Here is a 57,671-nt window from a genome sequence, read left to right on the forward strand (position 1 = left end):
TTTAAAATAATGTGTTTTAAAGGTATTATGAGTACCCCTAAAGAATAAAAAATAATCATATGCCGCACCATTATTCCTGCACTGTGTTTGGAAAGGGCGCATGGCTAAAAAAATCGACAGCTCCAAAGTCGCCTTAGCGATTTTGTTCTTATATTTTAGCAAAGTGGTGATATATTCATAAGTAAAGCTATATCGAATTTTAAAAAGATTCTTATTAAAACAACATATTATTTTTAAAGATCATGTCGATAATATAAACAGTATGTATTTAAATTTTTATAAATTTATTATTCATAGTATAATATTATAAACATTATTTTTAATAAAGATTAGATTAATAGAGTTTATAAAATAAATTTATTTTGATGATTTGGAGAGATTATATGGAAGTCATAGATGGCTTTGTTGAAAACATCGTATTTAAAAGTGAAGAAACTGGATATGTAGTTTGTAAAATAAGAACTGCTAAAAACTTAATAAGTGCAGTTGGGACTATTCCATTTATAAAAGAGGGACAAAATGTAAAAATAAAAGGACATTGGACTGTGCACAAGCAGTTTGGACAGCAATTCCAAATAGCTGAATTTGAAGAGGTATTGCCAGATTCATTAGATGGAATAGAGAAATATTTAAGTGCAGGAATAATACATGGAATAGGTCCTGTTACAGCTAAAAAGATAATTGATAAGTTTGGTGAAGAAACTTTAGATATACTAGAAAATCATATAGAAAGATTAATGGAAATAGAAGGTATAGGAAAAAAGAAGTTCATGATAATATATGAATCTTATATGGAACAGAATGGATTAAAGGAAGTTATACTACATTTCCATAAGTATGGGTTAAGTAATAATCAATGTATGAAAATATATAAAAAATTTGGACCATCATCTAACCAAATAGTTTCAGAAAATCCTTATATATTATCTGAAGAGATAGTTGGAATTGGATTTAAAACGGCAGATAGAATTGCTATGAATCTTGGTATAAGTGATAATTCAGAGTTTAGAATAAAAAGTGGTATAAAGCATGCTTTAAATCAGTTTTGTTTATTAGGGAATACATATATGCCAAAAGAAAAATTAATAGAAGATTGTGAAAAACTTTTATCCATTGAAAGAATATTAATAGAGGAGAATGTATACTCAATAGCTGCTTCCAAAAATATAATATTAGAAAAATTGGGAGAAGAAGAAGCTGTATATTTGCTCCCTTACTATTATTGTGAGTTAGGAGTTACGAATAAAATAATTACTTTAGGTATGCAAACAATACAAACTATTAATTCGGACTTGGATTTTGAAATAAATGTATTAGAAAAGGAATATAATATAAAGTTTGCTACATCTCAAAGAGAAGCTATACTTGGAGCTTTTAATAATGGGATTGAAATAATAACAGGTGGTCCTGGTACAGGAAAAACCACTATAATTAAATGTATAATTGATATATATGAAAAAAACGGCATGGATGTAATATTAGGTGCACCAACTGGAAGAGCTGCAAAAAGAATGACAGAATCAACAGGTCGTGAAGCAAAGACTATACACAGATTATTAGAAATAGGTGTATCAGAAGATGATTCTGTTTTTGGAAAAAGTGAATCATCTCCATTAGATACTGATGTCATAATTATAGATGAAGCTTCCATGATAGACATAATGCTTATGCATAATTTATTAAAAGCTGTTAATTTAGGTACTAGATTAATAATTGTTGGTGATGTTGATCAATTACCATCAGTGGGAGCTGGGAATGTATTAAAAGATTTAATAGAAAGTGACTATATTAAAGTTGTAAGGCTAAATGAAATATTTAGGCAAGAAACTGAAAGTTTAATAACAACTAATGCTCATAGAATAAATCAAGGTGAGGCACCTATATTAAATCAAAAGAATAAAGATTTTTTCTTTATTGGTGAAGAAAACTTAAACAAAACAGTTAATGTTATCATAGATTTAATAAATAGGAGACTTCCAAGTTTTAATAAGCAATGGGATAAGTTTAGAGATATGCAAGTTTTAAGTCCTATGAGAAAGGGAGTACTTGGAGTAAATAATTTAAATATAAATCTTCAAAAGGTATTTAATCCACCATCAAAAGATAAGAAAGAAAAGAAGATAAAAGAAATTATTTTTAGAGAAGGTGATAAAGTAATGCAAACTAAAAATAATTATTCTTTAAAATGGACTAGAATTAAAGGTGAGGGAGAATATGAAGGTGTTGGAGTATTTAATGGGGATTTAGGTTTTATACAAAGCATAGATGAAGAAAATAAAAGCTTTACTATAACATTCGATGATGAACGAAAAGTTATATATGACTTTATGTATTTAGATGAATTAGACCTAGCATATGCTACTACAATACATAAAAGTCAAGGTAGTGAATTTAAAGTTGTAATAATTCCCGTATTTATGGGAAGTCCTTTTTTGATGAATAGAAATCTTTTATATACTGGTATAACTAGAGCAAAAGAACTTGTTGTAGTTGTAGGTGTGAAAAGAGCTTTAATTTACATGGTTGGAAATACGAATATCATGGAGCGGTATTCTGGATTAAAATATAGAATTAAAGATATACTGACTAATGCAATAGAGTAGCATAATATTATAATTTATAAAAGGAGATTTTTAGATGGGCAAATATAATCAGCTTGATTATGAAGAATTGAATTATGCAATAGATAAAATAGCTCATTGGTATAAAAAGAACATAAAATTTTTAAATATAATTACAGTGCCTTTTAATACATCATATATATTTTCAGATATAATAAATGAAATTTCGATGCAAGGCGGAAAGATACTGTATATTTGGGGAAATAATAGAGAAAATAGAGAATTATTAACTCTATTAAGAGAAGTTAACTTAGAGATAACTTATTCGTATATTGAATGTGGTAAAGGCATTACTAATTTAACATTTGTAAATGAAAGAAATTTAGGTCTTATTAGAGGAAAATACGATTTAATTATATTTGATGATATAGGATATTTTTCAAATATTGATAATTTAAATCTAAGAAATAAAATGGATATTTGTTCTATTTTAAGTAACAAAATAATATTTTATGGAATAGAGAAAATAAGTTTAAATGGAGAATTTATTGAATTATCACCATATAATTATGAAAAACCATTTGTTGAACCTAGAATTTTAACAACAAGAATAAACTTAAACACAGATATACCGTATAATTTATATGAATATCTTAAATGGTTTGTAAATATGAGAAAGAAAGTTGCTATTTATACTCCAGATAAGGAAAGATTAAATTCGGTTTATGAATATTTTGAAACACAATTAATAATGAAAGGTGTAAAAGTTATAAAGGTATCTGAAGAAGAGGAATTTAAAAGATGTGGTAGAGTATTAAAATATAAAGATAAGGCAATATTTATAATAACTGATAAAGTTAAGGAGTTGAGTGAATATTGTCTTGTTAATGATGCGGTTATCTTATTTGCAGATGATATTAGGTACACGTACAAGAAACTCATGTATTTATGTGGAAAAATAGGACAAATAAATAAGGAGTTACCTGAAGTGTTATTAGTATCTAATAATGTTTCAGAAGATATTGATAAAGCAAAAGAATTATCAAGAGAATTTAACAGAAAAATATGGGAAAAAAGATCAAAAAAATAATAAAAATTATATATGAAAGTGTAGTTTCAATAATATATCCAATTGAAAATTATTGTATATTATGTAATAGAAATGACTATACTGGAATATGTGATATTTGTAAGTCTAAAATTACATGTATTAAAAACAATGATAATGAGATAATAAGTTATGGGTATTATGGTGGAGTAATAAAAGAGCTTATACTTAAATTTAAGTATAAGAATAATTTTACAGCAGGGGATATCCTATCTGAATTTTTAGAAAAATATATTATCGATAATATAAATTATAAAGAATATATAATAACATATATACCTATGACTACTAAATCTCAAAAAAAGCGAGGTTTTAATCAATGTGAATATATTGCTAAAAAAATCGCTAGTTCGTTAAATATGGAATGTAAAAAAATATTAATTAAAGTAAAAGACACAAAAGAACAAAAAATGTTAAATAAAAATGAAAGAAAAGAAAATATTAGTGGTTCTTTTGATATAATAAAGAAAATTGATTTAAATGATAAAAAAATAATACTTATTGATGACGTTACAACTACTGGTTTTACAATAAGAGAAGGATATAAAGTATTAAAAAAATATGGAGCAAAAGAAATAAAACTATTGACCTTAGCGAAAAGTCATATATAATATTAATGTAAAGCTAGGTTTGTGGTTGAAAGTCGATGCTAGTCGCAGGCAAAACGATCCACTTAAGTTAGACAAAATGTCTAATGAGCATGGTGCGGTATAGAAGTGAGTCCTGCCATTCATGAAGAGTGAGAGGGTTAGTAGTGAGGAATTAACTTTTAGTAGCAAAAGCTCCAGCAGGCGAGTGTGGGGGCAAAAACCAGGTCAACTAGCTTTACTTTTTTTATATGTTCATAAGTAATATTTTGTAATAAAAAGAATAAAATAGAAACTAAGAATTTTCTGTAAATTCTGAATATTACTCTTGTTAACTAGGAAAAAAAGTAGTAAAATATAGTTAATAAATAAAATAAATTTTGTCTAAAAGGTTTTATACAGAGAGGGGCTGGATTTTTATGAAAGTAATAGTTATAGCAAAAAATATTGAGTTAACTAATGCATTGAGAGAAATGGTTGAAAAGAAAATTTCAAAGTTAGGAAAATATTTTAATTCTGATATAGAAGCCAAGGCTACTTTAAGCGTACAAAGAAATAGGCAAATAGTAGAAGTCATGATACCTTTTAATGGAGTCGTATTAAGAGGAGAAGAAGCTAATGAAGACATGTATAGAGCTATAGATTTAGTTGAGGAAAAGCTAGAAAGACAAATTAGAAAACAAAAAACTAAATTATCTAGAAAAAAGAATGGATCATTAAAGTTTGGAGAAATAGTAGATTTGTCTCCAGTTGCAGCTGATGAAGAAGAAGCCAAGCTAGTTAAAAGAAAGAGATTTGGTGTTAAACCTATGGATGTAGATGAAGCAATACTTCAAATGGAATTAGTAGGACATAATTTCTTTGTTTATCAAGATGTAGAAAGTAATAAAATAAATGTAATATATAAAAGAAAAGATGGCGATTATGGATTGTTAGATCCAGAATATAGATAAAACAAAAATTTGGAAATCCTCTAGTAATATGCTAGAGGATTTTTATTTTATGGTAAATTAAATGAAAAAAGCTAGATAAAATCTAGGTTTAAGGTAACTTTAATAAAAAACGTATATATAATCCACATTATTCTTATGCTGGAAATTGATATTAAACAAAAAATTGTAAATTTTATTGAAAATAATTGATAGAGAATGTTATAATGATAGAATGTACGATTTGCAAGAAAGTAAATTACTTTTATTGACAAAATATGTAGTTTGAAAGGATGACATTATGGGATTATTAAGTGCCGTATTTGGAACATATAGTGAAAGAGAAGTAAAGAGAATTAGACCTATTGTCAGCAAAATAAATGAATTAGACGAAGCTATGCAAAAACTTTCAGATGATGAATTAAAAGCAAAGACTGTAGAGTTTAAAGAAAGACTTAACAATGGTGAAGCAATAGATGATATTTTACCAGAAGCATTTGCAGTAGTTAGAGAAGCGTCTAAAAGAGTATTAAATATGAAACATTATGATGAGCAACTTATTGGAGGAGTTGTTTTACATCAAGGTAGAATAGCTGAAATGAAGACCGGAGAAGGTAAAACATTAGTAGCAACTTTACCAGCATATTTAAACGGATTAACAGGCAAGGGTGTTCATATAATAACAGTTAATGATTATCTTGCAAAAAGAGATGCTGAACAAATGGGAGAATTATATGGCTTTTTGGGATTGACAACGGGTGTTATTGTTCATGAATTAACTAATGAACAAAGAAGAGAAGCATATAACTCAGATATAACTTATGGAACAAATAATGAATTTGGTTTTGATTATTTAAGAGATAATATGGTTATATACAAAGAAGAAAGAGTTCAAAGAAAATTGAACTTTACTATAGTAGATGAAGTTGACTCAATATTAATTGATGAAGCTAGAACTCCACTTATAATTTCTGGTCAAGGAGAAAAATCTACAGAATTTTACAAAGTAGCAGATTATTTTGTTAAAACATTAGTAAAAGAAAAAGATTATACAATAGATGAAAAAGCTAATGCAGTAATGTTAACTGATGAAGGATTCCATAAAGCAGAACAAACTTTTAAAGTAGAAAATTATGCAGATGCTGAAAATGTAGAATTACAACATTATGTTACTCAAGCATTGAAAGCTAACTATGCAATGAGAAGAGATAAAGATTACATGGTTAAAGATGGAGAAGTAATAATTGTTGATGAATTTACAGGAAGACTTATGGAAGGAAGACGATATTCGGATGGTCTTCACCAAGCAATAGAAGCTAAAGAAAATGTTAAGATTGCAAGAGAATCTAAGACATTAGCGACTATTACGTTCCAAAATTACTTCAGAATGTATGAAAAATTATCAGGAATGACAGGTACAGCATTAACAGAAGAAAATGAATTTAGAGAAATTTATGGATTAGATGTTATTGTTGTTCCAACTCATAAACCAGTTGTTAGAATAGATAATCCGGATTTAGTATTTAAAAGTGAAAAAGGAAAGATCATGGCTGTTGTTGATGAGATAGCAAAGGCGCATGAAGTAGGTCAACCAGTACTAGTTGGTACTGTAAGTATTGAAAAATCAGAATTGATTTCAAGTATGCTTAAGAAAAAAGGCGTTCCACATCAAGTTTTAAATGCAAAATTCCATGAACAAGAAGCAGAAATAATAACTCATGCTGGAGAAAAAGGTATGGTTACTATAGCTACTAATATGGCTGGTAGAGGTACTGATATTAAGCTTGGAGATGGTGTTCTTGAAATTGGTGGACTTAAGATAATAGGTACTGAAAGACATGAATCAAGAAGAATAGATAACCAATTAAGAGGACGTTCTGGTAGACAAGGAGATAACGGTGAATCAACATTCTTTATTTCATTAGAAGATGATTTAATGAGAATTTTTGGATCAGAAAAAATTCAAGGTGTTGTTGAAAAACTTGGTCTTCAAGAAGATGAAGCAATAGAAAGTAAACTTGTTTCTAAGTCTATAGAAAATGCTCAAAAGAAAGTTGAAGGTAATAACTTTGATATAAGAAAAACATTATTAGGATATGATGATGTTATGAATAAACAAAGAGAAGTTATCTACAAACAAAGAGCAGAAGTTCTTGAGGGTGAAGATGTAAAAGAAGAAATATTACATATGTTAAGAGATGTAATATCAGATGCAGTTGATGCTCATATTAAAGAAGATGCTGAAGATTATAGAGAAAGCTTCTTATTCTTAATATCATACTTAAATGACATATGTATACCAACAAATGAAGTGAATTTACCTGCACTTGCAGATATGTCAAAGGAAGAAATAGTAGATCATTTATATGATGTTGCAGTTAAAAGCTACGAAGATAAAGAAGAAGAATTTACATCAGAAAGATTAAGAGAAATAGAAAGAGTTGTTCTTTTAAGATCTGTTGATACAAAATGGATGGATCATATTAATAATATGGATAACTTAAAACAAGGTATTGGACTTAGAGCATTCAAACAAGTAGATCCTGTTCAAGCGTATCAAATGGAAGGTAGCGCTATGTTTGAAGAAATGATAGATTCTATTAAGAAGGAAACTGTAAAGATGTTATTCCATGTTAAAGTGGAAAGAGCACCTGAAAGAGTAAGAGTTGCACAAGAAACAGATGCTGTGCATGGAGATAAACCATCAGCTCCAGTAGGACCAGTTAGAAATCTTAATAAATTTGGAAGAAATGATGTATGTCCATGCGGAAGTGGAAAGAAATTTAAAAATTGTTGTGGTAGAGAAGCTTAAAAATAAATATTAAAATATTTATAAAGATAGTATAATAAATTCCGTAGAAGTTTCATAGTAAAATAATATTATGAAATTTGCTACGGAGTTTTTTAAATAACAATATTATTTTTATCAACTGTTAACACATAAAACCTGTGGATAAGTAAATGTAATTGTTTATAAGTAATATGGTGTTATTAAAAATAAAAAATGAAGAGGTGAATATATTGATTATTGAATTAGAAAAAGAATTATTAAAACTTTCTAATATAAAAAAATCTATATTTGAAATGAGTGAATCTCTTTGACAAAGAATATTTGGAAAAACAATTAAGTGAATTGGAATTTCAAATGCAAGAAGATGGCTTTTGGAATGATACTAAAAGAGCAGAAGAGATAACTAAAGAGAGTAAAAGAATAAAAGACAAGATTCAAAGAGTAGAAAGTGTTCAATCTAAGCTTGATGATATTGAAGTTTTAAAAGAAATTATGGATGATGACGATGAAGAATCTGCATATGAAATAATTAATAATATAAAAGAGATTGAAGAAGAAATTGATAATTATAATATGGAAATTCTATTGTCAGGTGAATATGATAAGAATAATGCAATACTTACATTACACGTAGGTGTTGGAGGTACAGATGCAAATGATTGGACAGAAATGCTTCTTAGAATGTACACAAGATGGTGTGAAAAGAAGAATTATAAAGTTGAAATGATTGACTTACTTGAAGGTGATGAAGCAGGGATAAAGAGCGTTACTCTAAAAGTCATAGGAGAATATGCTTATGGATATCTTAAAGCTGAAAAAGGAATTCATAGATTAGTTAGAATATCACCTTTTAACGCTAATGGTAAAAGACAAACATCATTTGCTTCAATGGAAGTATTACCAGAGCTTACAAAAGAACAAGATATTGATATAAGGTCAGAAGATATTAAAATTGATACTTATAGGGCATCAGGGGCTGGAGGACAGCATATAAATAAAACTGACTCAGCAGTGAGAATAACACATCTTCCTACTGGTGTTGTAGTGCAATGTCAAAATGAAAGAAGTCAGTTTTCTAATAAAGATACAGCAATGGGAATGCTTAAAGCAAAGTTAATAGAATTAAAAGAAAGAGCTCATAAAGAAAAAATTGAAGATTTAACTGGAGAACTAAAAGATATGGGATGGGGAAGTCAAATACGTTCATATGTATTTCACCCATATAATTTAGTTAAAGACCATAGAACAAATGTAGAAGTTTCTAATGTTACTGCAGTTATGGATGGAGATTTGGATTTATTTATAAATTCATACTTAAAGAGCTTAAAATAAAAAAAGTTGAGGGTTAATGAAAAATTTTTAACTCTCAACTTTTTTGATTTATTCACTTAAAAATCTAGCATAGTTGATTTACAAAAAATATATAATAAGTAGAAAAACAAAATTTAAATTACACGAATTTTATTTTTATTAACGTATTGTTTTAATTTTTTCTTGATAGTGGGTAAAAAGAATATAAATAAGAATAAAGCAAATAAAAATAAAATAAAATTATGACTATAAAAGACTAATCTAAAATCATCATAAGCATAATTAGAAATTTCATCTTTAACAAGAGAATAAACATCATCAATTGCTTTGGTATCAATATACTCTACTTTATCATTTAGCGTATGAATTTTAGAGGTATCAGAATGACATAATGTAATAGAATCCATTCCCATATTAGTAAAACTTGCATGATCACTACAATCTTCAAATGTAATTTTATAATCGATATTTTTATTTGAACAGATTGTTTTTAATGAATTTAATAAATTTATATTAGCATCTTTATTACTTTTGCATACTGATCCACTCATTATAGAAATAGGGGTATTAGCAGCACCAATCATATCAAAATTAATAATTTCACTATTTTTTATAAGATTTTCATGATTTTGAGCAAAATTTGAAGATCCAAGTAATCCAAACTCTTCTCCAGTTAATGCTACAAAAATAATATCTCTTTTTGGTTTTATGAAACTTGATAAATTCTTAGATAACTCCATTAAAAAAGCTGTACCAGAAGCATTATCTAATGCACCGCCATAACAATTATTTAAATAATCTTGTCCTACATGATCGAAATGAGCAGTAATTACAAGTGGCGGTAAATTTTTAGACGTTCCATTTATTACTCCAACTACATTAGAGGTTGATTTTTCATGCTTAGAATAAGGAAGAGTAATTTTTATTATATTATTGCTTCTTAAAGAATCTAGTATATTGTTATATAACTCAGTAGTTATAGCAATTGAAAATTGATAATCAGATTTATCATTAAAGGAACTTCTAAAAGAAAAGTTGTTACATGAAGGTGTATAAAACAAATATATTTTTTCATCATGTTTTATTGTTAAAGAAGTAGGGAAAATGTTAAGAATATCTTCTTTATTAAAAGTAACTGAACTTTCATTAAAATTAAGCAAGTCCTCTTTATAATCAACACCATATTTGTAATCATATAAGATTTTATCATCATTTAATATTTTAAATGAGGGATTATTTCCATTCTTAAATGGTGTATTAACATAAAAACTTTCTTTATAATTTTCAGTTAATGGAACTAAACCAATATCTTTAAACCAATTTTCTATAAAATCAGCAGTTTTTTCATTTCCGCTTGAGCCTGTTAATCTACCTTCATATTCATCAGATGAAATTATTTTAATATTATTTTTAACGTTTGAAGAGTTAAAGTGATAATATGTAGTTTGAAGAAATATTGAAAATACTAGAGCTATAAATACTAATAATAAACTACTGTAATAAATAATCTTTTTCATTGTTAACCTCTCTTAAATTATTTCTCATAGTAGAGTTTATTAATAATTAATTAACAATATGAACTATATTTTTATATAAATATAAATGTAAAATAAAAAAGACACAATGTAAATAGTTACACAAAAAGAAATAATTGAAAAACAAAATCAAATAAGTTAAAATATGGTGTACATAATTTATAATTGGAGGCATTATTTATGGAGAATATTTCAAACAATCAAGTTCCACAAGAAGTGAAAAAGTGGAATTGGGGAGCATTTATGCTAAATATATTTTGGGGAATAGGTAATAATAGTTATCTTCCTCTTTTATGTTTAGTTCCTCTACTTAACATAGTATGGATATTTGTATGTGGAGCAAAAGGAAATGAATGGGCATGGAAAAAAGGAAGTTATTCAAGTGCTGAAGAATTTTTATTAGTTCAAAAAACTTGGAATAAAGCAGGACTAGCATACTTTGTGTTTACATTCGTAGTAATATTATTATACATATTTGTTTTTAGTGCATTAATAGCTGGATTATCATCTACAATGTATTATTAAAAACAACATAAAAAATATAAGCTATTCGTATTTTATGTGAATAGCTTATATTTTTTATTTATACTTTTTTATAAAACATGTCAATAATGCAATAAATAGATGTAAAAGCTAAGCAACTATAAATATACATATTTAATCCAGATTCCAATATAGAAATTATTCCACCAATAATTAAATTTAATATTATTACTATGTTAATAAACTTAAAAAGTTTGGAATTAGTAGTTAAGATTACATTTATAGCTGAAAATATAGTTAATATAAGAGTCAAAAAATAAAATATGTTTCTTAAATCTTCAGAGTAATCTATAACTTTTAACTTATTTAAAGATAGTACTAATATAAAAAATAATAATAAGAATGAAGTAACTTTATTAACAACTTTAATCATCTGCAGCACCTCTTATTACAAATATTTCCAATTATAATTATACAGTTAGCTTTACATAAGAGCAATAAAAATATAGGATATATTACATTTAATGTAAATTCAAAAAGCTAATTATTTAAAAGTTATGTTAACTTTTAAAATTAATATAGTGTTTAATTTTATGTTTTGGTTAATATATACATATAATATTGCTATTAATGTAAATAAGTTTATAATATTAGTAGTCACTTAGATATTTTATAAAGTTTATTTATTTAGAAGTATGTTAATACTTTAATATAAACAGTTAATTATAAAACAGAGTGGATAATTTAATATAGTCATTAGGAGGAAAGCATGAAATCTATAGAAGAAAGATTAGCAGCAGAATTGAATTTAGGATTAACTCAAATTAACAATGTAGTAAGTCTTTTAGATGATGGAAATACAGTTCCGTTTATATCAAGATATAGAAAAGAAGCAACAGGAGGTCTTTCTGATGAAGTGTTAAGAAAGTTATCAGAAAGACTTACTTATTTAAGAAATCTAGATGAAAGAAAAGATGACATTAAAAGATTGATTAATGAGCAAGGAAAATTAAATACTGAAATAGAAAATGCATTAGAAAAAGCAACAACATTAACAGAAGTTGAAGATATATATAGACCATATAAACCTAAAAAGAAGACTAAAGCTACAATAGCTGTAGCAAAAGGATTAAAACCATTTGCAGAATTAATACAAGACGGAGTTTTTAAAGGAAATTTAAATGAAGAAGCATCTAAATACATTAATGACGAAAAAGGTGTATTAAAGGCAGAAGAAGCTGTTCAAGGAGCATTAGATATAATTGCAGAAAATATATCTGATGAGGCTAAATTTAGAAAACATATAAGAGAATTAATTATAAAAGAAGGTTTTATAGAATCAAAAGGTGATTCAAAAGATACTACTCCTTATGAAATGTATTATGATTATAAGGAAGAAGTTAAAAAGATACCTCCACATAGAATATTAGCTATTAATAGAGGAGAAAAAGAAAAAGTATTAAGTGTAAAAATTACAGTTAATGAAGATAAAATAATAAGATATTTAGAAAATAATATTTTAACTGGAAATGAAGTTTTAGATGAAAAATTAAAACTTTCTATAAATGATTCTTTAAAAAGATTAATATACCCATCAATAGAAAGAGAAATAAGAAATGAATTAACTAATATTGGTGAAGAAGGTGCTATAAATATATTTAAAGAAAATTTAAAAGCATTATTATTACAAGCACCTATAAAGGGTAAAGTTGTAATGGGGTTTGATCCGGGATTTAGAACAGGATGTAAGATTGCAATATTAGATGAAACAGGTAAGTTCTTAGAGAATACAGCGGTATATCCTACGCTACCTAAGAGAGATATTGCTGGAACTAAAAAAACATTAAAAGAATTAATTTACAAGCATGATGTAGATGTTATATCTCTTGGAAATGGTACAGCTTCAAGAGAATCAGAAGAAGTCATAGCTGAAATGATAAAAGAGATAAAAGAAGAAAAAGGAAAAGAAGTATCATATGTAATTGTATCTGAGGCAGGGGCATCAGTTTATTCAGCATCAGAGCTTGCAACTAAGGAATATCCTAATTTAGATGTTACTGTAAGAGGAGCTATATCAATAGGTAGAAGACTTCAAGATCCACTTGCAGAACTAGTAAAGATTGATCCAAAGGCTATAGGTGTAGGTCAATATCAACATGATGTTACTCCTAAAAAATTAGAACAATCATTAGCTGGTGTGGTTGAAGATTCTGTTAATACTGTTGGCGTGGATTTAAATATAGCAACACCATCTTTATTAACATATATATCAGGAATAAATTCTACTATTGCACAAAACATTGTAGCCTATAGAGAAGAACTAGGACAATTTAAATCAAGAAAAGAATTACTAAAAGTAAAGAGGTTAGGTCAGAAGGCATATGAGCAATGTGCAGGATTTTTAAGAGTTTCTGAAAGTAAAGAATACCTTGATAATACGTCTGTGCATCCAGAGTCATATAATGTTGCAAAGAAGTTAATTGAAATATTAGGATATAATAAAGATGATTTAAAAAATAATAATTTAGATGATATAGATAAGAGAGCAGAACTAAATGGAATAAGTAAATTAAGTAATGACTTAGATATTGGAGAACTTACATTAAAAGATATAATAAAGGAATTAAAGAAGCCTGGTAGAGACCCTAGAGATGAAATGCCAACGCCTATATTAAAAACTGGAATAATAGAACTTAAAGATTTAAAGCCAGGAATGGTTTTAAATGGAACAGTAAGGAACGTATCTGATTTTGGAGCTTTTGTTGATATAGGAGTTCATCAAGATGGTTTGGTTCATAAAAGTCAAATGGCAAATAGGTTTGTAAAACATCCATTAGATATAGTAAAGGTTGGAGACATAGTAAAGGTTAGTATTTTAGAAGTGGATCCAAAAAGAAAGAGAATTTCTTTAAGCATGAAAGATGTAGAAGAAAAATTGAATGCTTAAAATAAAGAATTAAACTATTTTAAAATAGTATTAATATTATAAAAAGTTTATAATAGATAAGCTAATAAAAAGACTGTTTCAAAATAATTTTAGAGAAATATTATTTACGAAACAGTCTTTTATAATTAATTATTTGTTCACAATATAACTTAAATTGGGGGAGTTACGCATGGATAAGAAAAAAATTTATACTAATAGAAAAAATATAGTTATATTAGCAATTATATGCTGCATTTTATGGGGAAGTGCATATCCAGCCATAAAGGTTGGTTACCAGTTATTTAATATAGGATCAAATGATATATGTTCAAAATTAATATTTGCAGGGTATAGATTTGCTATTGCAGGTATTCTGGTATTATTGCTAGAAGTAATTAATAAAAAAAATATATTTAATTATTCATTAAGAGAATTTGGAGAAATGACTTTATTAGGTTCTACTCAAACAGCTCTTCAATACATATTTTTTTATATTGGATTATCTTATACAACAGGAGTAAGAGGATCTATAATAAATGGAACAGGGACATTTGCAAGTATAATATTAGCTCATATAATATACAAAAACGATAAATTAAATTTTAATAAAGTTATAGGATGTATTATAGGATTTGTTGGTGTAATTATTGTTAATTTAAATGGTAAAGCAATTACAGGACAAGCATTTTCTATGAGAGGAGAAGGTTCTCTTATGATAGCAGCAATAATCTTTGCTGCATCAGCAATATATGGTAAAAAAATTACTCAAAATAAAGATGCATCAATAGTTACTGGATATCAATTACTTATAGGTGGAATTCTATTAAGCATATTAGGGTTCTTATTTGGTGGATCTTTAAAAGGATTTACATTAAATTCAACATTGCTTTTAATATATATGGCATTATTATCATCAATAGCTTTTGCTGTTTGGACTCAATTATTAAAATTTAATAAGGTTGGAGTAATATCAGTTTTTAATTTCTTAGTACCTATATTTGGAACATTACTATCAGCTATATTTCTTAAAGAAAATATATTTGATATTAAAATTTTAATATCTTTAATACTAGTTTGTTCAGGAATTTTTTTAGTTTATAATGAAAAAGCCATTAAATTAACAAAGATAAATTCAGATAAAAAATAAAAATTACTATTAGTTAATCAGTATACTAATTTTAAGATATGAGAAGTTATGGAATATTAAAAATTACTTAATATATTTTTAAATTCCATAATTTTCTTGTTTTATAAATGAAAATAGTAAATATTCACAAAATAATAACGAAAATATTAGTAAAGGAGGTAGTTATGGAGATAATTTTTGAGTACGAAGGAAAAGGGAATTTAGAAGTTAATAGTGTGGCTGTTATAGGAAGCTTTAATAATTTTGATCATACAAAAGGGAATATGGTAAGAGAAGGAAGCAAATGGGTTTTAAAATGTGATCTTTTAGAAGGAGAGCATTATTACAAATTTCTTATAAATAATGAATTAAAACTTAATGATTCATCAGCAAATATATATTTACCAGATGATAATGAGGAGCTTTGGTCTGTAGTTATAATAAATGATAAAAATCAAAGAATGTATAACAATAATCAATATACTGTTCATGTTGATTCGTATAATGTGACTTGCAATATCAATGAAGAACAAAAATCAGCAAATAAAAAGAATTTTAATGTATTATTAGATAAAAAAGTTGTTACAAGATTGGGTTTCACTAATGTAACAGGATTGCATAGCATTACAACAGCATGGTTTACCCCGAAGGGAGAATTGTTTCAAGTAGTAGAAAATAATTTATTTGCTACAAAAGATAATGAAAAAGATCCAATATTAATGTGGTTTTGGATGGAATTAAATGATAGTCATAAAAATAACTGTGGAATTTGGACAATTAAATTATTTATTGATGGAGAATTTGTTTTAGAAGATCAAATCAAATTGTTAGAAAACACTTCTTATACGGCTCAAGGAAAAATGAATTACTAAATACTGAAAGTGAAGTGATTAAATATGATAAAAGCTATCAATATTAACACAAATTTTAATGAAAACATAAATAATATAAATCAAAAAAATAGTAAAGTTCAAAGTAAAAAAACTATATCTAGCAATGAAAATAATATGAACATTGATGAATACAAAGCATCAATTTTAAAAGATGCTTCTACAGAAAATGAAGTGTCTAAAGTAAAAAATACAACTAAAAGTTCACTTGGAAACTTTTTTGAAGGATTAACATCTACTGCAAATGCGGTAAAAAAGGCAGTAACATCAGTAGTTGATAATGTAAATAAAACAATTATATCTGTAAGTGAAAGCGTTAAAAATACTGTGAATTCAGTTTCTAAAAGTGTAATAGATGCTTCAAATGCAATCAATAAGACTATAATGAACGTTTCTAAATCAGTAACAAATACTATAAATAAAACATCATCACAAATAGCTAGTACGGTAAAACAAGTAACAACTACAGCATCGGAATTGAAAGAAGCTGCTTTAAATGTAAAAAATGCTGTTACTGATATGATTAGTGTTGGAAGTAAGACATTAGTATCTGTATCTTCTGATGTATTAGAAGTATCAGGTAAGATTGGAAGCACTGTAGTAGGAGTTAAAATGGCGACAAGTAATCCTAATGATAATATAATAAAAAAGACAGTAGCAACTTTTAACATTGTAAAAAATGGAGTCGATTCAATAAAAGAGCCTATTGGTAGAATTAAAAATACTCTAGTTAAAGGGTATGAAGACATGTCTAAGAGTTATGGTGAAGTAGTGAATAATCTTAACAAATTAAAGGACTCATTGGATATTGCAAAAGATATTCCTAATACAATAATTTCTACTAGTAAAGATGTTATATCAAATGTAAAGTTTGTAGCAAGTGAAATTAAAGACGGAAGTATTAATGTATTTAATACTTTAAAGAGTACTACAACTGAAGTTAAAAATACTGTTTTCAATGGAATTGAAGAAGTAAGTAATACTGTTAAAGAAAATTATGAAAGCTGTAAAAATGATGTTACAGAATCAGTAGATACAATAAAAAATAATAACAGTATGTTTTCTCCAGAATTAGCATAATTAATATTACATCTGTTTAAGTAAAGTGTTGATATATGCATAAGCAAAGTTGATTTAGTAATTGAATTTAGGAACAATGTTAATTTGCCTAGTGCATATATCAACATATATTTAAAGTATATACATATCATAAAAAATTTTAAAAAAGTAAATAATATATATACTGTTTAAAAATGTGTTGTAAAAATTATTTTAAGAATATATAATGAATGTATAGTAAAAAATAATTTAATACTTATATCTTCAGGGCAGGGTGTAAATCCCTACTGGCGGTAAAGCCCGCGAGCTAAATTTATAGCAGATTCGGTGTAACTCCGAAGCCAACAGTATAGTCTGGATGAAAGAAGGTAACCTATTAGGAATTAAGATAGTTTTATTCTTAATAATTTAGTATATGCCCTGATGTATTTATGCATCAGTTTTTTTGTTTTTTAGAGAGTTATGAAATGTAATTTTTAGCATACAATTTATATAAAAATGTGCTTTAAGAAAACATAAAATCTAAAGAATAAAAATATTAAATTTAAGAACAACTTAATTTGTAATTTAATCTTACAAAGAGTAGTAAAACGTTATCTTAAGACTTAATAAGCTACACCAGGGAGATAATCTTTTGGGAGGCGTAAAAATGAACAAAAACACAAACAAAACAATTAAAATTTCATTATTATCAGCATTAGCACTTATACTTATGTACCTTGAAATTCCTTATCCAGTATTTCCATGGCTTAAAATTGATTTAAGTGATGTGCCAGCATTATTAGGAGCATTTGGATTTGGACCATTGGCAGGTGTAACTATAGAATTAATTAAAAACATATTGATTCTTTTAATTAAAGGAAGTCAAAGTGGATTTGTTGGAGAATTTGCTAACTTTTTAGTTGGAGTATCTTTAATATTACCAGCAGGAATTCTTTATAAAAGAAATAAATCTAAAGAATCAGCTATTTTAGGAATGATTTTAGGTGGAGTTTGTATCGAAATTATAGGAATTATCTCAAATGTATATTTGCTTTTACCAGCATATGGTATGCAAATGAGCAGTGCAGAATTATTAAGATATGTTACTGTGGGTTTAGTACCTTTTAATGGAATAAAAGCTATATTGGTATGTACATTAACATATGTTTTATATAAAAAGGTGTCTGTATCTATATTTAAGGCAGAACCTAACTTTGGAAGTCCAGAAAAAAACTCAAAGACTATAACTGAATGATTAAATATATAAAAATAATTCGTAGGCTAAATTAGCTTACGAATTATTTTTTTCATCTATACGCCACATAATTATTGCATCTTCTTTATTATCTTGATAATAATTTTTCCTCACTCCTTGCTCTACAAATCCATATTTTTTGTATAATTCTTGAGCAGGAATATTGCTAGCTCTTACTTCTAAAGTATAAGCATTACAATTAGCACTTTTAGTTAATTTAACTAATTCACCTAATAAAGCAGAAGCAACATTTTTTCTTCTAAAATTAGGATGTACAGCTATATTTGTGATATGGGCTTCATCTATTATTATCCAAGCGCCTATAAAACCTATAACTTTATCATCACATTTCGCAACTATATAATTAGCAAGAGGATTTGCTAATTCTTGAATATATGATTCTTTACTCCAAGATGTAGGGAAACTTAATAAGCTAATTTCTAAAACATCATCAATATCAGTTTCAGTCATTAAACTAGTTGTTAGTTTCACTTTTTAATTTCATCCTTTTTTCATATTCCCTCTCAGCTTGAGGTTTTTTTAAATAAAATGGAGCAGAGTTAGAATCATCATATTCACCATTTTTTAGTTTTAGTAGTCCTAATTCACCCAATGAAGAAGCTCTAACTAAATTAAGATGATTTGGTGGAAAGAAACAATTATTACAATTTTCTAATAGGTATTCCTTTGTATTATTAAGTCCATCACCAATGAACATAACATTTTCTCCTTTTTCATTAAGCATATCAACTAGCTCATTTATATCAAGAGCAGAGTAATCCATTATTTGTTCTAACTTTCCGTTACAAGATTTATATAAGGCAGTATAAACATTGTTTCTTAATGCATCCATTACAGGACAGATTATACCGTTAAATGGAGCAATACTATATGCAAGTGCATCAAGACTAGAAATACTTACATAAGGTTTATTTCCTCCAAAGCTTAATCCTTTAATTGTAGCCATTCCAATTCTTAAACCTGTAAAAGAACCAGGACCTTTAGATACTACAAAGCCATCTATAGAATCAATATCTAAATTACAGTTTTCTAATAAATTTTCTACTAAAGTCATTAATATAGTAGAGTGCTCTTTTTTATTGTTTAAAGTTATTTCTCCTAGTAATTTATCATCTTGAAGTAAAGCAGCAGTTGCAACTTTTGAAGATGAATCTATACTTAGTATAATCATATTTTTAACTCCTTTATATATTCATATTTTTTGCCGTAAGGTGTTAATGTTATCTTTCTATAATTATCACCTTTTTCTAAATCTTTTTCTATATTTATATGAAGAAACTCATCAGGAAGAATATCTTCAATATAATTTGCCCATTCTATGATAGACACACTATCAGAAAAAATATAATCATCAAATCCAATTGCATATATTTCATCAGGATCATTTACTCTATATACATCAAAATGATTTAATTTTAATCTTCCGTCATCATATTCATTTACAATTGTAAATGTAGGGCTTGTAATATCATCTTTTATATCTAAACCAAGAGCAATGCCTTTAGTTATATGAGTTTTACCAGTACCTAAATCTCCTGTTAGACAAATTATATCTCCTGAATTAAGTAATTTTCCTATTTCTATACCTAAGTTAGTAGTTTCATTTATGCTATAAACATTAAATTCCATAAAAAGAACTCCTTTCACTAGCATTTAAACTTAATTTGCTTTTATATTAAAAATTATTGCCATCTTTTTATTTTATCTAATTTCAATTATAAAATCAAAGCTTATAATTTTACTTATAAAAATTAATCTATAATAATATTATATTTAAAGTTAGAATAATAGGGCAAATTAATTAATATAAGTTAAAAAAGTATACAAAAATATACATAATAAATTAAATTTAAATAAATTTTATAATAAAAATATATACATTTAACATATTTAGTTGATATAATATTACTAGAGTTTTATTTGGAAATAATTTATATATATTTTCGGAGGAGATCGATTTGAAAAAGATTACCTTTATTATGATTGTAATAACTCTTACATTTTCTATAGGTATGGGAGTATTTGCGAATCCGTTATTAGCTAATACTGAAAATAATCAAAAAGAAGATAGAGAGAAATATTTAAATATAATGACTGTTAATAAACCACAATATAAAATGGTAAAGAAAATTGTTAATAATAAACACAATGTTCAATACATGATGACAGAAGAAAGAGATATTAATGAATTTAAGTACAATAAAGAGATTATAGAAAATGTATCTAATATGGATCTTTTTATTTATTCTGGAACAAGTTTTGAACCTTGGGCAAATAGTTTTATAGATGAACTTAAAAAGGGTAGTATGGGAATAATTAATTTATCAAGAGGTATGAGGCTTCTAAATTATGGTGGAAATGAATCATCAAAAGAAAACCCTTATTACTTTGAAGGAATAGATTCATATAAGATAGCTTTATACAATATAAAAGCTGCTGTTCAAGATAGAGACCCTAAAAATAGAGATTATTATGAAGAAAACTATAATAATGCTATAAAAGAATTAAATGTTCAAATAGAACCCTATAGTGAAAAAATAAAAGGATTAAAAGATTATACATTCCTAGCTTTAAATGATAATTTTGATTATTTAACTAAAGACTTAGGATTACATGTAGTAAAATTAAACAATTATGAAATATCAGAGTTTATAAAAGTTAATAATTTAGATGAAAAGAAACTAGTTATATTAAAAGATGGTACAGAACAAACTAATATGGATTTATCGAAATACAAAGTGGTGAATTTATGGAAGTATTACGGAAATATGTCTTTTGATGAGCTAATATTATACAACATAAAAGTATTAACAGATTTATTGTAGAAAATAGTTGATTTTTTAATAATCATGTTATATAATAAATACTGTTGTGAAGGGGTATGGCTCAACGGTAGAGTAGTGGTCTCCAAAACCATTGGTTCTGGGTTCAAATCCTAGTGCCCCTGCCAGAAAAGGTCGTAGCACGTTGTGTTGCGGCTTTTATTTTTTTGTCTAAAAATAAATGCTGTAAAGCCAGTGATAGAGCCATCTGACAAGGTGGTTAATATTAACATGTACTAGCTAATACTTATTTGTGAGGGGCAATAAGGGGCAAAAAAAGGGGCAAAGTTGTACGAGCTAGATTTAAAATGTGCTGGAAATTTTAAATTCTTAAAAGATTTTATAGAATTTATTAAAATAAATATAGATATGAATAATTATACTATTTAGTCAACAGTGTTATTAAAGCTGTTGATTTTTTTATTATAACAATTATCAAAGGAATTTATAATTTATATATAGAACTATAAATTATGGAGATGATATAAAATGAGTACTGTAAAAAATCAGCATTATGTGCCCAAATTTTATTTGAGGAACTTCTCTAATAATAATAAAAACATAGGAATGTTTAGATATAAAGATAAAAGTTATATTCCCAATGCTTCTATAAAGAGTGTCGCATATAGCAAATTTTTATATGGAGAAGATGGTGAATTAGAGCATTTACTTAGTAAATTTGAAAGTCAATGGGCAGAAATCATGAGAAAAATTATAAAATTAAATTTTGAGTCTTTAATAGAATTAGACATATTAAAACTTTATGATTTTATATTAATTTCAAAATCAAGGACAAAAAAAGTCGCAGATGAAACTAATTTTGTTTTAAATTATTTGAAAGAATTAATACCAGAGGAAGGAATACATAATTCAAGTTGTAATATGGATAGAGTAGATTTTGAAGAATCTATGAAGATACCAAATTTAATACCAATAACAGCATCATTAGAAAATAACAAATATATGTTTGATTTGGATGCAATTATTTTAGAAAATAAAACAAACTATGATTTTATTACATCTGATTCACCAGTGATATTTTACAATCAACTTTATATTTGGCGTAATTATAAAATAAATTATGGACTAGTTGCAAGTGGTTTACAAATATTTATTCCTTTAAGTCCTAAAAAAGTTTTATGTTTTTATGATTCAGAAGTATATAAATGCTTAAATGAAAGTAATGGTGTAATAAATTTAATATCAAAAAAGCAAATTACTGAAATTAATAAATTAACAGTTTATAATTCATATGATCAATTATTTTTTAGCTGTAATTCTAAGGAAAATTATATAAGTGAATTAGCTAGATATAAGACTTTGGAGAATTTAGAAGAAGTAGTAACAAACTATAAAAATAATAAAGATAATGGAGAGTTAATAAAAATTGGTAAAGATAGTATTCATGAGAAAATTAAATTAGATTTTTTTCAGATAAATAATAAATATAAAACTATTAAATTACCAAATAATTGTGGTGGTTTAAGAAGAACGTATGTTAAAGCACTTGAGTTTTATAAGAAAACTATTTAAATATTGTAATATAAGTTTTAATACTATTAAGATTAATACATGTTAAAAGAGACCGTTATTTCTAAACGGTCTCCATCATTTCTGCTAAGCCATCTAATTTAGATGCTGCTTTTTCTTTTATATTATCTAGGACATGAGTATAGGTATTCATTGTAACTGCAATATTACTATGGCCCATAAGTTTTTGTACTGTTTTTTCTCTTTCTCCAAGTTTATCCTCTCCTTTTTATACCTTAATAGCAAGAGTACAACCAGTTTGCAATTTGTTAATAGCCATAATGTTTACCTCCGTTAATTTGATTTCATATAGGATATATGTGTTTGGAGGAGGAGTTACATGATAAAGGAGAAAATTTTTAAAAAATATTTTTGTAATATATAAAGTTGTAGTCACTAGTAAAATGTTCTTTAAAATTTATAAGGATGTATTTACAAAATATTATATAATTAACTAATAGATAAATAGTAATTTGTGGAGGGAATGTGATGAATAAAATCGTAAAAGTTATAATTGATAGACCGTTAGGCTCATATCATCCGAAGCATAAAGATATATATTATTCTGTTAATTATGGATATGTACCTAGTATTATAGCACCAGATGGTGAGGAACAAGATGCATATGTTCTGGGAATAAATGAACCTATAAAGGAGTTTATAGGTGAAGTAGCAGCAATAATCCATAGAAATGATGATGTTGAAGAAAAATGGGTAGTTGTTCCGCAAGGAATGAAAATAACAAAAGTAGAAATACAAGAACAAGTTCATTTTCAAGAGAAATATTTTGATAGTTTAATAGAAATGCTAATTTAAAATTGATTATTATAAATTGTAATTTCAGGGGTGAGGCAATTATTAATTTAGGAAGAAAAACAAAAGTTCTATGAATTTATGTGCAACACATTCTTAAAATGAGTAGAATTTAATTCTATAAATTTCAATTTTGAGGTGAGATTATGAACCTGTTTATAATATTCAATTTTTCGTTGAGGTAATTATTAATATGAATAAAGAAAAAATAAGATTTTATACTATTGGAGAATTGTCTAAAATACTACAAATAAATAGTGAGACAATTCGATACTATGAAAAAATAAATTTGATTCCTAAACCAATGAAATTTAAAAATGGATATAAAAAATATTCTGAAATTTATATATACAGATTAAAGTTAATAAAAAAATCCAAATCATTTGGATTTACATTAAAAGAAATATCAGATTTCTTCTCTATTAGTTTAAATGCTGAAGATGGAGCTATCGACTTAGCAGATGTTATAGCTAACAAACTTAATGATATAGAAGAAAAAATATTAAATCTTAATAAAAAAAAGGAATTATTAATAAAATTTGAAGATGAAATGAAAGAATTAAACTGTCCAGTATTAGAAAAAGTAATTAAAGAAAATAAAAAAAAGGCTTGAGGTTGTAGTATACTCCATCTGATAAAATATTATTATTGAATTAGAATTATACTAAAATAATATGATTGGAGGATATAATAATGATATTTAAAGCCGAATTGGTTAAAGGGATGGCAAAAACAGCTCATCCATATGGATGTAGGAAAGAAGTATTCAATCAGATAGAATATTGTAAGAATGCAAAACAATTTAATGGAGCAAAAAAAGTATTGATAATTGGGGCTTCATCAGGTTTTGGTCTTGCAACTAGAATTTCATTGGCTTTTGGGGGAACAAAAGCAGATACAATAGGAGTTTCTTTCGAAACTGGAATTACAAATAGAAGAACAGGAAGTGCAGGTTGGTATAATAATATATTTTTTAAAGAATTTGCAGAAAAGGAAGGGCTCATTGCTACAAATTTCATTGGTGATGCATTTTCTGATGAAATAAAAGAAATAGTAATCAATTATATAAAGAAGGAATTTGGAAAAATTGATTTGTTTGTCTATAGTGTAGCATCACCAAGAAGAAAAGACCCTAAAACAGGTAAAACTTATAATTCAACAATTAAAGCTACTGATGAAACATTTTATGGACCTACAATCGATATAGAAAAAGATGAGTTAGTTATGACAAAGATTAATTCTGCAACACAAGAAGAGATAGAAGCTACCCAGAAAGTTATGGGTGGGGAAGATTGGAATGAGTGGTGTAGGTTGCTTTTAGAAAATGACTGTATTGAAAAGAAAGCTATGACAATTGCTTATTCGTATATTGGTTCACAAAGAACTTATAAAATTTATAGAGGAGGTACAATAGGTACTGCTAAATGTCATCTTGAAAATACTGCTTTGAAAATTAATGAAGAGTGGAAGAAAAATATCGATGGAAAAGCATTTATATCTGTAAATAAGGCATTAGTCACAAAAGCAAGTGCATATATTCCAACATTTTCGTTATATGCAGCAGTATTATATAAAGTAATGAAAGAAAATGGTGTACATGAAAACTGTATTATGCAGATCCAAAGAATGTTTTCAGAAAAAATCTATTCAGGAACTACATTAAAGTTTGATGATTCAGGCAGGCTGAGGATGGATGATTTGGAACTAAGGGAAGATATACAAAATCAAGTAGATGATTTATGGAGAAAAATTACTCCTGAAAATTTTAAAATATTATCTGATTATGAAGGGTATAAAAGAGAATTTATGAAATTAAATGGATTTGAAATAGATGGAGTGAATTATGAAGAAAATATTGATATTGAAACATTGAAAACTTTAGAACAATAAACTAGTTTTAGATTATTGAAATAAATAGTAATTTGAATGAGGGGGAATTGGAGAGATATATGGTTATTAAAAAAATAAAATCTCCTAAAGATATATTTCAGTATATGAATATGATAGTGAGGAATCAGCAATTGATACTATTGTTAATTATTACATAGAATTAAGAGGTGGAATAATAATTTTAGGAATTAAAGAAAATAAAAGTAAGGGTACTTTTGAGGTTCAGGGTGTAAAAAATATTGATAAAAGAATTCAAGATTTTTGGAATACCATAAATGGAAGTAAAACAAATAAAAATTTATTAATTGATAAGGATGTACAAAAATTAACTATTAAAGATAAAGATGTTTTAGTAATAAATATTCCAAGAGCAAGTTATAAACAACGACCTATATATTTAAATGAAAATCCTTATAAAGGAACTTATAAACGTAATGCTGAGGGAGATTATAAATCAACAGAAGATGAAGTTAATGCAATGATAAGAGATGCATCAGAAGAAGGTAATGACGGTGTAATACTTGAGGATTATAATATAAAAGATTTAGATGAAGATACAATAAAAAAATATAGGAATAGGTTTAGTTCTAGAGAGCCAGATCATCCTTGGAATGATCTTAGTAATGAAGAATTTGTTGAAATGTTAGGTGGAATAAAGGAAGATAGAAGAAGGAAAATTAAAGGTGTAACAGTAGCAGGAATGCTTATGTTTGGAAAAGGTATTTATATTAGAGATTTATTTGCTAATATAAATTTAGATTTTAGAGAAGAAATTAATGTGGATTCTAACCAAAGATGGTCAGATAGATTTACCATAGATGGAACGTGGGAAAATAATCTTTATAACTTTTATTTTACAGTAATAAATAAGCTGACAAGCAATGTAAAAGTACCATTTAAATTAGAAAATTTAGAGCGTAAGGATGATACTTTAGTTCACCAAGCAATAAGAGAAGCATTTGTAAACCAAATAATACATGCTGATTTTAATATACAAGGAACATTAAAAATTATAAAAACTAAGGATAGTTTAGAGTTTACTAATCCAGGAAATTTAAAAATAGATCTTGAAAGCATATTTAAGGGGAGAAATTCTAAAAGTAGAAATCCTAGAATTCAAAAGATGTTTTCTTTAATAGGACTAGGTGAAGGTGCAGGATCAGGATTCCCTAAAATATTAGCTGCATGGAATGAACAAAATTGGAGGACACCTGAGTTAAAAGAAGAAATTAATTTAAGTCAGGTGTCTTTAAAACTATGGATGATATCCATGTTACCAGAAGAATGTTTAGAAGCTTTAAAAAGTATATTTGATAAAGATTTTAATTCTTTTAATAAAGATGAAGTATTAATACTTGCAACGGCATATTTAGAAGGCAGTGTGAATAATGCTCGTATTCAATTAATGATGGATAAACACTCATATGATATAACTGGAATACTACATTATTTAGTTGAAAAAGGGACATTAGTAGTAGATGGTTATGGAAAAGGAAAAGTATATTCTTTAAATTATGATTATAATCTAGCAGTAAAAAGAATTAATGAAATGAGTTTAACTGAAGATGAAACTAAAATTATAGAATATATTAAGAAATATGGTTCAATAAATAATCAACAAAGCAGAGATGCTTTTAAGTTTGGTAAGGATAAGAATGTTACATTATTTAATGGATTAATCAAAAAGTACCGAGTAGATAATAAAAAACAGATGTATTAGTAACAAGAAATGTAGAAATACCTTTGGATTCGGAAAAACAAAAGTATTAGCATTACTTAAATATTTAGAAGAATTAGGAAAAATAAAGAGAATAGGTAAGGGTTCATATACTAGATATGAATTAATAGATTAAAATCAATCGCCCGCTTAATCGCCCGCTTAATCGGTTGATTGAGCGGGCGATTGTTATATAAAAAATAATTTTGTATAAATATTAACTTAAGTTGCATTTTTATTGAAATAATAAAACTAGGTGAAATCATCTTTAGGAAAGTTTTTCTAATAAAATTTCCAGGCACAAGTACTAGGAAAACCTTAGTATTAATATATCCTAAATAATGTTATTTTATAAGGGGTAAAGTGGGGGGCAAAACTTAAATTTTAATATTATAATACAAGCTTTAAGTATTGATACTATCATGTTCGTATAAAATTATAGTGAAGTAAGAATACATAATTCAAATTGTAATATGGATAGAGTAGATTTTGAAGAATCTATGAAGATACCAAATTTAATACCAATAAGGGCATCATTAGAAAAAGCTATAAGTCAAGAAAATATGTTATAATTTGGTATGTATTACATAAAAATAGGAGTACTAAATATGAAGATTCAAAAACAAGTTAAAATTATAAATAAGGAAGAATTGCAAGTTTATGAAAAGAATATACGAAGCAATGCTGAATTAACAATTAATAAATTAAAATTAATGATTAATCAGAATACAGGTTTAGAGATATTATTTAAATTAAAATTTAAGAAATGTGGATATGAACCGTTATTTGGATATGAACTAAATATAATTGAACAGCTTAATCAAATGTTTACTTATATCGTTTCTCTAAAAGCATTGTATATTTTATTAGAAAAATACAAAAATAAAGAGTTTGTAGTTAACTTTGGAACTCAAGGAGGATATGATATTATAAGCGATGATGAAACAATAATATGTGAATGTTTTGCTTCCACGAATCCAATGAGTAATTGTAAAATTAAAAAAGATTTAGAAAGGCTAAAAGCAGATAAGATTGCTTTAAAAAAATATGAATTTTTCTATTCGCTAGAAGCTAATGAAACAACATTAGAAAATTTGAGAAATAACTATCCTGATATAGATATAATAAGAATTAATAATGTTAGTATAATATAATATATATTAAATAGGATGTCGGAGGGAACAATATGGAATTTAGTCAAGAATAAATATTAGAAGCAAAAACTGATTTATTAAAATCTGAAATAAGAAAATCATCAGAAAAAATAAATCAAGTTTTGGCAAATGATTTTATTGAGTTTTCTAGTTAAGGTAAAGAATATTATTACAAGAATGGTGATGTATTTCAAGATGAAATGGATAATATTCAATTTAATTGGGAAATTGTAAACTTTAGAATAAAAGAGCTATCATCTGATTGCATATTATCAATGTATAAATTAATTAAGCATAATGAGATTGATGAAAATAAAAAATATTCACTACGTAGATCTATATGGAAATATACTAATGGAAAGTAGAAAATGTTTTTTCATCAAGGAACTATAACATCTAAATTTTAAAATAGACTTTAATTAAAAGTGTTGTTAGATAAGAATGTGAATATAGATATTTGTATTATATATTTAATTATACAAATATATACAATTTTAGTATAATAATAACATAAAATTAAGATAGAGATTATGTATATTAGGTATATGTGGAGGTGAATTTATGAGTAATGTTATATATAGAAAAGTAACATTAGAAGAATGTCAGTGTATAAATGAAATGAACCCATCTCAATATATAGGAAAAGCGTGGAGAGAAGTAGATGGAAAACGTCAGTTAGTAGAAATAAATTACCAAGATTGCAACTGGCCGAATGGTTATGAATATCACATTAGCCATTTAAAAGAAACTATTTTAAATAAGGGAAGTGCAATTGGTGCTTTTAATAGGAATAATAAATTATTAGGATTTGCAACAATTAATCGTCAGTTCTTCGGTGAAAGGCATAATTATGTTTTATTAGACCAATTGTTTGTAACATTAGAATGTAGAAATAAAGGAATAGGCAAAAAGTTATTTATACTTTCGGCAAATGTAGCAAGAGAATGGAACGCAGATAAAATTTATATTTGTGCTGGTTCAGCTGAGGAAACAATTGCATTTTACTTTGCAATAGGATGTACAGAGGCAGAAGAAATAAATAAAGAACTATACGAAAATGACACAAGAGATTTTCAATTGGAATTCTCCTTATAAACTTTTTGTTATAAACATAATCTTCTTAGCATTAGATAAAGTTTGTTTAATATGGAGTATTTACAAAACATGATATAGTTAACTTATAAATGGTAATTTTATATAATGGTTATTATTAAATTGGGGGAGGATTCATATGACATTAAGAAAGGAACTTAAAGTACCAAGTATAGACGAAAAATTATTATCAAAGACAATAGAATTAATAGAATATATTTCTAGAAAATTAGAATTAGAAAAGTGGAGCGTTGAAGATGATAAGGTTTTATTTGAGAGCGAAGCTGTAGCAAAAGATATAGAAGAGAAAAAATCACAATTAAAAGATTTGACAAAACGTAAAATTAATATTTTGGAGTTTGATAATTATGAATGTGCTTGTAGTATTGAGGAAGTCGCTATAGATTTTTTAATGCCAGAAGCACCATATGTATCAGAGATAACTGAAGAGCAGTTAGCTGAGTTAATACAAGAATTTTCTACTTTTGAACAAATAACTGTTAATCATGAAAATTATTACCTAAGATTATTGGAAAAAAGTTTTGGACTTAATGATATTAGTGATTACATTTTTTGGCCAAACGTTAAAGGTATGTCTCTTGATGCGGAACCAATAGAAATTGCTAGGAAGATTATTGAAGATTCTAAGAAGTAATATTTATTGATAGCACTAAATTTAACATATTTTAACAAGTGATTTCATATACTAAATTTACCCTCACCACCACCCCTAAAATATCTTTTCTTTTATCATTTTCTCTGTTTTGCAAACCAAGATTGTATAATAAAAAAAGTTGATAATGCAAAGGAGCAGAGCTTTGGGGTAGATTGACATTATTAATTTTTTATAAGGTTTTTTCTTTAGGCAAAACAATACTTAAGGCTTGTACTATGATTAAGAAGTTAATTTCACCAATTCTTAAATTTTTAATAAATAGTATCAATATTACTATATTTACAAAATATGATATAATTTATTGAAAGATAAATAGTAATTTATGTTGTAGATAAATTTACATTAAATATTTAGGAGAAATTATTGTGAGAATAGAGAAAATTAGAGTAATACAACTAAAGAATGAGTATATTAAAACATTTGAGGGTCAAGATAAGCTTCAAAATATAGTAGAGAATATTATAAACTGTTATGAAAAAGTTGAATATAGTGAAGATGATTTCAGAATATCTGACATTGCAATGGAAGCTTATTATCATGATTTATATTTGGATGAAAATTCGAAAAACCAAAAAATCTTTCGGGATTTATTTTTAGGACTTAAAGATTTTAAGTATACTTACTCAAGGTGGGAATCTGAGATGAAAATAAAGAATCCTACAAAAGAACAAATTGCAAAACATATAATAGATACCTGGTTTTATGAAATTAGTCCTGATGATACTGAAGAAATTGAAAATATAGATCAAAGCCAGGCGTATGTTTTTCATGAAGATGTTGATTTAAAATGCATTCCAGCAGATAGAGTAAAGGAAATAATAGTAGATTTTGATAAAGAAAATATAATAAATACAGCTAATAAGTTAAAAAAAGAATTGAACTCATGTGGGATTTTTGTAGAGAAATTTGATGAGGATGATAGGAAACTGATTGATGATATTATGAAAATATTTGAAAAATCAGTTGAAGAAAACACAGATATATTATATATAATAAATTATTTATAGTATTTTAATTTACATAAAAAATATATAGAAAAACATTGCAATTTCCTACTGCTACTGGAAAGCTAAAGTATTACCGATAAGGCTTACTAATTCATTAATATCCATTTTAAGATCATCTCCTACATATAATATATGGACTTAGAGATAATATTTCATCTATGTGTGAAAGTAAGATTTATAAAAGAGATAAAAATGAAAAAGTTGAGAGCTAGAGGTAGTTGAGAATTAAGAGTGGATAGTGGAAAGGATTGGAGAAAATTCCTTTGGGGAATTTTTGAAAATATATTTTTTAGAAAAGATGAGATTTTCAACTATAACCTTCAATTCTCATCTCTCAAATTTTCACTAAAAACATGGTATAGTATGTTTTTTATTAAGTTTATAAAATAAATAATATAGGTTATAATTGAAGTAATAACGAATTTATTAAAAAGTGTTATATGGTAGTATGATATTTGTATAAAAAGAATTTTTTGCAACGAATAATTATATTATGAATGTGAGGTTTTTTAAGATGGTGAAATTAAATAATAAAGAAAGAATAAGTGAGTTTGTATCATTTTGTATAGAAAATTTTAAAATTAAACATTCTATGTCTGGAAAAGATGTTGCTAATTTATTTAAAGCAAGTGGTGCACTTGGATTTATAATAAATGGATATGATATGCTTCATACTCAAGGAAAAGAATATATATTAGAAGAGATAGAGATATTTTTAAGAAATAGGGGGTATGAGCTGTGATTTTATATCATGGTAGTAATGTAGTTGTTACTGATCCTAAAATAATAAAAGCTAATAGAACTTTAGATTTTGGAAATGGATTTTATACTACAACTAGTAAAGAACAGGCATGTAAATGGGCAAGTATTAAGAAAAATAGAGAAAACTCAGAATATGGTATATTAAATATTTATGAGATTGACGATAAAGTATTAGAAAGTAAAATTCTAAAAATTAAGAGATTTAATGAAGCTTGTGAGGAATGGTTAAATTTTGTTATTGATAATAGATTGAATTTAAAATATAGACATGAATTTGATATAGTAGAAGGACAAGTAGCAGATGATAGAGTTTATGTTTGTTTAAATGCTTTTGAAAATAGATTTATGGATATGGAATCTGCAATAAGAGAACTTAGAACTTATAAGTTAGCAGATCAAATATCTTTTCATACAGAAGAAGCAATTAATTCATTAAAGTTTATTGGAAAAGAGGAGGTATAGTATGTCTTTACCTGAAATTACTCAAGAAAATGTACATGTATTTATTCCTTTTAAGGTTGCAAAAGTTACAGGTATGATCATTGAAACAGAACATAATAGCTTGGAAGATGCTTTAATGGAAGTATATAATTCCAAGGTTTACTCTGACTTAGAGAATGAAGAAACTAAGCTTTGGCATGAAGGTGCTACTTATATATATGAAAGCTTAAAAGAAGAAAAACAAAATAAATCTTTATTTAATTAGTTTATTAAATAAAGATTTATTTTTTTACTTTACAATAGAACTAATGTTCGTATAAAATTATAGTGAAGTAAGAATACATTTAGGGAGTGTAGATATATTGGGTAGAAGTGATAAATTAATTTTTCATATAGATGTTAATTCTGCATATCTTTCTTGGACAGCACTTAAACTTTTAAATGAAGGTAGCAATATAGACATAAGAAAAATACCATCAGCTATAGGTGGGGATGAGGAAAAACGTCATGGTGTTGTTTTAGCAGCATCAATACCAGCCAAGAAGCTAGGAGTAAAGACAGGTGAGAGTTTATATGAAGCTAAAAAGAAATGTCCTAATTTAGTTATATATCCGCCAGATCATAGTTGGTACTTTAAACTTAGCAATGAAATGGTAAAAATATTAAAGGAGTATTCTCCTAAGATAGAAAGATATAGTATTGATGAATGTTTTATGGACTGTACTCATTATAAAGGTAATTATAATATGATGTCTGTAAATATCAAAAACAGGATAAGTTCAGAGCTTGGGTTTAACTGTAATATAGGAATATCAACAAATAAATTATTAGCTAAGATGGCAAGTGACTTTAAACCTAAGAATTCAATACACACTTTATTTAAAAATGAAATTAAACAAAAAATGTGGCCACTTCCAGTTGGAGAATTATTTATGGTTGGTAAATCTACTAAATTGAAATTAGCTAAATTAAATATTAAGACAATAGGAGAACTAGCTAATTTAGATGTTAATTTTTTAATTGAAAAAATGCATTCACATGGAAAACTTATATATGAATATGCTAATGGAATAGATAATTCTGAGTTAGTTGAATCAGAATCTTTAAAAATAAAAGGAATAGGAAATTCTACGACTCTTTCTAAGGATGTTGATAATACTGAAGAAGCTTTGAAAATCCTACTTTCTCTTACAGAAAATGTTTCAAGAAGGCTTAGAGAAAGTAAAAATTTATGTTCTATTATTACTGTAAGCATAAAAACTAATAATTTTATATTATATTCTCATCAAAAGGTTTTAAGTAACTATACAGATAATACTATGGAAATTTTTAAAGGAATAAAAAAAGCTTTTTATGAATGTTATAAAGGAGAAAAAATACGTTTATTAGGAGTTAGACTTACTAAATTGTGTGATAATAAGTATTATCAGCCTAGTCTTTTTGATTTTAAAAATAATGAAAAACAGAAGAGTCTAGATATTACAATGGATATGATAAGAAAAAAATATGGTAAGGAGTCTATAGTTAGATCTGAATTATTAAATTCGTCTGCAATAAATTTAAAAGATGATATAAATAAATACTGATTAAATAAAAATATAAACTAATTATGTTATGAATAAATTTAATATAATTAGATAAGATAATGTTTTATTATTAGTTAAAAGTTGAAAATTATATTTTATGTATTTTATCTTAGAATTTTAAATTTAATAAGTATAAAAAAAGAAGATAAGTTTAATTTTACTATTAAGTTATTTTTTAAATCTTGTTGACATAAATATGGTATTCATGTTAAAATTAAAAACGACTTAGGGGTATGGCTCAACGGTAGAGTAGTGGTCTCCAAAACCATTGGTTCTGGGTTCAAATCCTAGTGCCCCTGCCATAAGAAAAAGCTAGAATATAAATTCTAGCTTTTTTTATATTTAAAATTAATACTCCGTTTTAAATGTGTGTTGATATATGCAATAGGTAAAGTGTCATTCCTAAGTTTAATTACTCGGCCCACTGTGCTTATGCACATATCAACACTGTGCTAAAACAGAGCCAAAATTAAATAAAAAAAGATATTGATATTAAGTGATTTTTTTAATATCAATATCTTTTAAAAAGTAAATAATTAAATAGATAATTTTTACTATTATATATAATAAGCAAAGTTGTATTTTAACTTAACCTTGAGGATTATCAAATAAAATTAAAAATAAGGGTAATTATTAAAATCTTATATATTTAGGTTAAAATGAGAATATATTTATTTTATTATGGATAAGTTTAATTAATTTATACAACTTTACCTATGAATATATCAATAAAATGTGAATAGATTATATTAAGCTTTTCTCAATTCTTCTTCTAATTCAGTCATAAGTTCTTTAACAGACATCATTTTATCAATTCTACTTGCGTTTTCTCCACAGAAGATAAGTCCTTCATTAATGTTTCCATTAACAGCATTCATAAGTGCTTTACTTATGCAATAAGGTGTTGTTTTAGGATCACAAGGAGTTAAACAATTATAGCAACTAGTTATATTTTCTCTACCTGTTAAAGTCTTTTTTATGAAATCATTTTTTATAGCTCTGCCAGGCATTCCAACAGGACTTTTAACAATATCTATATCTTCTTTTGAACAATTAATATATGCATCTTTAAATTCTTGTGACGCATCGCATTCGTAAGTAGCAACAAATCGTGTAGCCATTTGGACACCATTAGCACCTAGTTTAAGATATTTAGCAATATCATAGCCGTCATAAACACCACCAGCTACTATTACAGGAATTTCCTTATTATATTTTTCACTATATTTTTTTGTTTCTTCAATTATTTGAATTATAGTGTCATCAAAATTTATATTATCATTTTTTAGTTCTTCTTCTTTAAATCCTAAATGTCCACCTGCTTTAGGACCTTCTATAATAACTAAATCTGGAGCTATATTATCATGTCTATCCCATAATTTTAAGATTACCTTTGCAGACTTTAATGATGAAACTATAGGTGCAAGTTTTACTTTTGAATCTTTTGCTATTTTAGGTAGCATAGTAGGTAAACCAGCACCAGATATTATTAAATCAATACCAGCATTAATAGCTGTTTTTACATATTCAGCATAGTTGCTGCTTGCAACCATTATATTAACTCCAATTATTCCATTAGGAGCATTCTTTTTAGCAGTTATTATATGTTCTTTTAATGCATTTAAATTTGAACCTAAAGCATCTTTATTAAAATTAGAATCTTTATAGCCTAATTGAGCAGAAGAAATAATACCTATTCCTCCAGCATTAGCAACCGCTGATGCAAGCTTTGAAGCGGACACGCCTATTCCCATTCCACCTTGTATTATTGGAAGGTTTGCTATTAAATTACTTATTTTAAGTGAATTAAATTTCATATTCATTTATCCTTTCAAACAAATTTGATTGTTAAACATTTTGATTATCAAAGTATTTATTATATTATAATTTAAAAGTTATATATTAACAACCCTTAAATATTAGATTATAGTGTAATAATAAATTTATTTTGTATTATATTCTATAAGTACATTTAATTACCAAGAATATATATATCTATATTGGATAATATAATAGTGTAGCCAGGAAGAGTTAAATAAAATTTAAATTTTCCTGATTATATAAATACCAATAGCCGAGGAGGGATTGTTATGTCAAACAGCGTATTAGTTCCAGAAGCAAAACAAGGATTAGCTAGATTCAAGAACGAAGTAGCTAATGAACTAGGAGTACCATTTAGTGAATACAATGGTGATCTAAGTTCAAGACAATGTGGTTCCGTAGGTGGCGAAATGGTTAAAAGAATGGTAGAGCAATACGAAAACTCAATTCAATAACAAATTGAAAAGAGAATAAATATAACTAAGTAAAGTTATATTGTATTGCAAAACTAGGAGGGTACACTACTTAAAATGTAGTGTACCCTTTCTTTTTATTTATAAAGTTTTTTATCTAAGCATTATATTTTTATTACTAAAAAATATTTGAAAATAGTTTAGAATAAGAGTAAATACAAATTTTATATAAAATATAAAAAAATACTAGAACATTATTAAGAGTAAAAGCATCTAATAAGTAGTTAAATAAATAAAGTCTTTTATATTGAAAGGAGGAGAACATAAAATGTATAGTAGTTATTTTAATAATTTTTTTAGTTGTATAGATATATTTAATTTTATAAATTTAAATATAAAGAATGATATTTTAGATAGAAAATTAAATATTATAAAGCAACAAATAAACAAATTATATGAAATGAATATAACTCAAAATAAAAGTGAGAAAGGAAAAGTTGAAAATAATATAGTTGATTATAATAAATTGAAAAAATGTAGTACTGAATATAAAGCTTCAAAGGGGGATAAAGAAGCTTTTATAGAATTAATTACAGAAAATAAGTTGTCATTATATAGAGTAGCGAAAGGAATATTAAAAAATGAAGAGAAAGTAGAGGATGCCATTCAAAATACAATATTAAAGGCTTATGAGAATATAGTAAAAATAAAAAAACATGAGTACTTTAAGACTTGGATTATTAGAATTCTTATAAATGAATGCAAAGCAATAATTAAAAAAGAAAAAAGAGTTATTTATTTAGATGAAACAATTATAGAAGGCAATTATGAGGATAAATATCAAGATATAGATTTAGAAACAGCTTTAAATAACATTGATGAAGATTTACGCGAATTAGTAGTCTTGTATTATTTTGACGACATTCCTCAAAAAGAAATTGCTAAAATTTTAAATATTAATGAAACTACAGTTAGGACAAGACTTTTAAGAGCTAGAAAAAAGCTTTACGAGTTATTAAAATTAGAATAGTTAGAGAGGAGGAAAAATAAAAGTGGACAATAAAAATTTTGATAAAATATTAAAAGATAAAATTAAAAGTAAGTATAATAATGTTCCAGATAAAATAGATCTAATGATTCAAGAAACATTGGATTCACTTAAGCCTAAAGAACAAAAAAGATATAGAAAAGTTATTAGTATAGCAGTTATTTGCTTTTGTGTATTATTTGCCAGTATAGGTGTGGGGATAACTACGACAGCTAATGCATTAGGTCTTCCAGTTAAGGATTTTATAGCTGAAATAATGGGACTATCACCTCAATATTCTGATTATGCATCTGATGTAAATATAACTAAAGAGAGTAATGGAGTAAATTTTACAATAACAAGTGTGCTTTATGATGGATATAAGCTTAAAATAGCATATAAAGTAGAAGGTACAGTGGCGGATTCTTTAGAAAAACTTGCGAAATTATCATCTTTTCTAAATACTAAAGTTTCAGTAAATGGAAAAGAAGTAAATCTAACTAGTTCGGGATATTCAAAGCCTATAAATAGTAATACTGTTGGTGGAATTAATATTTTTGATATAGATGATACCATGTATGATAATTCATTTATGGGATTAACACAATTAGATATTTTAGATACGTTTAACTTTAATATTAGTATTGAAGATGAAATTGACAATGAAAAATATAAATGGGATTTTAATATTCCTATATCTAGTGAAAAAATTAAGAGTAAAATAGAAGAATATTCATTAGATAATACTGTAGGGGATTATAAAATAAAAAATGTAATAGTAACACCTATAAGCACTTATATAAGTGGGACATTTAAAGATTCTAAAGATAAAATATCAATTATGAATTATATTGTTGTTGATGATAAAGGAAGAGAAGTTAAAATTGATAATTGCAATGAAAGTACAGGAGTTGGTGGAGGAAAATTTAGATGTGAAATTTCAAATAATGATTCAGAATTAAATTCATTAACATTTATTCCTTATAAAAATAAGCAACACTATTCTCCAGAAGAAATGCCATCTACCGATGAGGAAGCAAAAGAATTTAAAAAGGCATATAGAGAAAAATTGCAAAAAGAAATAAGTTTAACATTAAGTGAAAATGGATTTAATTTTACCAGTGATTCTGAATTGAATATAACTAAAGTGATAAGAGAAGAAAATAAAACAAAAATATATTATGAAACTAAGTATCCAACAATGGTAAATTTACGATTAAATATTTCAAGAGATGATATTAAAACAAAAAGTAATAACAATGTAGAAAATGTAGAAAGTATTGAATCAGGAGTTGGAGTTGTAACATTAAATGGAATATTAGAAAATAAAACTTATAATTTAATATATGATAGTCCAGACAAATCATTAGAAGTTTATGAAGATAAAGCAGTTACTATGGAATTAAAATAACAATTCTTATGTTTTAAATAAATATCATGAACTTATGTAGATTTCTTTATTAAAGTTTATCAATTTTCTTAGTATTAAAAATATAATTGTTATTTTAATACTAAGTGTAAAAAGTTCTTTTGTAGTAGAAAATTTTATTACAAAAGAACTTTTTTATGTGAAATTTTCAATTTAAATTGAAATGTAAGATATTTTAATTAATAGTATAAAATTATATAAATAAATGTTGGAAATAAAGGAAAATTTTTGGACTATTATTAAATTTCATGATAAAATGAGAACTAAAGTTCGATGAAAAGGTGATATTATGAAAAAAATAAAAATTTTACATACATCAGATTTACATTTTGATACTCCTTTTAGTGGAATGAAGAATAATAAATCTATTAAATGTAGAGAAGAACTTAAAGAAGTCTTTGAAAAAATAATAAAAATTTCATTAGAAAATAATATAGATATTTTATTAATTGCAGGAGATATGTTTGATAATTTATCAGTAAATAAAAGTACATTATGTTTTTTAAAATCATGTTTTGAGAAAATAGATAAAGTAAAAATATTTATAAGTCCAGGTAATCATGATCCATATAACGAAAAATCGTTTTATAGTATGATCGAGTGGCCTAAAAATGTATATATATTTAAGGGCAATATGGAAAAAGTGGTTTTAGAGAATTTAAAAACTATTATATGGGGAGCTGCTTTTACTCACAATTATATTTATGAATCCTTAATAAAAGGTGTAAATAGAATTGATGGATATAACAATATAATGGTTATTCATGGAGAGATATCATCAAAAGAAAAGAATGAATATAACCCTATAACTGAAGAAGAAATTGCTAAAAGTAATATGGATTATATAGCATTAGGACATAGACATAAGTATGTTGGTGTTAATAAAGTATCAAATACTTATTATGCATATAGTGGGTGTCCACAAGGAAGAGGATTTGATGAATTAGATGACAAAGGAATTATATTATTAGAGATTTCTAATAGATATTGTGATTATAAGTTTATAAAAACAGCTATTAGAAATTATTATGAAATGGAAATAAATATAGAAGGTTGCTTTGGATACAATCAAGTTAAAAGTAAAATTTTTAGTTGTATAGATAAAGAAAATATTAAAGATAATTCTTATAAAGTAATATTAAAGGGAGAAATTAATGAGGAATTTAATTTAAGAGAAGAAATCATAGAAGAGATGATAAAAAAGGATGATTACAATATAAGAGTAATAGATAAAACTGAAGTGAAAATAGATATGGATGAATTGTTGAAAGGGTATTCAATAAAGAGCTTATTTGCAAGAAAAATATATGAAGAACTAGAAAAAGCAGAAACAGAAGAAGAAAAAGAAATAATAAAATTAGCTTTAAAGAAAGGACTTCAAAGTTTATCAGGTGAAGAGGTGAGAGATTATAATTATTAAGCAAGTTAATATAGAAAATTTTGCAGGGATAAAAGGAAGAATTATAAGCTTTGCTAATAAATTTAACTTAATATATGGTGAAAATGAAAAAGGTAAAAGTACAATAGAGAATTTTATAAAGATATGGCTTTATGGATTTGAAAAAAATCGTGGCAAAGATAATGATAGGAAAAAGTTTACTCCATTAACTGGCGGAAAAATAAGTGGAGAATTAACAGTTGAACATGAAGGGGTAACATATGTTATAAGAAGAAGTTTTGGATTAACTAAAAAAGAAGATACCTGTGAAATACTTGATGAAGTAACTGGAGATAAAATAGATATACCATATAATAATGAACCAGGAAAATATTTTTTAGATATAAACTTATCAACATTTTCTAAAACTTTATTTATAAATCAATTAGGGGTTATGGTAAATAAGGATAAAGAAGAAGAAATAATGGAGAAAATAACTAATACTTATAATTCAGGAGAAGAAAATGTATCTTTTAAGAAAGCAATAGAAGTATTAGAAAAAGGAAAAAAGAAAATTAAGACAACTAGGAAATCTGGGGAATTAGATTTACTTACAGAAAAGAAAAATTTACTAAAAGAAGAATTATGGAATGCATATACTCTGTCAGAGGCAAACATAGAAAATGAAGAAAAATTATTAAATACTAAAAATGAAAAAGAAGAAATAATAAAGAAATTAGATAGTTTAGAATTATACAAGAAGTATATAAAAAAGAGTAATTTACAAAAAGATTATTTAGAAATTGCGCAATATTTAAAGAAGAGTGAAGAACTTAAGAAAAAAGAAGAAGTAATAAATGAAGAACTAAATAGAAATTATACTAATATAAATAGTGAGTTTTTAGAAGAATTAAATAAAGAGTATAATAGATATTTAAATTTAAATGATATAAAACAAGAAAAGAAAAGAGAATTAAATATTTTACAAAATAAATTAAATGAAAAAAACAATGATTTTAAAGAATATAAAGTATTAGATTCCCTTTGTGAAGAAGATATAAAAGATAAATTATATGTATTAAAAATAGAACAGGAAAATTTAAAGGAGAAATTATATAAAGTTGAGTCTATAGAAAATTCTATAGAAACTTTTAAAAATGATTTAAATATTAGATCTAATAAAATGAGGAATTTGGAATATATAGCTGAATATAGAGAGGATATAGAGGAAAATATTAATTTATATAAAGATAAATTAAAAGAACTAAAATATAAATTAGAATTATACTCATCAAACAATGAGAGGTGCTCTATAAAAAATATTAAGAATAAGATGATTTTTATTTATGTATTGTTTGCTTTGTTTTTAGTAGTTTTATTTATAGGTATTTTTAAAGAGAACTTTATAATAGATATCTTAACAGTACCTTTACTAGCTATTTTGACTAAAGTCTATTTAAAGTATTCACTAATAATGAAGGAAGCTTCTATTAAAGAAAAAAATAAACTTAGCATACAAAAGCTAAAAAATGAAGTAGAACAATATGAAGAAAAATTGAATTTGCATATGAATGAAATTAATTGTAAGGATTATGAGAATTTAATAAAGCAATTATCACAATATGATTCATATAAAATCTATAAGGATAATATTTATGCATCTATAAACTCTAAAGTTAAAGAAATTAATGATTTTAATATAGAAGAATTAAATAATAAATATAATAAAAATAAGAAAGTACTAGAATCATTATTTAAATTATTAGAGTGTAATTCCATAGAAGAAACAATAAATAAAGTAAATATATATAGTAAATTTAAAAAAGAGTTATTACCAATGGAATATAAAATTAGTTCATTAGCATTAGAACTAAAAGAAATAGATTTTCAACTAAAGCATAAAGAAGAAGATTTAAGAGAAAAGACAAAAGGAATGGAATTTGAAAATATTGATATATTAGATTTTCATATAAAAATTAAAGAGTATAAGGATAAAGTTAATAAAATAATGGAAGTAAAAAGTAATCTTAATAGTGTAGAAGAAACATATAAGGTGCTTTTAAAAGATAGGAATATAGAAGAAATCAAAAAAGAAATTAAAAATATATTACCTGATGATTTAAGCTATTCTTATAAATCAGAAGAAGATATAGAAAAAGAAATAAAAAAAAGTTCTAACAAGTTATTAAAAATAGAAAAAGAAATAAAAGATTTAGAACATCTTATAGAAAAACGATATTTAGGTAAACGAGCAATAGCTGAGATAGAAGAAGAATTATATGATGCTCAGGAAAAAATTTTAAAGTGTGAAAAAGAATTTAAGGCTTTAGAAGTAGCTTCTTTAAAATTACAAGAATCATTTAAAGAACTAAGAAGCAATATAGGACCTAAGTTGAACAATGAAGTATTAAAAAATTTTAATTTCTTAACATTAAAAAATTATAAAGATGTTAAAATATCTGAGGACTATAAGTTAAAGGTGAGGGATAATAGCGTATTATTTGATTCAGAAATATTAAGTAATGGAGCTAAGGATCAGTTATATCTATCGCTAAGATTATCATTTATAAATATGCTGTTTAAAAATAAGAAAGTGCCTATATTTTTAGATGATGCATTTATACAATATGATGATAATAGAAGAGAAAGAGCATTAAAGCTATTAATAAAAGAAGATTTTAATCAAGTAATATTTTTTACATGCCAAACAATAGAAAAGAATATTTTAGATAATATTTCATATGATTATAATTTAATCGAATTAAGTTAATAATTATATTATAGTTTGACAAGTATAAGAAAATAAATTAAAATTATATTTGCAAATGCAAATCATATGCAAATAGGAGGACTTAATGAAAAAAAGATTTTTTTTAACACTATCATGCATTCTAATGAGTTTATTTATCATTGGATGTTCTAATTCAAATTCAACGAATGAATCTAATAAAGTAAATGATGAGAGTAAAAAGTTACAGGTTATGGTTTCAATATATCCATTAAAGGAATTCACTGAAAAAATAGGCGGAGATAAAATTGAGGTTACTTGTTTAGTTCCTGAAAATATGGAACCACATGATTATGAACCAAAGACTAAAGATTTTGAAAAGCTTATGAATAGTGATATTTTTATTTATAATGGATTAGGAATGGAACATTGGATTGATTCTGTTAATAATGTAGTTTCTGATGATAAAGTATTAAAAGTAAATTCAAGCGATGGCATTGATGTTAGAAAAGAGGGAGAACTAGTAGATCCTCATTCATGGTTAAGTTTAATACAAGTACAAAAACAATGTGAAAATATAAAAAATTCACTTATAAGTTTGGATGAAGCAAATAAGGATACATATGAAGCAAACTATAATAAATTTAAAGAAGAATTACAAGGTTTATATGATGAATACTCAGCTAAGTTTAATGAGTTAAGCCAAAAAGATTTTATAACAGGTCATGCTGCTTTTGGTTATTTATGTAGGGATTTTGGGTTATCTCAAAAATCAGTTGAAAATTTATATGGAGAGGGTGAACCTACTCCTAAGGAATTGGAAAATTTGGTTAATTTCTGTAAAGAAAATAATATAAAAGTTATTTTTTCTGAATCTTTAGCAAGTCCAAAAGTTTCAGAGACATTAGCATCAGAAGTTGGTGCAGAGGTAGTTCCTATATATACATTAGAATCAAATGAAGATGATATGAGTTATTTAGACGCTATGAAAAATAATTTAGATAAGATATATAATTCTTTAAGTAAGTAGATAAAAAGTGAACCAATTAGGTTCACTTTTTTAATTATACATAAATTTTATTTATGATTTTTTTATGAAATGGCAATATATATGTTAAAATTAGTATATTATTACTAATAATAAGAGGGAGATAATATGAGCAATTCAAAGGAATTTTATAAAAGTACTTTAAAAGAAAATATAACAAAAAGAGAGTCATTATTAAAAAAAATAAATATTATAAGTGTTATTAGGTTAGTAATAGTTCTTTTTATGTTAATAATTGATTATTTATTATATAAGGCAAATAATTATATAGCAATAATATTTACAACTACCATGTTTCTGATTATGTTTATAATTGCAGCACTATTTCATTCAAGTAAGCTAAGAGACAAAAATATTGCAGATATATTAATAGACATGAATCAAAAAGGTATTGATAGAATAAATGGAGATTTTAAAAAGTTTAAAGATAATGGTGAGGAATACTTAAATTATAAACATAAATTTATAAATGATTTAAATATATTTGGACCTAATTCTCTTTTTCAATTTATAAATTCTACAGTTACATCTGGTGGTAGAAAGAGATTAGTACAAATATTAAGTATTGAACAAAATATAAATAAAAACGATATACTAATAAGACAGGAATCTATAAAAGAGCTATCTTCAAAAGTTCAATGGAGACAAAAATTTATAGTAAAAGGTTTAATGAACAAATCATCTAAATTTAATTTGAATGATTTAATTAGTTGGGGTAAAGAGAAAAGCAAAGTAAACAAAATAAATATAATTATTAGCTGTATTTTTATAGTGACTAATTTTGTATCAATATTTTTAGCACTAAGTACTATATTACCTTGGTCATTTGTTATATTAGTATTTATGATTGATTTTGTTGTACTTAAAATGTTAACAAAATCAATAAATAAAGACATACTACTATTTAACAATATAAAACAAGATATTAATGGATATAGCGAAATATTAGAATTAATAGAAAATGAAAATTTTAATTCAGAATATTTAAAGGAACTAAAAAATAAGATATCTCATGAAGAAGTTAGTTGTAAGAAAGAAATGAAAAAACTAACTAATTTAGTAGAATGGATAGGAGATAGTTCTTATAATGCATATTATTTAGTAATAAATATATTATTTTTTTCAGATGTATTTATAATGAATAATTTAGAAAAATGGAGAAAAACTAATGGATTAAGGTTAATGGAATGGCTTAATGTAATGAATGAATTTGATGCATTAAATAGTATTTCTAATATAGCATTTGATAATGAAGAGTGGGTATATCCTAATATATTAGATACTAGTGAAGTATATGGAGAAGAGATTGGTCATCCCTTAATAGGACATAAAGCAGTAAAAAATAGTTTCTCTTTAAATGGAATTCAAAAGGTTGCATTAATTACAGGTTCAAATATGTCAGGAAAAAGTACATTTTTAAGAAGCATAGGTTGTAATTTGTTATTAAGTTATATAGGAGCTCCTGTATGTGCAAAAAGGTTTAACTGTGGAATAATGAGTTTATATACATGCATCACTACAAGAGATAGTTTAGAAGAAAGTATTTCTTCATTTTATGCAGAAATTTTAAGAATAAAGATACTTATAGAAGCTTGTAAAAGAGGAGAAAAAGTATTTTTCCTTTTAGATGAAATATTTAAAGGAACTAATTCTAGAGATAGGCATACTGGAGCTACTGTATTAATAAATCAATTAATAAAATACGGTGCTATAGGACTTGTCTCAACTCATGATTTAGAATTATGTGATTTAGAAAAAGAAGATAATAAAATAATAAATTATAATTTTAGAGAATTTTATGAAGATGATAAAATAAAATTTGATTATATACTTAGAAGGGGAAAGAGTGAGACTCAAAATGCTATTAATTTAATGAAATTAGCAGGAATAGATTTCATGTAGTATATAAAAAGCATTTTATGTCCTAAAGATAATTGATATTTTAGTATAGGGCATATTTTTATACTAAAATATTAATTAGTTTTTAACCAGAAGCATTGTATTAAGAGAGGATTTGGGTATGGGGTATGTAATAATTGATTTAGAATTTAATAATTTAAAAAATATAACTAAATATGAAGAAGATTTCTTTGATAAACATAAAGAATTAGAAAATATAAATTTAGAAAATGAAATTATAGAGATTGGTGCTATAAAAGTTGATAAGTATATGAAACAAGTGGCTGAAATGAGAGAATATATAAAGCCATCTGTGTTTCCTGTAATGAATCCAATAGTAACGAATATAACAAAGATAACTATGGATACTTTAAAAAGAGAAGGAATAACATTTAAACAAGGCATGGATAAGCTAAAGAATATGATTGAAGATGGGGATATTATATGTTCATGGGCTAAGGATGATATTGCTGAAATTATAATAAATTCTAATTATCATAATTATACTGATTTAAGTTGGATAAAGGAGTATTTAGATTTACAAGAATATTCAACTAAGATTTTAGGACATAAGAAAGCAATGGGCTTAAAAAGTGCATTAGATGAATTGAAAATTAAAGTTGATAATACAAAACTTCATGATGCATTAAATGATGCTGAATATACTTTACTTGTATTTAAGCACATATACAATTCTAGAATAGTTAAAAATTATATAATAAATGATATATATAGTATGCCTGCAATACACGTAAAAGATTTAGAAAATATAGATATAGATGAAGAGAAATTAGATATAAGATGTCCTAAGTGTAACAAAAAAATAGATTTAAAAGAAAATTTTAAGTTATTAAATTGGAGATTTGTATCAATAGGTATTTGTCCTAAATGTAATAATAAGATACTGAGTGAGTTAATAGTTAAAAGAACACTTCAAGGTGAAAATGCCTACAATGAAGTAAATACTATACTTAAAGAAGAGGCTTATCTAAATTATTACTATAAATTGGAGAAATTAAATTCATGCAAATAAAGGTTTTCATTAAAGATTTTTTTATAAAAATATGTTAAAATATAAGTATACAAGAGTAAATAATATTAGTACAAGAGAGGATTTTGTTATGAATATAGCATTTTTTCTTACTCCAAAAAATGAAGTCGTATATGAAAGCGAAGATGCAACAATGAGACAAGTTATGGAGAAGATGGAGCGATACGGATACACAGCTATTCCACTTATTGATAAAGAAGGAAAGTATGTTGGAACATTAACAGAAGGAGATTTATTATGGAAATTAAAGAATACTCCTGACCTAAATTTTAAGAATACTGAATGTGTAAATGTAAGTGATATAAGCCGAAGAATATCTCATAAATCTGTTTCTATTAATGCTGATATAGAGAACTTAATATCATTAGCTATAAGTCAGAATTTTGTCTCAGTAGTTGATGATGATGGAATATTTATAGGAATAATAAAGAGAAGTGATATAATAAATTATTGCTTTAACGAAATAAAGAAAAACAATGAAATAAAAAATAAAAAAGAAATAGTATAAATGATAAAGCTGTATTGAAATTAATTCAATACAGCTTTATTGTTCTAATAATTGACTATGTTTTAAATATATGTTGATATATACAATAGGCAAAGTGGCATTGTAATTGGGCTTTTGAGAATAGTTAAGTGAGAACCTAAATTTTATATTTATATTTTCGAACTTACTCAGCGAAGTCGAGTTTCCTTTTAATATTCACATTTACTGCTTGTCACAATTTTATATTGGGAACAAGCTAAAATGGGACTATAATCATTTTTAGTATTCCTAAGTTCAATTACTCAGTCCACTTTGCTTATGTATATATCAACACTATACTAAAACATAGTCTACTAAAATTACATCTTTAATAATCAGCGTTTTGATAAGTTTCAACTATAAAATCAAATTCATCTACATCAGTAATCTCTCCATAAGAATCTCCTCTTATTTCGGGATAGTAGTATAATACTAATTTATCATTAGATGAAGATATGTTTTCTAGTATTATATATTGATTTTCATTAATACAATTTTCAAGTGTAGCTAAAACTTTATATTTAGATGAATTACCACTATCATTATTTGTTAAATCAATAATGAAGTTATCATGTTTTCTAACATTAATCTTTTCTTTATCACATGATTTAATATAAGATCCAAATCTACAGCTTGTGCATGATTTAAATTTACAATCAAAAGTACAATTTAAACAAGTACATTTACTGCAATTCTCCAATTCTTTGAATGATTGTCTGTTTTCAGTTTTAAAGTTGCTTACTTTATCTAAAGCACTATTGGATTTAAATAATTTAAATAATCCACCTTTTTTACAATCTAATTCAGTAGAATCTAAAAGTTTAATATAATCTTTTAATACAGAAGATTTAACATAATATTTTCTGTTTTTTAATTTTTCTTTAGAGAGAAATGATGCATTTTCACTTATAGAATAAGCTATATCAGTATAAATTTTTCCCCAGTACTTCTTCTCATCATTAATAAAATCTAAATCTTTACTCATATGAAATCACCTATTTATTATCTTTATATTTTTCTAATTCAAGGTCTAAATCAACCTCATTTAATTTTTCAAATTGGCTATCAAAATCATCTAAATCTTTTAATTCACTTAAACCTTTTGCACGAGATTCGGTTCTTTGAATTTTTCTTTCTATATTATCAATTTGTATTGAATTATTTTTAGTTTGTACATTAGCTAATACTTCATTTATTTTTTCTGAAGCTTGAGCGTTAGAATACCTAGCAGCAGCTTCATCTCTATAGTTTCTAGTTTTAGTTATTTCTTCTTCTAATTCCTTTAAGCTTTTCTTTAATGCATCAGCTTGAACCTTAGAATTATCATAGCTTAATTTTAAAGAATCATATTTTTTATCAATTTCCATTTTTCTAGATAAAGCTTTTTTAGCTAACTCTTCATCACCTTTAGATAAAGCAAGTTTTACTTTTGATTCAAAATCTTCAGATTGTTTCTTTGCATCATTCATGTTCTTTTCTATTTCATGAACATTTCCTAAGATTTGTGCAGAATTTAATTTAGCTTTACTAAGTTGTTCTTCCATTTCTCTTAATTTTTGATCTAATAATTCTATTGGATTTTCCATTTCATCTAAAGTATTATTTACCTTTGCCTTAAACATATTTGATATTCTTGAAAAAACTCCCATAAAAATGCCTCCTAAATATTTTTTATTATTATCTATTATTATCTTTTTCTTCTTAAATAAAGTTTTATTAACATTAAAATTACAAAGAACATTAGTGCTAATACTAAAGCATTAATTATTAAGCTTGAAGGTGATCCAAAATACATAGGTCTAAAAAATCTAGAACCTCCATACCAGCCAAGTCCCCCTGAACTTGATGATGGTATATATGTTTTTGATTCATCCTTCTGCGTACTACTATTTGTGCTGGATGAATTTGAATCATTTGGATTATTAGTAGAAGAATATGATCCACTGCTAAATCCTTTTGAAGCACCACTGCTAGTTTCATTGGAATCATTAGTTGTTTTATCTATGTTTGAAGAATTTGTATTACTATTATTTTTTGTGTCAGAAAAACTTCCTGATTTAAATCCTTCAGCACTCTTATCAGTGGTATTTTTGTTACTTTCACTAGAAGATTTACTTGAAGAACTGTTAAAATTTCCTGATTTAAATCCGCTAGAGCTTCCGGAACTTTTACTGCTAGATTTTGAACTACTAGAACTCTTACTGGTTGATCTAGATCCACTGGAACTCTTACCACCAGACTTAGCTAACAAGTTAGTGCTTGTTGAGCTCAATATACTGGCATCTATATTACTATCTGCGTAAGCAATTAAATTATTATTAGTATTATGGTTTACATTAGATATAAGTTCTAATGGCAAACTGGAAATGCTAAATAAAAAAACTAATAATATAGTAAATATATGTTTTTTCTTAATCTTAAAAATAGTGAGCACCCCCTAAAAGATTATAGCTTTATTATAGATAAAATATCTAGACTACACAATATGGAAAAACAACTAAAAATGTTAAGTAGAGAAAAATAAAATCAATTAACTCTTTATATCTCTATATATCTAACATTTAATGATAAATAAAAGCTTTTAAAGAGTTATATTATAACTCTTTAAAATTTAAGAGTAAAATCAAAAATTATAATGCCACTTCACTTATTGAATATATAAACACATAATTAAAATGGGTGAATTCTTGTATAAATTAGATTAATAGATTAAAATTATATTAATTAAGCTCTAGTTTATTAGATGTTTTAAGTGATTGGCTATACATTAAATATTAACAAGTATTAAAAGGATAGCTAAATAATATTAAGGAAGTGGTTAAATGTCAGATAATACTATGAAAAGTTTTTTAGAAGAATATGATGTGAAAAGAATAAATAAAGGTCAAATACTAAAAGGAAAAGTTTTAGAAGTTAATGAAAAGGAAGTAGTAGTAAATATAAATTATGCATTTGATGGATTAATAGCTAAAGAAGAAGTATCAATAGATGATAAAAATCCTATGGATGTACTTAAAGTTGATGACGAAATAGATGTATACGTTATATCTCCAAACGATGGTGAAGGCTATGTTAAGCTATCACTTATAAAGGCATTAGTTATTAAAGAAAAAGAACAATTACAAAAAGCTTTTAAGGAAGAAAAAAATGTTAAAGTATATGTAAAAGATGAAATTAAAGGTGGACTTATTTCTTATTATGGTAATATAAGAGTATTTATCCCAGCTTCATTAGCATCAAGAAGTATGATAGATTTAAGTACATTAAAGAATACAGAATTAGAAGTTAGAATAATAGAACTAGACTTTAGAAATAACAAAATAGTTGCATCAAGAAAAGCAATTGAAAATGAAGAATATGAAAAGAATAGAAAAGTTATATGGAATTCTTTAAAAGAAGGAGAAAAAAGAACAGGAGTAGTTAAGAAGTTAGTTAAATATGGTGCTTTTGTTGATATTGGTGGAGTAGAAGGATTAGTTCATATATCAGATTTATCTTGGAATAGAGTAAATAGGCCAGAAGAAGTAGTAAAGGAAAATGACAAAGTTGAAGTATATATAGGTTCTGTTGATGTAGAAAAACAAAAATTATCTTTAGTATTAAAAGATATAAATAAAGAACCTTGGACTTTACATACAAATGAAATTAAGTCAGGAATGATATTTGAAGGTAAAGTTGTAAAATTTGCTTCGTTTGGAGCGTTTGTTGAAATATTTGAAGGAATAGAAGGATTAGTTCATATTTCAGAAATAACTGATGAAAATATTGCTAAACCATCTGACGTATTGGAATTAAATCAAAAGGTAAAAGTTAAGGTATTAGACTTTAACAAGGAAGGTAAGAGATTATCTTTAAGTATAAAAGATGCAGTAGAAACTAGTAAAGAATATTTACAATATGTAGATGAAGAAGATGGAGTATCATTAGGAGAATTATTTAAGGATTTTAAATTTGAATAATATTATTATGTATGATACATGAAAATTTATATATTGTACACATGAATAGTTAAAAAAATAGTAAGGCTATGTTTTAAATGTGTATTCATATATGTAATAGGCAAAGTAGCATTGTAATTGGATTTTGAGAATACTTAATAAATATTGTCACATTTACTGCTTGTCTCAATTTTATATTGGGAGCAAGCTAAAATGGGACTATAGTTATTTTAGTATTCCTAAGTTCAATTACTCAGTCTACTTTGCTTATACATATATTAATACATAGATTTAAATAAGCTGTTTCACATACAAGGAATATTGTATGTTGAAACAGCTTATTTGAGTTTTAAAGTATTTTAAATTTTAAAATAAATATTATAATTTCTCTATTTTTAACATATTTGTTCCACCAGTTTGAGTTGTTGGCATTCCAGCAGCAACTACAATATCATCACCTGGTAAAGCAAAATTTAATTCAAACACTGATCTTCTAGCTTCCACTAAGATTTCATCAGTAGTATTATACATTTCGCAAAGCATTGGTAATACACCAAAAGTTAAAGCTAAACTTCTTCTTACTTGTTCGTAAGGAGTTATTGCTATAACAGGAGATTTTGGTCTATATCTTGAAATCATAGTAGCTGTAGCACCATTTTTAGTAGCAGCTACTATTGCAGCTGCATTTAATAAATTTGAAGTTCTACAAGCTGTATAACTTATTGCACCAGCATAATCAGTAAGAGATGGTTCTCTTAATCTTGCTGTTAAGTGAGCATAATCTAAATGAGCTTCTGCTTCCTGTGCAATTTCAGACATTGTTGTAGCAGCTTCAATTGGGAAATTTCCAGAAGCACTTTCACCACTTAACATGATAGCATCAGTTCCATCAAATATAGCATTACAAATATCACTTGCTTCAGCTCTAGTTGGTAAAGAGTTTCTAATCATTGAATCAAGCATTTGAGTTGCTGTTACAACGAATTTTCCTGCATCATTACATTTTCTAATTATCATTTTTTGAATTATAGGAACTTTTTGAATTGGAATTTCAACTCCCATATCTCCTCTAGCTACCATTACTGCATCAGTTTGCTCTATTATAGAGTCTATGTTATCTACGCCTTCTTGATTTTCAATTTTAGCTATTACTTTAATATGTTTTCCATTGTTTTCAGAAAGTATTTTCTTTACATCAGCTACATCACTAGCTTTTCTTATAAAAGATGCTGCAATAAAGTCTACACCCATTTCACAACCGAACTTTATATCAGCTATATCTTTTTCTGTTACTGAAGGTAGTCTTATTATTACATTAGGAACATTAACACCTTTGTGATTTTTAATCATTCCACCAACAGTTACAGCACATCTAATAGATTTACCTTCAACAGAAATAACTTTGAATCTTAAAAGACCATCATCAACAAGAATTTCTCCGCCAATTTGTATGTCTTTATAAAGTTCTTCATAAGTAATAGAACATCTTTCTTCATCACCAAGAAGTTCATCTCCGCATATAAAACAGAATTCTTGACCAGTTTTTAATTCTACGCCATCATTTACAAAGTTATGTGTTCTTATCTTAGGTCCTTTTATGTCTAAGACTATTGCAGTAGGAGTTCCCATATCTTCTCTTACTTTTTTAATTAATTCTATCTTCTCTCTGTGTGATTCATAAGTACCATGCGAAAAATTTAATCTTGCAGCATTCATTCCGATTCCTATAAATTTTCTAATAGTCTCCTCATTATCACTTGCAGGTCCAATAGTAAAAATCATTTTAGTTTTTTGCATATAAACACCTCTCCTATAAATTTTAATACCTTTTTGTATTTATGTAATATTAAAGCTCAATAATAAAATTAGCTAAATTCTATAATATTAATTTAGTTTTATGATAAAATTAATAAATAATACAATTTATTTAATTTTAATACTAAGCTTAATTAGTACATATGTTAATTTTATCACATATTTAGGAAGGAAAGAATAATTATGAGAAAATTTCAACAAATTAATTGTGAAAAAGTTTTTTATTACTTTAATGAAATATCTAGGATACCTAGAGGTTCAGGGAATGAGAAGGAAATAAGCGATTATTTATTTAATTTCGGGAAAGACCTAGGATTAGAAGCAATTCAAGATGATGCCTTAAATATAATTATAAAAAAGCCAGCATCACCAGGATATGAAAAATCTCCTAAGGTAATAATACAAGGTCATATGGATATGGTCTGTGAAAAAAATAACGAAAAAGTGCATGATTTTACTAAAGATCCTATAGAATTAGTAGAAAAAGATGGTTTTATTTATGCTAGTGGTACAACACTTGGCGCTGATGATGGTATTGCAGTAGCATATGCAATGGCAATATTAGAAGATAATACATTAGAACATCCAGCAATAGAAGTTTTACTTACAAGTGATGAAGAAGCAGGTATGAGTGGAGCTATGGCTTTAAAGTCAGGATGCTTAGATGGAAAAATAGTAATAAATTTAGATTCTGAAGAAGAAGGTAAATTATTAGTAAGTTGTGCTGGAGGGATAAGAACAAAATCTACTTTAGATGTACAATGGGAAAATATTAAAGAAGGCAAAAAAGCTTTCAAAGTTGTAATAAAGGGTTTGAGTGGAGGACATTCAGGATCTGATATACATTTGGGAAGAGGAAATTCTAATAAACTTATAGGAAGAGTATTAAAAAATATACTTAACCAAATGGAGTTGAATTTAGTATCATTAAACGGTGGATCTAAGAATAATGCTATACCAAGAGAAGCAATTGCAGAATTATTAATAGATGCTGATAAGGAAAAAGAATTTTTAAATATAATATCTACATTAAGAGATGAGTTTAAAAATGAATTTAGAGTTAAAGATCCTAATATTCAATTAGAAATAGAAGAATTAAAAGAAAATATAGAAAAAGTATTTTCAAAGAAAAGTACAGAAAATGTAATAAATCTTTTATACTTATATCCTAATGGAATAAATACAGTAAGTTCTGATATTGAAGGTTTAACTGAAAGTTCAACTAACATAGGAGTTCTTACAACAAAAGAAGATCATGTAGAATATGATAGTGCAGTTAGAAGTTCTGTATTTTCTTTAAGAGGAGAAATAGTTTTAAGAATAAAATGTTTAACTGAAATTTTAGGCGGAACTGTGTCTAATACAGCTGGATACCCAGAGTGGCAATATAAAGAAGAATCTAAGATAAGAGAAATTTGTAAAGATGTTTACAAAGAAATGTATAATGAAGAAGCAGAAGTTGTGGCAATTCATGCTGGTGTAGAATGTGGATTATTTAAAGAAAAATTAGGAGACTTAGATATGATAAGTTTTGGACCAGATATATTTGATGCACATACTCCAAATGAACATATGAGTATTTCTTCTGTAGAAAGAGTATGGAGTTATTTATTAGAGGTATTAAAAGAAATAAGATAATAATATATTATAAATTTGATTTTAAATTTATATATTAGAGGTATGTAATAAGATTATAATATATTATAAATTTGATTTTAAATTTATATATTAGAGGTATGTAATAAGATTATAAAATTTTATTATATACCTTATTTTTGTTAAAACTAAAAGAAGCTAAACTCAGGTACAATGGCTGAGTAAGTTCAAAAAAATTAATATACAATATTTATCTATCATGTATATCAACATAGATTTAAAATAGAGCCAAATTTAAAAATAAATTATCATTTCAAATAACGTAACAAATATTTATATTTAATAAAGGATAAATATGGATTAATAAAGAATTATTACTTAATAAGTAATTAATATCTAGAACTAATTGAAAGAGGGGATATATGTATTGGTAGATGTTGAGTTTTATTATGAAGATTTTGAAATAACTAGTGTAAAAAAGAGTGACATAGATAGATTAAATAAATGGATAATTTTAAATGACAAATTCAGTGTTGATTTATTTTCTTTAGACCAACAATTATTTTTCAGAAGATTTTTAGAATATTATTTAACAGAAGAAGAACTATTTTTAAAAATAGAAAAAGATAATGAGATTTATGGTGTGTTTAAAGGCAGATTAGAGTTACAAGAAAAATCAGAGCTATTCATATGGCTATATTTAATAGATTCAAGATTTAGAAACAAAGGGCTTGGAAAAAATATGTTAATAGAAATTTTGCAATATTTTAAGAGTAAATATTGTATAGAGTGTTTCAAAGTTGGTGTAAATTCAAAAAATAAGAGGGCAGTTAAGTTTTGGAATAACTCTGGATTCAATAAATTAAGAATTGCAAAAAACTTTTTTGAAGATAGTAAATATGAAACATCAGATTTACTTATATTAAATAAGATATCGTAAGTAAAATTTATAAAATAAAATACCTAACATAATTCATATAAATGTAAAGTTAACAATAAATATATTATTACAAATATAATTAATATATTTTACATAATTTAATTTTAGGAGGTATTTTATGAAGTATACTAGATATGAATATAAAAAACATGGAAAGATGAAACTTATATTTATAATATTAATAATAGCTTTATTATCAATTTTAATGGGAATGTATTTTAGTAAATTCATATTTAAGGGGAAATTAGATATTAGTTCATTCAATCAACAAGAAAATGTTGTTTCAGATCAAGAGTTTATAGCACTACAATTTGGATATTATTCCAACAAAGACAATGCAGATGCAGCAATGAGAACAATACCTTCTAAATATAATTCTTACATTATTGAAGAAGAAGGTCATTATAGAGTTGTTATAGGATTGTATTCTAAAAAAGATGGTGAAAAACAATTGGAAAATTTAATATCTCAAGGAATAAATGCTGTGAAAATTAAATTTAGTATATCTAAAGAAAATTTAGAACAAAATAAAGTTGCAGAACTTATAAATGCATTTTTAAAGATAAATAGCACATTAGAAGATGAAAATGTAAAAAGTGTAAAAACATCTGATTATAAAACTTGGTGTTTAAATATTACAAAAAAAGAGAACTTGGATACAAATAATAGTTTAAAAGAAATCAGTGATTATATAAATAATTTACCAGATGAATTAAATAAAAATAATGTAAATGAATACTTAAAATACTTTTATGAAAGATTAAAAAATATGCAATAGAATAATTATTACAATAAAATTAAATTTTTATAAAAGTGTTACAAGTTGCTTTAACGTACTTGTTTAAGAACTAGTTAAATGATAAACTATATTGGTGTAGTAAGTGACTGTAGTAAGTCGTCACAATTACTACACCTTATATATTTTAATTATTAAAAATATGTAATATGTCTATAATTATTATAAATAAGAGATATTTATTTGATGATAGTTATTAAAGGGATGTGATTATATGAAAGTAATATTGGCATCTGCATCACAAAGAAGACAAGAATTACTAATTAGATTATGTGATGATTTTGATATAATGGTTAGTGATTTTGATGAAGAAAAAGTGATTTTTGAAAACTCAGTTGATGAGTATGTTCAAAGTATAGCATTAGGAAAAGCAATGAGCATTAAAGATAAGATAAAAGAAGATGCTATAATAATATCAGCAGATACTATAGTTACATTAGATGATAAGATACTTGGAAAACCTAAAGATGAAGAAGATGCATTCAATATGATTAAATTACTTCAAGGAAGAAGCCATAAGGTATATTCAGGAGTAGTAGTTATTAACACTAAAAAAGATTTAGTATTAAAAGATAGCGTTGCTACAGAGGTTGTTTTTTCAAAGATGAATGACGATGAGATTAGAAAATACATAAAAACCAAGGAACCTTTAGATAAGGCAGGAGCCTATGGAATACAGGGTATAGGTGGAATTTTTGTTAAAGAAATTAGAGGATGTTACTATAATGTTGTAGGACTTCCTTTAAATAAATTGAAAACTATGCTTGAAGAAGCTATATAGTATTAAGGGATGGGGTATCCAAAATATTAAGAGGAGAGTATTTATGGAAAATAGTCTTAAAATTAAGGATATACCTAAAAGTGAAAGACCTAAAGAGAAGTTATTATCGTATGGAGCGGATACTTTAAATAATTCTGAATTATTAGCAATAATACTTAGAACCGGTACTAAAGGTGAAAATGTGCTTCAACTTAGCAATAGGTTATTATCAGAATTTCAAGGGTTAGATGGAATTTTAGAAGCAAGTTTAGATGATATAACATCAATAAAGGGAATAAAAGAAGGCAAAGCTTCTCAAATACTAGCTTTAGCTGAACTTTTTAAAAGATTTAGAACATTTAAATCAGTAGATAGAGATGTAAAAATTATGTGTCCTAATGATTTAGCGACATTAATTAATGGAGAAATGAGTTTATTAAAGCAAGAAATAT

At 25.7% G+C, this 57,671-nt stretch carries 51 protein-coding genes, 2 tRNA genes, 2 pseudogenes and 1 riboswitch (1 of these 56 running past the window's edge); of the genes and pseudogenes, 45 read left to right on the forward strand and 10 right to left on the reverse strand.

The window, feature by feature from the left end; translation table 11 throughout:
* The first annotated feature begins 383 nt into the window (after positions 1-383).
* The 6 genes from recD2 to prfB all read left to right on the forward strand — a co-directional run bounded on the left by recD2 (position 384) and on the right by prfB (position 9,308).
* Positions 384-2,603 carry an SF1B family DNA helicase RecD2 gene (gene recD2 / locus RGC78_RS01245; protein WP_309555853.1) on the forward strand — a complete coding sequence of 740 codons (2,220 nt, stop codon included), beginning with the start codon at positions 384-386 and terminating at the stop codon, positions 2,601-2,603.
* Positions 2,604-2,637: 34 nt separating this feature from the next.
* Complete coding sequence (locus RGC78_RS01250; RefSeq protein WP_309555854.1) at positions 2,638-3,651, forward strand: hypothetical protein; 1,014 nt, start codon at positions 2,638-2,640, stop codon at positions 3,649-3,651.
* Entirely contained in the window at positions 3,627-4,280 is a 654-nt protein-coding gene (locus tag RGC78_RS01255) for a ComF family protein (protein WP_252214400.1), read from the forward strand. The genes RGC78_RS01250 and RGC78_RS01255 overlap by 25 nt, the downstream gene beginning before the upstream one ends.
* 395 nt (positions 4,281-4,675) lie before the next feature.
* The gene (gene hpf, locus RGC78_RS01260) at positions 4,676-5,209 is read left to right on the forward strand and encodes a ribosome hibernation-promoting factor, HPF/YfiA family (protein ID WP_252214402.1); all 534 of its coding nucleotides are present in this window, start codon (positions 4,676-4,678) and stop codon (positions 5,207-5,209) included.
* Between the two features lie 277 nt (positions 5,210-5,486).
* On the forward strand, positions 5,487-7,997 hold the full coding sequence (gene secA, locus RGC78_RS01265; RefSeq protein ID WP_252214404.1) for a preprotein translocase subunit SecA: 2,511 nt from the start codon (positions 5,487-5,489) through the stop codon (positions 7,995-7,997).
* Between the two features lie 209 nt (positions 7,998-8,206).
* A protein-coding gene (gene prfB, locus RGC78_RS01270) for a peptide chain release factor 2 (protein WP_350339618.1) occupies positions 8,207-9,308 on the forward strand; the annotation gives its coding sequence in 2 pieces (ribosomal slippage) (positions 8,207-8,284 and positions 8,286-9,308; 1,101 coding nt in all).
* A 113-nt stretch (positions 9,309-9,421) separates the two neighbouring features.
* Here the strand turns inward: prfB and RGC78_RS01275 are convergent.
* A complete protein-coding gene (locus RGC78_RS01275; protein ID WP_252214408.1) occupies positions 9,422-10,804 on the reverse strand; it encodes a M28 family metallopeptidase in 1,383 nt (460 codons plus the stop codon).
* A gap of 198 nt (positions 10,805-11,002) precedes the next feature.
* Between RGC78_RS01275 and RGC78_RS01280 the strand changes: the two genes are divergently transcribed.
* The gene (locus RGC78_RS01280; RefSeq protein ID WP_252214410.1) at positions 11,003-11,347 is read left to right on the forward strand and encodes a ribonuclease G; all 345 of its coding nucleotides are present in this window, start codon (positions 11,003-11,005) and stop codon (positions 11,345-11,347) included.
* A gap of 58 nt (positions 11,348-11,405) precedes the next feature.
* Here the strand turns inward: RGC78_RS01280 and RGC78_RS01285 are convergent, their stop codons facing one another.
* Positions 11,406-11,738 (reverse strand): hypothetical protein, encoded by a 333-nt coding sequence (locus tag RGC78_RS01285; RefSeq protein ID WP_252214412.1) that lies wholly within the window; start codon positions 11,736-11,738, stop codon positions 11,406-11,408.
* Between the two features lie 336 nt (positions 11,739-12,074).
* On the opposite strand from RGC78_RS01285, the gene RGC78_RS01290 reads away from it, so the two are divergent.
* The 5 genes from RGC78_RS01290 (at position 12,075) to RGC78_RS01310 (ending at position 18,543) form a co-directional block, all read left to right on the forward strand.
* Positions 12,075-14,252, forward strand: coding sequence for a Tex family protein (locus RGC78_RS01290; RefSeq protein WP_309555855.1), 2,178 nt, complete (start codon positions 12,075-12,077; stop codon positions 14,250-14,252).
* A gap of 169 nt (positions 14,253-14,421) precedes the next feature.
* On the forward strand, positions 14,422-15,378 hold the full coding sequence (locus RGC78_RS01295; protein WP_252214416.1) for a DMT family transporter: 957 nt from the start codon (positions 14,422-14,424) through the stop codon (positions 15,376-15,378).
* A 164-nt stretch (positions 15,379-15,542) separates the two neighbouring features.
* Positions 15,543-16,229 carry an early set domain-containing protein gene (locus RGC78_RS01300; protein ID WP_252214418.1) on the forward strand — a complete coding sequence of 229 codons (687 nt, stop codon included), beginning with the start codon at positions 15,543-15,545 and terminating at the stop codon, positions 16,227-16,229.
* Positions 16,230-16,253: 24 nt separating this feature from the next.
* Entirely contained in the window at positions 16,254-17,327 is a 1,074-nt protein-coding gene (locus RGC78_RS01305; RefSeq protein WP_252214420.1) for a hypothetical protein, read from the forward strand.
* Between the two features lie 235 nt (positions 17,328-17,562).
* Positions 17,563-17,680, forward strand: a riboswitch (FMN riboswitch).
* A 275-nt stretch (positions 17,681-17,955) separates the two neighbouring features.
* Positions 17,956-18,543, forward strand: a complete 588-nt coding sequence (locus RGC78_RS01310) for an ECF transporter S component (RefSeq protein WP_309555857.1) — start codon at positions 17,956-17,958, stop codon at positions 18,541-18,543.
* A 36-nt stretch (positions 18,544-18,579) separates the two neighbouring features.
* Here RGC78_RS01310 and rimI read toward each other — a convergent pair whose 3' ends face one another.
* Genes rimI through tsaE form a run of 3 tightly spaced genes read right to left on the reverse strand, consistent with a single transcriptional unit; the run spans position 18,580 to position 20,193 of the window.
* The gene (rimI, locus tag RGC78_RS01315) at positions 18,580-19,035 is read right to left on the reverse strand and encodes a ribosomal protein S18-alanine N-acetyltransferase (protein ID WP_252214424.1); all 456 of its coding nucleotides are present in this window, start codon (positions 19,033-19,035) and stop codon (positions 18,580-18,582) included.
* Positions 19,019-19,735, reverse strand: a complete 717-nt coding sequence (gene tsaB / locus RGC78_RS01320) for a tRNA (adenosine(37)-N6)-threonylcarbamoyltransferase complex dimerization subunit type 1 TsaB (protein ID WP_252224431.1) — start codon at positions 19,733-19,735, stop codon at positions 19,019-19,021. The genes rimI and tsaB overlap by 17 nt, the downstream gene beginning before the upstream one ends.
* Complete coding sequence (gene tsaE / locus RGC78_RS01325; RefSeq protein WP_252214428.1) at positions 19,732-20,193, reverse strand: tRNA (adenosine(37)-N6)-threonylcarbamoyltransferase complex ATPase subunit type 1 TsaE; 462 nt, start codon at positions 20,191-20,193, stop codon at positions 19,732-19,734. Before tsaE ends, tsaB begins: the two co-directional genes overlap by 4 nt.
* A gap of 329 nt (positions 20,194-20,522) precedes the next feature.
* On the opposite strand from tsaE, the gene RGC78_RS01330 reads away from it, so the two are divergent.
* The 18 genes and pseudogenes from RGC78_RS01330 (at position 20,523) to RGC78_RS01410 (ending at position 34,356) form a co-directional block, all read left to right on the forward strand.
* Positions 20,523-21,389 (forward strand): metal ABC transporter substrate-binding protein, encoded by an 867-nt coding sequence (locus RGC78_RS01330; RefSeq protein ID WP_252224437.1) that lies wholly within the window; start codon positions 20,523-20,525, stop codon positions 21,387-21,389.
* 50 nt (positions 21,390-21,439) lie between these two features.
* Positions 21,440-21,514 (forward strand) — tRNA-Trp (locus RGC78_RS01335).
* A 361-nt stretch (positions 21,515-21,875) separates the two neighbouring features.
* On the forward strand, positions 21,876-22,919 hold the full coding sequence (locus tag RGC78_RS01340) for a DUF4238 domain-containing protein (protein ID WP_309555860.1): 1,044 nt from the start codon (positions 21,876-21,878) through the stop codon (positions 22,917-22,919).
* Positions 22,920-23,405: 486 nt separating this feature from the next.
* A complete protein-coding gene (locus RGC78_RS01345) occupies positions 23,406-23,732 on the forward strand; it encodes an inorganic pyrophosphatase (protein WP_309555862.1) in 327 nt (108 codons plus the stop codon).
* A gap of 190 nt (positions 23,733-23,922) precedes the next feature.
* A complete protein-coding gene (locus RGC78_RS01350; protein ID WP_309555863.1) occupies positions 23,923-24,342 on the forward strand; it encodes a MerR family transcriptional regulator in 420 nt (139 codons plus the stop codon).
* A gap of 80 nt (positions 24,343-24,422) precedes the next feature.
* A complete protein-coding gene (fabV, locus tag RGC78_RS01355) occupies positions 24,423-25,619 on the forward strand; it encodes an enoyl-ACP reductase FabV (protein ID WP_309555864.1) in 1,197 nt (398 codons plus the stop codon).
* 178 nt (positions 25,620-25,797) lie between these two features.
* Positions 25,798-26,055: pseudogene (locus RGC78_RS01360) on the forward strand (AlbA family DNA-binding domain-containing protein); the annotation flags it as partial.
* Positions 26,056-26,097: 42 nt separating this feature from the next.
* Positions 26,098-27,339, forward strand: coding sequence for a DUF8451 domain-containing protein (locus RGC78_RS01365; protein ID WP_309555865.1), 1,242 nt, complete (start codon positions 26,098-26,100; stop codon positions 27,337-27,339).
* A gap of 605 nt (positions 27,340-27,944) precedes the next feature.
* Positions 27,945-28,490, forward strand: a complete 546-nt coding sequence (locus RGC78_RS01370) for a hypothetical protein (protein WP_309555866.1) — start codon at positions 27,945-27,947, stop codon at positions 28,488-28,490.
* 53 nt (positions 28,491-28,543) lie between these two features.
* A pseudogene (locus RGC78_RS16175) lies at positions 28,544-28,855 on the forward strand (DUF4440 domain-containing protein).
* A gap of 196 nt (positions 28,856-29,051) precedes the next feature.
* A complete protein-coding gene (locus tag RGC78_RS01375; protein WP_309555868.1) occupies positions 29,052-29,585 on the forward strand; it encodes a GNAT family N-acetyltransferase in 534 nt (177 codons plus the stop codon).
* Between the two features lie 136 nt (positions 29,586-29,721).
* The gene (locus RGC78_RS01380) at positions 29,722-30,237 is read left to right on the forward strand and encodes a hypothetical protein (RefSeq protein WP_309555869.1); all 516 of its coding nucleotides are present in this window, start codon (positions 29,722-29,724) and stop codon (positions 30,235-30,237) included.
* A gap of 386 nt (positions 30,238-30,623) precedes the next feature.
* Positions 30,624-31,265 (forward strand): hypothetical protein, encoded by a 642-nt coding sequence (locus RGC78_RS01385; protein WP_309555870.1) that lies wholly within the window; start codon positions 30,624-30,626, stop codon positions 31,263-31,265.
* A 514-nt stretch (positions 31,266-31,779) separates the two neighbouring features.
* Positions 31,780-32,007 (forward strand): DUF3791 domain-containing protein, encoded by a 228-nt coding sequence (locus tag RGC78_RS01390; RefSeq protein WP_105177016.1) that lies wholly within the window; start codon positions 31,780-31,782, stop codon positions 32,005-32,007.
* Positions 32,004-32,489, forward strand: a complete 486-nt coding sequence (locus RGC78_RS01395) for a DUF3990 domain-containing protein (protein WP_309555872.1) — start codon at positions 32,004-32,006, stop codon at positions 32,487-32,489. Before RGC78_RS01390 ends, RGC78_RS01395 begins: the two co-directional genes overlap by 4 nt.
* 1 nt (position 32,490) lies before the next feature.
* A complete protein-coding gene (locus tag RGC78_RS01400; RefSeq protein WP_309555873.1) occupies positions 32,491-32,733 on the forward strand; it encodes a hypothetical protein in 243 nt (80 codons plus the stop codon).
* 94 nt (positions 32,734-32,827) lie between these two features.
* Positions 32,828-34,054 carry a Y-family DNA polymerase gene (locus tag RGC78_RS01405; RefSeq protein WP_309555910.1) on the forward strand — a complete coding sequence of 409 codons (1,227 nt, stop codon included), beginning with the start codon at positions 32,828-32,830 and terminating at the stop codon, positions 34,052-34,054.
* Positions 34,055-34,281: 227 nt separating this feature from the next.
* A tRNA-Trp gene (locus RGC78_RS01410) sits at positions 34,282-34,356 on the forward strand.
* Positions 34,357-34,803: 447 nt separating this feature from the next.
* Here the strand turns inward: RGC78_RS01410 and RGC78_RS01415 are convergent.
* The gene (locus tag RGC78_RS01415) at positions 34,804-35,871 is read right to left on the reverse strand and encodes an NAD(P)H-dependent flavin oxidoreductase (RefSeq protein WP_252214432.1); all 1,068 of its coding nucleotides are present in this window, start codon (positions 35,869-35,871) and stop codon (positions 34,804-34,806) included.
* A 273-nt stretch (positions 35,872-36,144) separates the two neighbouring features.
* Between RGC78_RS01415 and RGC78_RS01420 the strand changes: the two genes are divergently transcribed.
* The 9 genes from RGC78_RS01420 to RGC78_RS01460 all read left to right on the forward strand — a co-directional run bounded on the left by RGC78_RS01420 (position 36,145) and on the right by RGC78_RS01460 (position 47,356).
* On the forward strand, positions 36,145-36,330 hold the full coding sequence (locus RGC78_RS01420; RefSeq protein ID WP_252214434.1) for an alpha/beta-type small acid-soluble spore protein: 186 nt from the start codon (positions 36,145-36,147) through the stop codon (positions 36,328-36,330).
* Between the two features lie 286 nt (positions 36,331-36,616).
* Entirely contained in the window at positions 36,617-37,318 is a 702-nt protein-coding gene (locus RGC78_RS01425) for an RNA polymerase sigma factor (RefSeq protein ID WP_252224442.1), read from the forward strand.
* Positions 37,319-37,340: 22 nt separating this feature from the next.
* A complete protein-coding gene (locus tag RGC78_RS01430) occupies positions 37,341-38,726 on the forward strand; it encodes a DUF4179 domain-containing protein (RefSeq protein WP_309555875.1) in 1,386 nt (461 codons plus the stop codon).
* Positions 38,727-39,033: 307 nt separating this feature from the next.
* Positions 39,034-40,164, forward strand: a complete 1,131-nt coding sequence (locus tag RGC78_RS01435) for a metallophosphoesterase family protein (RefSeq protein WP_309555877.1) — start codon at positions 39,034-39,036, stop codon at positions 40,162-40,164.
* Positions 40,154-42,892, forward strand: a complete 2,739-nt coding sequence (locus RGC78_RS01440; protein WP_309555911.1) for an AAA family ATPase — start codon at positions 40,154-40,156, stop codon at positions 42,890-42,892. The genes RGC78_RS01435 and RGC78_RS01440 overlap by 11 nt, the downstream gene beginning before the upstream one ends.
* A gap of 85 nt (positions 42,893-42,977) precedes the next feature.
* Positions 42,978-43,880 (forward strand): metal ABC transporter solute-binding protein, Zn/Mn family, encoded by a 903-nt coding sequence (locus RGC78_RS01445; RefSeq protein ID WP_252214443.1) that lies wholly within the window; start codon positions 42,978-42,980, stop codon positions 43,878-43,880.
* 126 nt (positions 43,881-44,006) lie between these two features.
* Positions 44,007-45,800 (forward strand): MutS-related protein, encoded by a 1,794-nt coding sequence (locus tag RGC78_RS01450; protein WP_252214446.1) that lies wholly within the window; start codon positions 44,007-44,009, stop codon positions 45,798-45,800.
* Between the two features lie 118 nt (positions 45,801-45,918).
* Positions 45,919-46,830, forward strand: a complete 912-nt coding sequence (locus RGC78_RS01455) for a 3'-5' exonuclease (RefSeq protein WP_252214450.1) — start codon at positions 45,919-45,921, stop codon at positions 46,828-46,830.
* An 88-nt stretch (positions 46,831-46,918) separates the two neighbouring features.
* Positions 46,919-47,356 carry a CBS domain-containing protein gene (locus RGC78_RS01460; protein WP_252214452.1) on the forward strand — a complete coding sequence of 146 codons (438 nt, stop codon included), beginning with the start codon at positions 46,919-46,921 and terminating at the stop codon, positions 47,354-47,356.
* 346 nt (positions 47,357-47,702) lie between these two features.
* On the opposite strand, the gene RGC78_RS01465 is transcribed toward RGC78_RS01460, so the two are convergent.
* Genes RGC78_RS01465 through RGC78_RS01475 form a run of 3 tightly spaced genes read right to left on the reverse strand, consistent with a single transcriptional unit; the run spans position 47,703 to position 49,733 of the window.
* Entirely contained in the window at positions 47,703-48,359 is a 657-nt protein-coding gene (locus RGC78_RS01465; protein WP_252214454.1) for a DUF1292 domain-containing protein, read from the reverse strand.
* A gap of 10 nt (positions 48,360-48,369) precedes the next feature.
* The gene (locus RGC78_RS01470) at positions 48,370-49,023 is read right to left on the reverse strand and encodes a PspA/IM30 family protein (RefSeq protein ID WP_252214456.1); all 654 of its coding nucleotides are present in this window, start codon (positions 49,021-49,023) and stop codon (positions 48,370-48,372) included.
* 38 nt (positions 49,024-49,061) lie between these two features.
* A complete protein-coding gene (locus tag RGC78_RS01475) occupies positions 49,062-49,733 on the reverse strand; it encodes a hypothetical protein (RefSeq protein WP_252214458.1) in 672 nt (223 codons plus the stop codon).
* Positions 49,734-50,196: 463 nt separating this feature from the next.
* Here RGC78_RS01475 and rpsA point away from each other — a divergent pair, with 463 nt between their 5' ends.
* Entirely contained in the window at positions 50,197-51,333 is a 1,137-nt protein-coding gene (gene rpsA, locus RGC78_RS01480; protein WP_252214460.1) for a 30S ribosomal protein S1, read from the forward strand.
* Between the two features lie 357 nt (positions 51,334-51,690).
* Here rpsA and pyk read toward each other — a convergent pair whose 3' ends face one another.
* On the reverse strand, positions 51,691-53,109 hold the full coding sequence (gene pyk, locus RGC78_RS01485; RefSeq protein ID WP_309555879.1) for a pyruvate kinase: 1,419 nt from the start codon (positions 53,107-53,109) through the stop codon (positions 51,691-51,693).
* Positions 53,110-53,310: 201 nt separating this feature from the next.
* On the opposite strand from pyk, the gene RGC78_RS01490 reads away from it, so the two are divergent.
* From RGC78_RS01490 to radC, 5 genes are all read left to right on the forward strand, one after another.
* Positions 53,311-54,765, forward strand: coding sequence for an aminoacyl-histidine dipeptidase (locus tag RGC78_RS01490; protein WP_252214467.1), 1,455 nt, complete (start codon positions 53,311-53,313; stop codon positions 54,763-54,765).
* 385 nt (positions 54,766-55,150) lie between these two features.
* The gene (locus tag RGC78_RS01495; RefSeq protein ID WP_252214470.1) at positions 55,151-55,663 is read left to right on the forward strand and encodes a GNAT family N-acetyltransferase; all 513 of its coding nucleotides are present in this window, start codon (positions 55,151-55,153) and stop codon (positions 55,661-55,663) included.
* A gap of 118 nt (positions 55,664-55,781) precedes the next feature.
* Positions 55,782-56,441 carry an SPOR domain-containing protein gene (locus RGC78_RS01500; RefSeq protein ID WP_252214473.1) on the forward strand — a complete coding sequence of 220 codons (660 nt, stop codon included), beginning with the start codon at positions 55,782-55,784 and terminating at the stop codon, positions 56,439-56,441.
* A 232-nt stretch (positions 56,442-56,673) separates the two neighbouring features.
* Positions 56,674-57,240, forward strand: a complete 567-nt coding sequence (locus tag RGC78_RS01505) for a Maf-like protein (RefSeq protein WP_252214476.1) — start codon at positions 56,674-56,676, stop codon at positions 57,238-57,240.
* A gap of 43 nt (positions 57,241-57,283) precedes the next feature.
* On the forward strand, positions 57,284-57,671 hold the 5' portion of the coding sequence (gene radC, locus RGC78_RS01510; RefSeq protein ID WP_252214479.1) for a RadC family protein. 302 nt of this gene lie beyond the right edge of the window; 388 of the gene's 690 nt are visible here — the first part of the coding sequence; the start codon lies at positions 57,284-57,286; the stop codon falls past the right edge of the window.

This window comes from Clostridium aquiflavi, assembly GCF_031344075.1.
GTDB lineage: Bacteria > Bacillota > Clostridia > Clostridiales > Clostridiaceae > Clostridium > Clostridium aquiflavi.

Excerpts from the sequence above, each read along its gene's own strand:
- recD2 (WP_309555853.1), top strand. The coding sequence starts at position 384 with ATGGAAGTCATAGATGGCTTTGTTGAAAACATCGTATTTAAAAGTGAA.
- RGC78_RS01250 (WP_309555854.1), top strand. The coding sequence starts at position 2,638 with ATGGGCAAATATAATCAGCTTGATTATGAAGAATTGAATTATGCAATA.
- RGC78_RS01255 (WP_252214400.1), top strand. The coding sequence starts at position 3,627 with ATGGGAAAAAAGATCAAAAAAATAATAAAAATTATATATGAAAGTGTA.
- hpf (WP_252214402.1), top strand. The coding sequence starts at position 4,676 with ATGAAAGTAATAGTTATAGCAAAAAATATTGAGTTAACTAATGCATTG.
- secA (WP_252214404.1), top strand. The coding sequence starts at position 5,487 with ATGGGATTATTAAGTGCCGTATTTGGAACATATAGTGAAAGAGAAGTA.
- RGC78_RS01275 (WP_252214408.1), bottom strand. The coding sequence starts at position 10,804 with ATGAAAAAGATTATTTATTACAGTAGTTTATTATTAGTATTTATAGCT.
- RGC78_RS01280 (WP_252214410.1), top strand. The coding sequence starts at position 11,003 with ATGGAGAATATTTCAAACAATCAAGTTCCACAAGAAGTGAAAAAGTGG.
- RGC78_RS01285 (WP_252214412.1), bottom strand. The coding sequence starts at position 11,738 with ATGATTAAAGTTGTTAATAAAGTTACTTCATTCTTATTATTATTTTTT.
- RGC78_RS01290 (WP_309555855.1), top strand. The coding sequence starts at position 12,075 with ATGAAATCTATAGAAGAAAGATTAGCAGCAGAATTGAATTTAGGATTA.
- RGC78_RS01295 (WP_252214416.1), top strand. The coding sequence starts at position 14,422 with ATGGATAAGAAAAAAATTTATACTAATAGAAAAAATATAGTTATATTA.
- RGC78_RS01300 (WP_252214418.1), top strand. The coding sequence starts at position 15,543 with ATGGAGATAATTTTTGAGTACGAAGGAAAAGGGAATTTAGAAGTTAAT.
- RGC78_RS01305 (WP_252214420.1), top strand. The coding sequence starts at position 16,254 with ATGATAAAAGCTATCAATATTAACACAAATTTTAATGAAAACATAAAT.
- RGC78_RS01310 (WP_309555857.1), top strand. The coding sequence starts at position 17,956 with ATGAACAAAAACACAAACAAAACAATTAAAATTTCATTATTATCAGCA.
- tsaB (WP_252224431.1), bottom strand. The coding sequence starts at position 19,735 with ATGATTATACTAAGTATAGATTCATCTTCAAAAGTTGCAACTGCTGCT.
- tsaE (WP_252214428.1), bottom strand. The coding sequence starts at position 20,193 with ATGGAATTTAATGTTTATAGCATAAATGAAACTACTAACTTAGGTATA.
- RGC78_RS01340 (WP_309555860.1), top strand. The coding sequence starts at position 21,876 with ATGAGTACTGTAAAAAATCAGCATTATGTGCCCAAATTTTATTTGAGG.
- RGC78_RS01345 (WP_309555862.1), top strand. The coding sequence starts at position 23,406 with ATGAATAAAATCGTAAAAGTTATAATTGATAGACCGTTAGGCTCATAT.
- RGC78_RS01350 (WP_309555863.1), top strand. The coding sequence starts at position 23,923 with ATGAATAAAGAAAAAATAAGATTTTATACTATTGGAGAATTGTCTAAA.
- fabV (WP_309555864.1), top strand. The coding sequence starts at position 24,423 with ATGATATTTAAAGCCGAATTGGTTAAAGGGATGGCAAAAACAGCTCAT.
- RGC78_RS01365 (WP_309555865.1), top strand. The coding sequence starts at position 26,098 with ATGATAAGAGATGCATCAGAAGAAGGTAATGACGGTGTAATACTTGAG.
- RGC78_RS01370 (WP_309555866.1), top strand. The coding sequence starts at position 27,945 with ATGAAGATTCAAAAACAAGTTAAAATTATAAATAAGGAAGAATTGCAA.
- RGC78_RS01375 (WP_309555868.1), top strand. The coding sequence starts at position 29,052 with ATGAGTAATGTTATATATAGAAAAGTAACATTAGAAGAATGTCAGTGT.
- RGC78_RS01380 (WP_309555869.1), top strand. The coding sequence starts at position 29,722 with ATGACATTAAGAAAGGAACTTAAAGTACCAAGTATAGACGAAAAATTA.
- RGC78_RS01390 (WP_105177016.1), top strand. The coding sequence starts at position 31,780 with ATGGTGAAATTAAATAATAAAGAAAGAATAAGTGAGTTTGTATCATTT.
- RGC78_RS01400 (WP_309555873.1), top strand. The coding sequence starts at position 32,491 with ATGTCTTTACCTGAAATTACTCAAGAAAATGTACATGTATTTATTCCT.
- RGC78_RS01415 (WP_252214432.1), bottom strand. The coding sequence starts at position 35,871 with ATGAAATTTAATTCACTTAAAATAAGTAATTTAATAGCAAACCTTCCA.
- RGC78_RS01420 (WP_252214434.1), top strand. The coding sequence starts at position 36,145 with ATGTCAAACAGCGTATTAGTTCCAGAAGCAAAACAAGGATTAGCTAGA.
- RGC78_RS01425 (WP_252224442.1), top strand. The coding sequence starts at position 36,617 with ATGTATAGTAGTTATTTTAATAATTTTTTTAGTTGTATAGATATATTT.
- RGC78_RS01435 (WP_309555877.1), top strand. The coding sequence starts at position 39,034 with ATGAAAAAAATAAAAATTTTACATACATCAGATTTACATTTTGATACT.
- RGC78_RS01445 (WP_252214443.1), top strand. The coding sequence starts at position 42,978 with ATGAAAAAAAGATTTTTTTTAACACTATCATGCATTCTAATGAGTTTA.
- RGC78_RS01450 (WP_252214446.1), top strand. The coding sequence starts at position 44,007 with ATGAGCAATTCAAAGGAATTTTATAAAAGTACTTTAAAAGAAAATATA.
- RGC78_RS01455 (WP_252214450.1), top strand. The coding sequence starts at position 45,919 with ATGGGGTATGTAATAATTGATTTAGAATTTAATAATTTAAAAAATATA.
- RGC78_RS01460 (WP_252214452.1), top strand. The coding sequence starts at position 46,919 with ATGAATATAGCATTTTTTCTTACTCCAAAAAATGAAGTCGTATATGAA.
- RGC78_RS01465 (WP_252214454.1), bottom strand. The coding sequence starts at position 48,359 with ATGAGTAAAGATTTAGATTTTATTAATGATGAGAAGAAGTACTGGGGA.
- RGC78_RS01470 (WP_252214456.1), bottom strand. The coding sequence starts at position 49,023 with ATGGGAGTTTTTTCAAGAATATCAAATATGTTTAAGGCAAAGGTAAAT.
- rpsA (WP_252214460.1), top strand. The coding sequence starts at position 50,197 with ATGTCAGATAATACTATGAAAAGTTTTTTAGAAGAATATGATGTGAAA.
- pyk (WP_309555879.1), bottom strand. The coding sequence starts at position 53,109 with ATGCAAAAAACTAAAATGATTTTTACTATTGGACCTGCAAGTGATAAT.
- RGC78_RS01490 (WP_252214467.1), top strand. The coding sequence starts at position 53,311 with ATGAGAAAATTTCAACAAATTAATTGTGAAAAAGTTTTTTATTACTTT.
- RGC78_RS01500 (WP_252214473.1), top strand. The coding sequence starts at position 55,782 with ATGAAGTATACTAGATATGAATATAAAAAACATGGAAAGATGAAACTT.
- RGC78_RS01505 (WP_252214476.1), top strand. The coding sequence starts at position 56,674 with ATGAAAGTAATATTGGCATCTGCATCACAAAGAAGACAAGAATTACTA.